Origin of the sequence: Variovorax sp. OK605 (genome assembly GCF_900115445.1) — a bacterium.
GTDB lineage: Bacteria > Pseudomonadota > Gammaproteobacteria > Burkholderiales > Burkholderiaceae_C > Variovorax.
On sequence record NZ_FOWL01000019.1, the window covers coordinates 53574 to 109066 of the forward strand.

Annotated in this window: 52 protein-coding genes and 2 tRNA genes (1 of these 54 only partly in view); 23 read left to right on the forward strand and 31 right to left on the reverse strand. The window is 68.9% G+C overall.

The genetic code is table 11. From position 1 onward, the window contains the following. The 3 genes in view from BM013_RS33705 to fdhD are tightly spaced (at most 19 nt apart) and all read left to right on the forward strand, a layout consistent with a single transcriptional unit that may run on beyond the window. Positions 1–1476, forward strand: the 3' portion of a protein-coding gene (locus BM013_RS33705; protein ID WP_093133314.1) for an FdhF/YdeP family oxidoreductase. Its footprint begins 873 nt before the window's first position; only the last 1476 of its 2349 coding nucleotides appear in the window; its start codon lies off the left edge, out of view; it ends in the stop codon at positions 1474–1476. Then, entirely contained in the window at positions 1473–1775 is a 303-nt protein-coding gene (locus BM013_RS33710; RefSeq protein ID WP_093133316.1) for a hypothetical protein, read from the forward strand. Before BM013_RS33705 ends, BM013_RS33710 begins: the two co-directional genes overlap by 4 nt. 19 nt (positions 1776–1794) lie before the next feature. Then, positions 1795–2709 carry a formate dehydrogenase accessory sulfurtransferase FdhD gene (fdhD, locus tag BM013_RS33715; protein ID WP_093133501.1) on the forward strand — a complete coding sequence of 305 codons (915 nt, stop codon included), beginning with the start codon at positions 1795–1797 and terminating at the stop codon, positions 2707–2709. Here the strand turns inward: fdhD and mnmH are convergent. The 5 genes from mnmH to BM013_RS33740 all read right to left on the reverse strand — a co-directional run bounded on the left by mnmH (position 2643) and on the right by BM013_RS33740 (position 7198). Beyond that, entirely contained in the window at positions 2643–3713 is a 1071-nt protein-coding gene (gene mnmH / locus BM013_RS33720) for a tRNA 2-selenouridine(34) synthase MnmH (protein WP_093133318.1), read from the reverse strand. The two genes, fdhD and mnmH, sit on opposite strands and share 67 nt — an antisense overlap. Before the next feature lie 24 nt (positions 3714–3737). Continuing rightward, complete coding sequence (gene phnE, locus BM013_RS33725) at positions 3738–4547, reverse strand: phosphonate ABC transporter, permease protein PhnE (protein WP_093133320.1); 810 nt, start codon at positions 4545–4547, stop codon at positions 3738–3740. Further along, a complete protein-coding gene (locus BM013_RS33730) occupies positions 4544–5335 on the reverse strand; it encodes a PhnE/PtxC family ABC transporter permease (protein WP_177225648.1) in 792 nt (263 codons plus the stop codon). The genes phnE and BM013_RS33730 overlap by 4 nt, the downstream gene beginning before the upstream one ends. A gap of 35 nt (positions 5336–5370) precedes the next feature. Beyond that, complete coding sequence (locus BM013_RS33735; protein ID WP_093133324.1) at positions 5371–6186, reverse strand: phosphonate ABC transporter ATP-binding protein; 816 nt, start codon at positions 6184–6186, stop codon at positions 5371–5373. 154 nt (positions 6187–6340) lie between these two features. Further along, a complete protein-coding gene (locus BM013_RS33740; protein ID WP_093133326.1) occupies positions 6341–7198 on the reverse strand; it encodes a putative selenate ABC transporter substrate-binding protein in 858 nt (285 codons plus the stop codon). A 75-nt stretch (positions 7199–7273) separates the two neighbouring features. Between BM013_RS33740 and selD the strand changes: the two genes are divergently transcribed. After that, complete coding sequence (gene selD, locus BM013_RS33745) at positions 7274–8341, forward strand: selenide, water dikinase SelD (RefSeq protein WP_093133329.1); 1068 nt, start codon at positions 7274–7276, stop codon at positions 8339–8341. Between the two features lie 54 nt (positions 8342–8395). Here selD and BM013_RS33750 read toward each other — a convergent pair. The 8 genes from BM013_RS33750 to BM013_RS33795 all read right to left on the reverse strand — a co-directional run bounded on the left by BM013_RS33750 (position 8396) and on the right by BM013_RS33795 (position 18524). Then, positions 8396–8488: transfer RNA gene (locus tag BM013_RS33750), tRNA-Sec, on the reverse strand. 17 nt (positions 8489–8505) lie between these two features. Next, the gene (gene selB, locus BM013_RS33755; protein ID WP_093133331.1) at positions 8506–10410 is read right to left on the reverse strand and encodes a selenocysteine-specific translation elongation factor; all 1905 of its coding nucleotides are present in this window, start codon (positions 10408–10410) and stop codon (positions 8506–8508) included. A 151-nt stretch (positions 10411–10561) separates the two neighbouring features. Then, the gene (gene selA, locus BM013_RS33760; protein WP_093133333.1) at positions 10562–12010 is read right to left on the reverse strand and encodes an L-seryl-tRNA(Sec) selenium transferase; all 1449 of its coding nucleotides are present in this window, start codon (positions 12008–12010) and stop codon (positions 10562–10564) included. Then, the gene (gene fdhE, locus BM013_RS33765) at positions 12010–13035 is read right to left on the reverse strand and encodes a formate dehydrogenase accessory protein FdhE (RefSeq protein ID WP_093133335.1); all 1026 of its coding nucleotides are present in this window, start codon (positions 13033–13035) and stop codon (positions 12010–12012) included. Before fdhE ends, selA begins: the two co-directional genes overlap by 1 nt. Before the next feature lie 183 nt (positions 13036–13218). Beyond that, positions 13219–13842 (reverse strand): formate dehydrogenase subunit gamma, encoded by a 624-nt coding sequence (locus tag BM013_RS33770; protein ID WP_093133337.1) that lies wholly within the window; start codon positions 13840–13842, stop codon positions 13219–13221. Positions 13843–13852: 10 nt separating this feature from the next. Further along, the gene (gene fdxH, locus BM013_RS33775) at positions 13853–14851 is read right to left on the reverse strand and encodes a formate dehydrogenase subunit beta (RefSeq protein WP_093133339.1); all 999 of its coding nucleotides are present in this window, start codon (positions 14849–14851) and stop codon (positions 13853–13855) included. Between the two features lie 186 nt (positions 14852–15037). Next, positions 15038–18115, reverse strand: coding sequence for a formate dehydrogenase-N subunit alpha (fdnG, locus tag BM013_RS33785; protein ID WP_143098439.1), 3078 nt, complete (start codon positions 18113–18115; stop codon positions 15038–15040). A gap of 94 nt (positions 18116–18209) precedes the next feature. Further along, positions 18210–18524: a hypothetical protein gene (locus BM013_RS33795; protein ID WP_093133347.1), complete on the reverse strand. Its 315-nt coding sequence runs from the start codon at positions 18522–18524 to the stop codon at positions 18210–18212. A 223-nt stretch (positions 18525–18747) separates the two neighbouring features. Between BM013_RS33795 and BM013_RS33800 the strand changes: the two genes are divergently transcribed. Both BM013_RS33800 and BM013_RS33805 read left to right on the forward strand, forming a co-directional pair. Beyond that, on the forward strand, positions 18748–21264 hold the full coding sequence (locus BM013_RS33800) for an ABC transporter permease (protein WP_093133349.1): 2517 nt from the start codon (positions 18748–18750) through the stop codon (positions 21262–21264). 154 nt (positions 21265–21418) lie between these two features. Continuing rightward, positions 21419–23326, forward strand: coding sequence for an AAA family ATPase (locus BM013_RS33805; protein ID WP_256221819.1), 1908 nt, complete (start codon positions 21419–21421; stop codon positions 23324–23326). Positions 23327–23521: 195 nt separating this feature from the next. Here the strand turns inward: BM013_RS33805 and BM013_RS33810 are convergent, their stop codons facing one another. Continuing rightward, a complete protein-coding gene (locus BM013_RS33810) occupies positions 23522–24460 on the reverse strand; it encodes a LysR family transcriptional regulator (protein ID WP_093133352.1) in 939 nt (312 codons plus the stop codon). Positions 24461–24568: 108 nt separating this feature from the next. Between BM013_RS33810 and BM013_RS33815 the strand changes: the two genes are divergently transcribed. Beyond that, on the forward strand, positions 24569–26092 hold the full coding sequence (locus BM013_RS33815; RefSeq protein WP_093133354.1) for an MFS transporter: 1524 nt from the start codon (positions 24569–24571) through the stop codon (positions 26090–26092). 6 nt (positions 26093–26098) lie between these two features. On the opposite strand, the gene BM013_RS33820 is transcribed toward BM013_RS33815, so the two are convergent. Beyond that, a complete protein-coding gene (locus tag BM013_RS33820; protein WP_093133356.1) occupies positions 26099–26992 on the reverse strand; it encodes a LysR family transcriptional regulator in 894 nt (297 codons plus the stop codon). Positions 26993–27117: 125 nt separating this feature from the next. Between BM013_RS33820 and BM013_RS33825 the strand changes: the two genes are divergently transcribed. Genes BM013_RS33825 through BM013_RS33835 form a run of 3 tightly spaced genes read left to right on the forward strand, consistent with a single transcriptional unit; the run spans position 27118 to position 29075 of the window. After that, positions 27118–27861 (forward strand): SDR family oxidoreductase, encoded by a 744-nt coding sequence (locus tag BM013_RS33825; RefSeq protein ID WP_093133357.1) that lies wholly within the window; start codon positions 27118–27120, stop codon positions 27859–27861. A 37-nt stretch (positions 27862–27898) separates the two neighbouring features. After that, positions 27899–28795, forward strand: a complete 897-nt coding sequence (locus BM013_RS33830; RefSeq protein ID WP_093133359.1) for an SDR family NAD(P)-dependent oxidoreductase — start codon at positions 27899–27901, stop codon at positions 28793–28795. Positions 28796–28850: 55 nt separating this feature from the next. Next, on the forward strand, positions 28851–29075 hold the full coding sequence (locus tag BM013_RS33835) for a SlyX family protein (RefSeq protein WP_093133361.1): 225 nt from the start codon (positions 28851–28853) through the stop codon (positions 29073–29075). Positions 29076–29126: 51 nt separating this feature from the next. On the opposite strand, the gene BM013_RS33840 is transcribed toward BM013_RS33835, so the two are convergent. From BM013_RS33840 to cyoA, 8 genes are all read right to left on the reverse strand, one after another. Then, positions 29127–29813, reverse strand: coding sequence for a PAQR family membrane homeostasis protein TrhA (locus tag BM013_RS33840; protein WP_093133363.1), 687 nt, complete (start codon positions 29811–29813; stop codon positions 29127–29129). A 76-nt stretch (positions 29814–29889) separates the two neighbouring features. Further along, positions 29890–30435: a response regulator transcription factor gene (locus BM013_RS33845; protein ID WP_093133365.1), complete on the reverse strand. Its 546-nt coding sequence runs from the start codon at positions 30433–30435 to the stop codon at positions 29890–29892. Beyond that, positions 30416–31876, reverse strand: a complete 1461-nt coding sequence (locus tag BM013_RS33850; protein WP_256221820.1) for an ATP-binding protein — start codon at positions 31874–31876, stop codon at positions 30416–30418. Before BM013_RS33850 ends, BM013_RS33845 begins: the two co-directional genes overlap by 20 nt. Further along, complete coding sequence (locus tag BM013_RS33855; RefSeq protein WP_093133367.1) at positions 31860–32675, reverse strand: SURF1 family protein; 816 nt, start codon at positions 32673–32675, stop codon at positions 31860–31862. The genes BM013_RS33850 and BM013_RS33855 overlap by 17 nt, the downstream gene beginning before the upstream one ends. Next, positions 32675–33076 (reverse strand): cytochrome o ubiquinol oxidase subunit IV, encoded by a 402-nt coding sequence (gene cyoD, locus BM013_RS33860; RefSeq protein WP_093133369.1) that lies wholly within the window; start codon positions 33074–33076, stop codon positions 32675–32677. Before cyoD ends, BM013_RS33855 begins: the two co-directional genes overlap by 1 nt. Next, on the reverse strand, positions 33073–33732 hold the full coding sequence (gene cyoC / locus BM013_RS33865; protein ID WP_093133504.1) for a cytochrome o ubiquinol oxidase subunit III: 660 nt from the start codon (positions 33730–33732) through the stop codon (positions 33073–33075). The genes cyoD and cyoC overlap by 4 nt, the downstream gene beginning before the upstream one ends. Further along, positions 33725–35728: a cytochrome o ubiquinol oxidase subunit I gene (cyoB, locus tag BM013_RS33870; protein ID WP_093133371.1), complete on the reverse strand. Its 2004-nt coding sequence runs from the start codon at positions 35726–35728 to the stop codon at positions 33725–33727. Before cyoB ends, cyoC begins: the two co-directional genes overlap by 8 nt. Before the next feature lie 2 nt (positions 35729–35730). Continuing rightward, positions 35731–36756 (reverse strand): ubiquinol oxidase subunit II, encoded by a 1026-nt coding sequence (gene cyoA, locus BM013_RS33875; protein ID WP_093133373.1) that lies wholly within the window; start codon positions 36754–36756, stop codon positions 35731–35733. A 180-nt stretch (positions 36757–36936) separates the two neighbouring features. On the opposite strand from cyoA, the gene BM013_RS33880 reads away from it, so the two are divergent. The 3 genes from BM013_RS33880 to BM013_RS33890 all read left to right on the forward strand — a co-directional run bounded on the left by BM013_RS33880 (position 36937) and on the right by BM013_RS33890 (position 39384). Next, positions 36937–38274 (forward strand): MFS transporter, encoded by a 1338-nt coding sequence (locus BM013_RS33880; protein WP_093133375.1) that lies wholly within the window; start codon positions 36937–36939, stop codon positions 38272–38274. Between the two features lie 70 nt (positions 38275–38344). Next, positions 38345–39022, forward strand: a complete 678-nt coding sequence (locus tag BM013_RS33885) for an HAD family hydrolase (protein ID WP_093133377.1) — start codon at positions 38345–38347, stop codon at positions 39020–39022. Between the two features lie 8 nt (positions 39023–39030). Further along, on the forward strand, positions 39031–39384 hold the full coding sequence (locus BM013_RS33890) for a hypothetical protein (RefSeq protein WP_093133379.1): 354 nt from the start codon (positions 39031–39033) through the stop codon (positions 39382–39384). Here the strand turns inward: BM013_RS33890 and BM013_RS33895 are convergent. The 5 genes from BM013_RS33895 to BM013_RS33915 form a co-directional block, all read right to left on the reverse strand. Beyond that, a complete protein-coding gene (locus BM013_RS33895; protein ID WP_093133381.1) occupies positions 39327–40328 on the reverse strand; it encodes an isopenicillin N synthase family dioxygenase in 1002 nt (333 codons plus the stop codon). The genes BM013_RS33890 and BM013_RS33895 overlap by 58 nt on opposite strands. Next, positions 40325–41068, reverse strand: coding sequence for an amino acid ABC transporter ATP-binding protein (locus BM013_RS33900; protein ID WP_093133383.1), 744 nt, complete (start codon positions 41066–41068; stop codon positions 40325–40327). The genes BM013_RS33895 and BM013_RS33900 overlap by 4 nt, the downstream gene beginning before the upstream one ends. Continuing rightward, positions 41065–41805, reverse strand: coding sequence for an amino acid ABC transporter permease (locus BM013_RS33905; protein ID WP_093133385.1), 741 nt, complete (start codon positions 41803–41805; stop codon positions 41065–41067). Before BM013_RS33905 ends, BM013_RS33900 begins: the two co-directional genes overlap by 4 nt. A 12-nt stretch (positions 41806–41817) precedes the next feature. Further along, the gene (locus tag BM013_RS33910) at positions 41818–42513 is read right to left on the reverse strand and encodes an amino acid ABC transporter permease (protein WP_093133387.1); all 696 of its coding nucleotides are present in this window, start codon (positions 42511–42513) and stop codon (positions 41818–41820) included. 167 nt (positions 42514–42680) lie between these two features. Next, positions 42681–43508 carry an ABC transporter substrate-binding protein gene (locus BM013_RS33915; protein WP_093133506.1) on the reverse strand — a complete coding sequence of 276 codons (828 nt, stop codon included), beginning with the start codon at positions 43506–43508 and terminating at the stop codon, positions 42681–42683. A 147-nt stretch (positions 43509–43655) separates the two neighbouring features. On the opposite strand from BM013_RS33915, the gene BM013_RS33920 reads away from it, so the two are divergent. The 5 genes from BM013_RS33920 to BM013_RS33940 all read left to right on the forward strand — a co-directional run bounded on the left by BM013_RS33920 (position 43656) and on the right by BM013_RS33940 (position 49274). Continuing rightward, positions 43656–44027 carry a hypothetical protein gene (locus BM013_RS33920; protein WP_093133389.1) on the forward strand — a complete coding sequence of 124 codons (372 nt, stop codon included), beginning with the start codon at positions 43656–43658 and terminating at the stop codon, positions 44025–44027. Between the two features lie 101 nt (positions 44028–44128). Next, complete coding sequence (gene fabV / locus BM013_RS33925) at positions 44129–45325, forward strand: enoyl-ACP reductase FabV (RefSeq protein WP_093133391.1); 1197 nt, start codon at positions 44129–44131, stop codon at positions 45323–45325. 25 nt (positions 45326–45350) lie between these two features. Then, positions 45351–45770: a group II truncated hemoglobin gene (locus BM013_RS33930; RefSeq protein ID WP_093133393.1), complete on the forward strand. Its 420-nt coding sequence runs from the start codon at positions 45351–45353 to the stop codon at positions 45768–45770. A 46-nt stretch (positions 45771–45816) separates the two neighbouring features. Continuing rightward, on the forward strand, positions 45817–47040 hold the full coding sequence (locus tag BM013_RS33935; RefSeq protein ID WP_093133395.1) for an NAD(P)/FAD-dependent oxidoreductase: 1224 nt from the start codon (positions 45817–45819) through the stop codon (positions 47038–47040). A 173-nt stretch (positions 47041–47213) separates the two neighbouring features. Then, the gene (locus tag BM013_RS33940) at positions 47214–49274 is read left to right on the forward strand and encodes a bifunctional 2',3'-cyclic-nucleotide 2'-phosphodiesterase/3'-nucleotidase (protein ID WP_093133397.1); all 2061 of its coding nucleotides are present in this window, start codon (positions 47214–47216) and stop codon (positions 49272–49274) included. Positions 49275–49422: 148 nt separating this feature from the next. Here BM013_RS33940 and BM013_RS33945 read toward each other — a convergent pair whose 3' ends face one another. Next, positions 49423–50115: a Smr/MutS family protein gene (locus BM013_RS33945; protein WP_093133399.1), complete on the reverse strand. Its 693-nt coding sequence runs from the start codon at positions 50113–50115 to the stop codon at positions 49423–49425. Continuing rightward, on the reverse strand, positions 50115–50792 hold the full coding sequence (gene radC, locus BM013_RS33950; protein WP_093133402.1) for a RadC family protein: 678 nt from the start codon (positions 50790–50792) through the stop codon (positions 50115–50117). Before radC ends, BM013_RS33945 begins: the two co-directional genes overlap by 1 nt. 108 nt (positions 50793–50900) lie before the next feature. On the opposite strand from radC, the gene BM013_RS33955 reads away from it, so the two are divergent. The 3 genes from BM013_RS33955 to BM013_RS33965 are packed head-to-tail and all read left to right on the forward strand — an operon-like array spanning position 50901 to position 53271. Continuing rightward, entirely contained in the window at positions 50901–51344 is a 444-nt protein-coding gene (locus tag BM013_RS33955) for an FKBP-type peptidyl-prolyl cis-trans isomerase (RefSeq protein ID WP_093133405.1), read from the forward strand. After that, the gene (gene ispH, locus BM013_RS33960) at positions 51341–52309 is read left to right on the forward strand and encodes a 4-hydroxy-3-methylbut-2-enyl diphosphate reductase (RefSeq protein ID WP_093133408.1); all 969 of its coding nucleotides are present in this window, start codon (positions 51341–51343) and stop codon (positions 52307–52309) included. Before BM013_RS33955 ends, ispH begins: the two co-directional genes overlap by 4 nt. Further along, the gene (locus BM013_RS33965) at positions 52306–53271 is read left to right on the forward strand and encodes a threonine/serine dehydratase (protein WP_093133410.1); all 966 of its coding nucleotides are present in this window, start codon (positions 52306–52308) and stop codon (positions 53269–53271) included. The genes ispH and BM013_RS33965 overlap by 4 nt, the downstream gene beginning before the upstream one ends. Positions 53272–53286: 15 nt before the next feature. Here the strand turns inward: BM013_RS33965 and BM013_RS33970 are convergent, their stop codons facing one another. After that, the gene (locus BM013_RS33970; RefSeq protein ID WP_093133413.1) at positions 53287–53688 is read right to left on the reverse strand and encodes a VOC family protein; all 402 of its coding nucleotides are present in this window, start codon (positions 53686–53688) and stop codon (positions 53287–53289) included. Positions 53689–53750: 62 nt separating this feature from the next. Between BM013_RS33970 and serS the strand changes: the two genes are divergently transcribed. Together serS and BM013_RS33980 are read left to right on the forward strand one after the other, a co-directional pair. Further along, the gene (gene serS, locus BM013_RS33975; RefSeq protein ID WP_093133414.1) at positions 53751–55082 is read left to right on the forward strand and encodes a serine--tRNA ligase; all 1332 of its coding nucleotides are present in this window, start codon (positions 53751–53753) and stop codon (positions 55080–55082) included. Between the two features lie 56 nt (positions 55083–55138). Next, a tRNA-Ser gene (locus BM013_RS33980) sits at positions 55139–55228 on the forward strand. The last annotated feature ends 265 nt before the right edge of the window (positions 55229–55493 follow it).

Below are 55493 nucleotides of genomic sequence, written 5' to 3' on the forward strand. Positions count from 1 at the left end.
ATGAAGCACGTCATCGAGCGCGAAGACGCGGCCGTGGCGCGCGGCGAGCCTTCGGTGCTCGACCACGAATTCATCGCCGAGCACACCACCGGTTTCGAGGCGCTGGCCGACGACCTGCGCGCCGAGTCGTGGGACATCCTGGTGCAGGAGTCGGGCCTGAGCGAGGCGCAGATCCGCGCCGCCGCCGACGTGTACCTGGGCGCCAAGCGGGTCATCGCCTGCTGGGGCATGGGCATCACGCAGCACCAGCACTCGGTGGCCACCATCCAGATGATCGGCAACTGGCTCATGCTGTGCGGCCACATGGGCCGCGAGGGCGCGGGCGCCTGCCCGGTGCGCGGCCACAGCAACGTGCAGGGCGACCGCACCATGGGCATCTGGGAGAAGCCGCCCGCGGCGCTGCTCGACCGGCTGCAGAAGGTGTTCGACTTCGAGCCGCCGCGCCAGAACGGCGTGGACACGGTCGAGGCCATCCGGCTGATGCTCGACGGCAAGGGCAAGGTGTTCTTCGCGCTCGGCGGCAACTTCGCGGCCGCCACGCCCGACACCTACCAGACCTGGAAGGGCCTGCAGAAGTGCGACCTCACGGTGCACGTGACCACCAAGCTCAACCGCAGCCACGTGATCCACGGGCGCGAGGCCATCATCCTTCCGTGCCTGGGCCGCACCGAGATCGACATGCAGGCCCGCGGCGCGCAGGGCGTGACGGTGGAAGACTCCATGAGCATGGTGCACATCTCGATGGGCATCAACCCGCCCGCCTCGGAGCACCTCTTGTCGGAGCCCGCCATCGTGGCGCGCCTGGCGGCCGCCACCATCGGCGCGCGCAGCAAGACGCCGTGGCTGTGGCTCATCGAGGACTACGCGCGCATCCGCGACAAGATCGAAGCCGTGTTCGACGACTTCAAGGACTTCAACGCCCGCGTGGCGCACCCCGGCGGCTTTCGCCTGCGCAACACCGCGAGCGAGCGCGTGTGGAACACCGCTTCCAAGAAGGCCGTGTTCTTCACGCACGCCGTGCCGCTGGACACCCACGCGCACCGCGCCCGCGCGCGCTTCGCGAAGCAGACCGACACGGTGGTCTTCACGCTGCTCACCACGCGTTCGCACGACCAGTACAACACCACCATCTACGGCATGGACGACCGCTACCGCGGCGTGTTCGGCCAGCGCCGCGTGGTCTTCATCCACAAGGACGACATCCGCCACCTGGGGCTGAAGGACGGCGACTGGGTCGACATCCAGACCGTGTGGAGCGACGGCCAGGAGCGCCGCGCCGACCGTTTCAAGCTGGTGGCGTACGACATTCCGCGCGGCAACCTCGCGGCGTACTACCCCGAGACCAACCCGCTGGTGCCGCTGTCGTCGGTGGCCGAGAACGCGGGCACGCCGACCTCCAAGTCCATTCCCGTGGTGCTGTCGTTGCACGTGGCGCCCGCACCCGCGCCGGCCGAGGCTGATACCGTGGCGGCATGACCGCCGCCACTTCTTCTCCTTCTTTCGGCGCCGACTCCTTCTGCGTGGCCATCCTGCGCGCGCTCGCCGAAGCACCGGGCGAGGGCGGCATGTCGCTGCCGCGCCTGGGCAAGCGGCTGGGGCAGGGCGCGAGCGTGGTCATGCGCCATCTCACGCTGATGGGCGATGCCGCCATCGGCGGCGTGCGCGGGCCCGGCTGGGTGCGCGTGGTGCAGCTGGACGACCGCTGGGTGGCGCACCTCACCGACGCGGGCCGCGCCTGCGTCGACGCCCTGCCGGCTGACGAAGACGCCGGCTGAGCGGACAATGGCCGCGGCCATGCAAGACCCCACGACCCTCGACTCCGATTCATTGCCGTCGCTCTCGCGGCATGCCGTGCACGTCTTCGGCGAGCGCGGCCTCGCGCCCGAAGGCGTGGTGCGCGACGACACGCTGGCGTCCGAGGTGCCGGTGGCGCTGGTGTTCAACGGCGTCTCGCACGCGGTGATGATGGCCACGCCGCAAGACCTCGAGGCCTTCGCGCTGGGCTTCGCGCTGAGCGAGGGCATCCTCGACACGGCGGCCGATTGCCGCGGTATCGACGTGCGGACGGTCGATGCTTCCGACGCCGGCCTGCCCGACGGCATGCCCGGCATCGAGGTGCAGCTCGAGATTTCCACGCGCAGCTTCGAACGCCTGAAGGACCGCCGCCGCAGCCTCGCGGGGCGCACCGGCTGCGGCGTGTGCGGTGTCGAAAGCTTCGCGGGGCTCGACCTCTCGCCGCAGCGCGTGCCGCCGCGCGAATGGATCGAACGCATCGACCTCGCGACCGTGCTGCGCGCTTTCGCGGCCATGGCGCCGCGCCAGGTGCTCAACGCCGAAGCCGGTGCGATCCATGCGGCGGCCTGGGCGAGCGTCGAGGGCGAACTCAGCGACCTGATGGAAGACGTCGGCCGCCACAACGCGCTCGACAAGCTGCTCGGCAAGCTCGCGCTGGCGGGCCGTCTCGAAGAGCCCGGCTTCGTGCTGATGTCCAGCCGCGGCAGCCACGAGCTGGTGCGCAAGTGCGCGCGCCTGGGCATCGCGGCAATGGCGACCATTTCCGCGCCGACCTCGATGGGCGTGCGCATGGCCGAGCTCAGCGGCCTGCGTTTCTGGGGCCTGTGCCGCGCGCCGCGCGGCGTGCTCTATGCCGACGGGCTCGCGCCTTCGCCGAGCGCCAGCACCGCGTCGGCCACCGCCTCGATGCCCTGATCCGACAGGTCGGGCGCCGCCACGCGCTGGCGCTTCGCCCAGGCGCGGAAGTGCAGCTCCTGTGACTTCTCGTAGTGCGGGTCGTAGTGCAGCGACATCAGCTCGGCGAACAGGTGCGGCAGGTCGGCCTCGTGCGCCCATTGCTGCCAGCGCGTCACCGTTTCCTTGCCCTGCAGTTCCTTCAGCACGCCCATCTTGTCGGCGAGCGCCTCGCGGTCGTCGCCCAGGTAGGCGTAGTCGCGCAGCAGGTAGGCCAGCCGCGCCTCGGGCGTGGCCGAGACCTCGATGCACGGCGCCGCGCGCATCTGCGCCACCAGCGACAGCGGCAATGACAGCCGCCCGATGCGGATGCTCTCGCCCTCGACATACAGCGGGCGCGAGAGGTCGACGGTTTCGAGCACGGCGGCAATGCGCGTCTCGAAGTGCTTCTGCGACGGTTGCGCCACGCCCGGCAGCGAGCCGAGCAGCGAGCCCTTGTGGTTCGCGAAGTCTTCCAGGTCGAGCACCTGCGCGCCGCGCGCGGCCAGCGCATGCAGCACGCGCGTCTTGGCGCTGCCGGTGGCGCCGCAGACCACGCGCAGGTCGAGCTTCGGCGTCAGTGAATCGATCTGCGAGATCACGTGCCGGCGAAAGCTCTTGTAGCCGCCCGCGAGCTGCTGCGCGTCCCAGCCGACCAGGCGCAGCCAGGTGACCATCGAGCCGCTGCGCATGCCGCCGCGCCAGCAGTAGACCAGCGGCTTCCAGTTCTCGGGCCGGTCGGCCAGCGTGTCGCGCAGATGCCGCGCGATGTTGGCCGCGACCATCGCGCCGCCGATGCGCCGCGCCTCGAAGGCGCCGGTCTGGACGTAGATGGTGCCGACGATGCGGCGCTCCTCGTCGTCGAGCACCGGACAGTTGATGGCGCCGGGAATGTGGTCGAGCGCGAACTCGGCTGGCGAGCGCGCGTCGATCAGCGTGTCGAAGGCGTGGCGGTCGGGCACCCGCACGGGCTGGCGATGACTCATGGCAGGAACCTCATGCCCCGATTGTCATGCGTACGCCGGGCCGAGGCCACGGCGCAAGCGAGCGCTCGCAAAGTCGACCAGCGTGACCAGCCCGAACATCGCGATCAGCACCGTCATCGCCTGCTGCTGCTGGAAGATCGACAGGTGGAAGTACAGCAGCTGGCCCAGCCCGCCGCCGCCCACGAAGCCCAGCACGGCGGCCATGCGGATGTTCATTTCCCAGCGGTAGAGCGTGTAGGCCACCCACTGCGGCAGCACGATCGGCAGGCTGGCGTAGCTGAAGGCCGCGACCGGGCCGGCGCCCGAGAGCGTGAGCGCATGCTCGGGCTCGCGCGGCGCGTTCTCCAGCGCTTCGGCGAAGAGGCGGCCCAGCACGCCGGTGGTGTGCAGCGACAAGGCCAGCGCACCGGCGAACGGGCCGATGCCCGCGGCCAGCACCATCAGCGCCGCCCATACGAGCTCGGGCACGCTGCGCAAAAAGTTGAGCGCGAAGCGCGCGGCATGCCGCGGCAGCCAGCCCGTGCGGCCCGAGGCGGGCAGCGCGAGCACCGCGCCCGCCAGCGCCGCCAGCACCGTGCCCAGGGCCGACACCGCGAGCGTTTGCAAGGCGCCGTGGCCGACCCTGGCGAGGAAGTCGGGCGACACGTCGGGCGGGAAGAACTCGGCAATGAACTTGCCCATGAGCCGCAGCGACTCCGACGAACCGAGCGCGCGGTAGTCGATGCCCAGGTAGACGAAGCTCGCGACCACCGACACGCCGATCAGCAGCAGCGCGATGCGGCAGCGCCAGCACGGCGGCGGACGCGGAGGAAGGGGGGAGGGCGTCGTCGTCATGCGAGCAGCCTGCGCAATGCGTTGCTCAGCAGGTCGGCCAGCAGCACCAGCGCCAGGAACACCAGCAGGATGCTGCTCGCCTCGCCGCCGTTGAGCATCTTCATCGACTGGTCCATCAGCTGGCCCAGCCCGCCCGCGCCCACGAAACCCATCACCACCGAGGCGCGCACCGCGCATTCCCAGCGGTACACGGTGTACGAGGCCAGCTCCTGCGCCGTGTTCGGCAGCAGGCCGTAGCACAGCGCGGCGAAGCGCCCGCTGCCGCTTTCGAGCAGCGCGCGCGCGGGGCGCGTGTCGGTCGATTCGAGGATCTCGGCGTACACCTTGCCCAGCATGCCGCCGTAGGTGATGGCCAGCGCCAGCACGCCCGAGGCGGGGCCCAGCCCGAGCGCGCGCACGAACAGCAGCGCCCACACGATCTCGGGAATGGCGCGCAGCACCATCAGCAGCCAGCGCGCGGCCTGCCGCACCACGCCGGCCTGCACGCGGCCGGGGCCCGGGCCGATGCGCGAGATGGAGAGCGCACGCGTGGTCACGAAGCCCAGCGGCGCGCCGATCAGCAGCGCCAGCGCGGTGCCGGCCGTGGCCATGGCCAGCGTTTCCAGCGTGGCCTTGAAGAGCAGGGCGAGGAAGGCGGGCGAGCCGTCAGGCGGAAAGAAGCCCGCGAGAAAGCCGCCGATCACCGCGAGGTTGCCGCCTTCGAACAGTGCCCACGGCTTGAATTCGGAGAGCGCGAGCATCGGCCACGCGATGACGAGCGCGGCCAGCCATCCGGCGAGCCGGCGCATGGCGTGCGGATCGCGCTGTGCGATGGCGGTGCTCGTCAAGGGCAATCGGGCCGGTGAAAGGCCGCTTCAGTCGCCGCGCCTGGCGGCAGGGGACGCTGCGTGGCGATGCCGCCCTCGCTCGCATAGAGCGCGTCGAGCATGGCGGGCGTGACCTGCGCGGCGGGCAGGTCGAACATCACCTGCGCGTTGCGCATGCCGACGATGCGCGGGAACCAGCGCAGCGCCAGGTCCACCGCGTGCAGCGAGGCGACCAGCGTGGCGCCGGTGGTTTCGCCTTGCGCAACGAGTTGGCCGATGGCGGCGTCGGCCAGCGTGGGGTCGAGGGCGGACACGGGTTCGTCGGCCAGCAGCAGGTCGGGGCGCTGGTAGAGCGCGCGCGCAATGCCCACGCGCTGCAGCTGCCCACCCGAAAGGCGGTCGCAGCGGTCGAACAGGCGGTCTTCCATGGACAGGCGCGACAGCGCCTCGTGCGCGCCTGCGATGTCCGACGGGTAGAAAAGGGAGCGGAGTGCACGCAGCGTCGACCATTCGCCGAGCCGGCCCGCGAGCACGGCGGTGACCACGCGCAGGCGCGGGGCGATGGGCGGCGACTGGTGCACGGTGGCGATGCGGGCGCGCAGCTTCTTGAGCGCGGCGGCCGGCAATTGCCACGGGTAGGTGCCCAGGGCTTCGACTTCACCTTCGGTGGGCCGCAGCGCGGCACTGAGCACGCGCAGCAGCGTGGTCTTGCCGGCGCCCGAAGGCCCGATGACGGCGATGCGTTCGCCCTTGTGGGCGGCGAGCGTCACGCTGTTCAGGGCGCGGTGGCCGTTGGGGTGGACGACGCCGATGGCGTTGAGGGAGAAGCTCACGCAGTGGGGCTTTCGGAGGGCGTTCCTTCACCCCGAACCTCTCCCGCAAGCGGGAGAGGGGGCAAGACGGAGCCAGCCTGTCGATATTGGCTCCCTCTCCCTCTCCCGCTCGCGGGAGAGGGCTGGGGTGAGGGTGCCCCCGCCTGCCAAAGAATCACTTGATCAAACCCGCCGACTTGCCCGCCGTCTCGATCCCGTCGTAGTTCGACGACTTCGTCGGAATGAACTTGCTCGCGCGCTGCAGCGCCATGATTTCCTTGTGCGCCGGGTTGGCCGGGTCGAGCTTCAGGAACGCGTCGGTCAGCTTCTTCTGCAGCGCCGGGTCCATGCCCGGGCGCACCGTCCAGTTGTAGTCGTAGTAGGTCGGCGTGGTCGCCAGCACGCGCACCTTGGCGGCGTTCGGGTTCTTGGACTCGACCAGCTTGTCCCACACCGACGCGTTGAGCACGCCCGCTTCGGCGCGCGATGCGGCCACGAAGGCCACGGTGGCGTCGTGCGCGCCGGAGAACGCGACCGTCTTGAAGTCCTTCTCGGGGTTGATGCCGGCCTGCAGCAGGAAGTAGCGCGGCATCAGGCTGCCCGAGGTGGACGAGGGCGCGCCGAACGCAAAGGTCTTGCCCTTCAGGTCGGCCAGCGTCTTGGCGGGGCTGTCGATGGGCACGATGAACTTGCTGGTGAACACCTCGTCTTCGGCGCGCTGCACGATCGGCACCGCGCCGCCGTTGGTGCGGATGCGCGCCTGCACGTAGGTGAAGCCGCCGAGCCAGGCCATGTCGATCTTGTTGGTGGCCAGGCCTTCGACCACGGCGGCGTAGTCGGTCACGGGCGTGAACTGCACGTCCATGCCGGTTTCCTTCTTCAGGTAGTCGCCCAGCGGCGTGAACTTGCGCTGCAGCTCGGTGGGCGCCTCGTCGGGAATGGCCGAGACGCGCAGCACGCCTTGGGCGAGGGCGCCGACGCTCGCGGCGGAAAAGGCCAGCGCGAGCGCCATGTGGGTGAGAGTCTTCTTCATGGATGTGCCTCGGGGACGTGCGGGTTAGGAAAGGACGGGATTGTAGAAAGCGGGGCCGCTTCGATAATCGGCCCCATGAACCCAACGCTCCTGAACCCGCTCGCGCCGTTGCGCCTCACGAGTTTTTCGCATGGCGGCGGCTGCGGCTGCAAGATCGCGCCCGGCGTGCTCTCGCAGATCCTGAAGAACCACGCCGGCGGCATGATCCCGCCCGAGCTCATGGTGGGCATCGAGACCGCCGACGACGCGGCCGTTTACAAGCTCAACGACGAGCAGGCGCTGATCGCCACCACCGACTTCTTCATGCCCATCGTGGACGACCCGTACGAGTTCGGCCGCATCGCCGCGACCAACGCGATCAGCGACGTGTACGCCATGGGCGGCCGGCCGATCATGGCGCTGGCGCTGGTGGCCATGCCGATCAACCAGCTGCCGGTGGAGGTGATTGCCGAGATCGTGCGCGGCGGGCAGGACGTGTGCCGCGCCGCCGGCATCCCGATCGCGGGCGGCCACACCATCGATTCGGTCGAGCCCATCTACGGCCTCGTGGCCATGGGCCTGGTGCACCCGAAGCGCGTGCGCCGCAATGCCGATGCCAAGGCCGGCGACGTGCTGGTGCTGGGCAAGCCGCTGGGCGTGGGCGTGCTGTCGGCCGCGCTCAAGAAGGAGCAGCTGTCCGAGACGGGCTATCGCCAGCTGATCGAGAACACGACCAAGCTCAACACGCCCGGCATGGCGCTCGCGGCGCTCGACGGCGTGCATGCGCTGACCGACGTGACGGGCTTCGGCCTGGCCGGCCACACGCTCGAGCTGGCGCGCGGCGCCAGGCTGACGGCGGTGGTCGAGTGGTCGAAGGTGCCGCTGCTCGACAACGTGGTGGCCATGGCGGCCGGCGGTTTCGTGACGGGTGCGTCGGGCCGCAACTGGGCCGGCTATGGCGCCGACGTCGAACTGGCGTCCGGCCTGCCGGCCACCGCGAAGGACCTGCTGAGCGATCCGCAGACCTCGGGCGGCCTGCTCGTGAGCTGCGCGCCGGAAGCGGTCGATGCGGTGCTGAAGATCTTCCGCGACGAGGGTTTTGCGAAGGCCGCGGTCATCGGCCGTGTCGAGGCCGGTGCGTCTTCGCTGCGCGTGGTGCCCTGAGTCCCCGCATTGCTCCCTCCCCCGGAAGGGGAAGGAGCAAGACAAGAAATGCGGCGGAAGGGGGAGGGAGTCGAACCCTCCCGGCGACGACTGGCGCCACCCACCGGGTTTGAAGCCCGGCCGCCCCACCAGGGACGATCCCCTCCCATGACTGTCTTCGTCGTTCACGGCCTCGCCCCGAACAACGACGTGTCGGGCCGCAGCAGGTGCGCGTCCTTCACGCGCCGCGTCAGCCCCACGCGGTCGAAAAACTCCAGCAGCTGGATCGCGCGCTTGCGCCCCAGCCCCGTCGCATCGCGAAAGCTCGCGGCCTGCAAGCCTTCCGGTCCGTCGAGGCAGTCGCGCGCGATGGCCGCGAGCCGCTCGACGGTGGCGAGCGGATAGTACAAGTCCTTCACCACCTGGAAGGCCTCGCCGCGCCGTGCAAGGCTCGCGAGCGTCTGGCGCACCATCGGCTCGCTCGCCGCGCAGTCCTTCGCCAGGTCGCGCACCCACGGCGGATCGAAGCCGCCGTCGGCCAGCCGGGGCAGCAGCTTCTGCGCGAGCTTGTGTTCGGCCTCGTCCAGGCGCGCCGCGTGGTCGGGCAGGTGCAGCCAGGTGCCGCTGCGCACCAGCGCGCCGCGCGCGGCCAGCGCATCGAGCGCGTGGCGCCACAGCGCATCGTCGGTGCGCGGGCCGGCGAGGCGCTTGAGCCGGCGCGCGTCGGGGCCGACCTCGTCGGGCGCGGCGCGATGAAACTCCGCGAGGCGCGCGGTGATCTGCGCTTCGAGCGCCTCCAGGTGCGATTGCGCGATGGCGGTGTGCGCGACGCGCACGGCATCGCCGGGCAGCGGCAGTGCGGCGTCGTTCGCCAGCGAGAGGGCGCGCGCCAGCCGCCCGGTGTCGAGGCCCAGCGGTGCGTTGTGCAGCAGCGCGGCCACGCGCGAGGGGCGATCGTCGATGCACCACGCGGCCAGCGTGCGCAGGCGTTCCGGCGTGCGCCGGTAGCGCACCGGCGCGAACGGGTCGAGCACGCGCACGCCGGCCACCGTGCGCGTGGCGGAGGCATCGCGCAGCACGCCGCGGTCGCCATGCCATGCGCCGACGCCGTCTTTCAGCACGAGCTGGGCGAGGGCGGTTTCCCCCGGTGCGAGCGCATCGCGGTCGAGCAGCGCGAGCGATGCCATCACGTCGCTGGCGCCCAGGTGCGCATGCACCGTCGTGCCCGAGCGCATCGGCTTCTGTTCATCGGGCCACAGCGTGAGCCGCACGTCGATGCGGTCCGTCGTGAGGGCGATGGCGGGCGCGCAGGCCCAGTCGCCGCGGTGCATCTGGTCCTTGGTGACACCGGCCAGCGCCAGGGCACAGCGCTGGCCTGCATGGGCCGATTCGGCCTTCTGGTTCTGCGCATGGATGCCGCGCACGCGCACCGTGTGGCCGCTGGGCACGACGCCCAGCTCGGCGCCGATGCGCACGCTGCCGCTGAAGACCGTGCCGGTAACGACGGTGCCGACGCCCGACAGCGTGAAGGCGCGGTCCACGGCCAGGCGGAAGGCGAGGCCGTCTTCATGCGCATGCTCGCGGCGTGCCGCATCGAGCAGCCGCTCGCGCAGCGCGTCGATGCCGTCGCCGGTCGTTGCCGATACCGCGAGCATCGGCGAATGCGCCAGCGGCGTCGGTGCCAGCAGCGCGGCGATGTCCGCCTGCACCTCGGCCAGACGCGCCGCGCGCGTGGCCGCGTCGATGCGGTCGATCTTGGTGATGGCCACCGTCGCCTCCTGCACGCCCAGCAGCGCGACCACGGCCAGGTGCTCGCGCGTCTGCGGCATCACGCCGTCGTCGGCGGCCACCACCAGCAGCGCGTGGTCGATGCCGGTGGCGCCGGCCAGCATGGTGTGCAGCAGGCGCTCGTGGCCCGGCACGTCGACGAAGCCCAGCGACACGCCGGGCGCGTGCAGGTAGGCGTAGCCGAGTTCGATGGAAATGCCGCGGCGCTTTTCTTCGGGCAGGCGGTCGGTGTCGACACCGGTGAGGGCGCGCACCAGCGTGGTCTTGCCGTGGTCGATGTGGCCCGCGGTGCCGATGATCATGGCTTGCGGGCTTGCGCCTTCCCACGGTGGGGGAAGGTTGGGATGGGGGCGGGGCTTCGATCGGGCGCTGCGTATTTTGGGAGGCCGTCGTGCCCCCACGCCGACGCTCCCCCAGCGGAGTAGGGGGAAATACGAGGGAGGCAGGTGGGCGTCATTGCAGGCGCTCGCGCAGCAACGGCAGTTGCGCCACGAATTCGGTGCTGTCTTCGAGGCAGCGCAGGTCGAGCAGCAGGCGGTCTTCCGCGATGCGGCCGATCACCGGCAGCGGCAGGCCGCGCAATGCGGTGGCCAGCGCATCGAGCGCGGTGCCCAGGCCCTTCTTCGACGTGCCCGCCGGTGCGAGCGCAAGGCCGGCCGAGGGCAGGCGTTCGACGGGCAGCGAGCCCGAGCCGATCTGCCCGAGCAGCGAGACGACTTCGACCGTGAAGCGCGGCGCCACCGCCGCCTGCACCGGAGCTTGCAGCACCAGGGCCATCTCGTGGATCGCGTCGGCCGGCCGCGTCAGCAGGCGCAGCGTGGGCAGATCCCTGGCGAGCCGCTCCGGCCGCAGGTACAGCGACAGCGTGGCCTCCAGCGCGGCCAGCGGCAGCTTGCTCATGCGCAGCGCGCGCTTCATCGGGAACTTGCGGATGCGCCCGACCGCGGCCTTGCTGCCCACGATCAGCCCCGCCTGCGGACCGCCCAGCAGCTTGTCACCCGAGAAGGTGACCACGTCGCAACCGGCGGCCAGCATCTCCTGCGGCAGGGGCTCGCGCGGCAGGCCGTAGTGCGCCAGGTCGACCAGCGAGCCGCTGCCCAGGTCGGTGGCCAGCGGCACGCCGCGCGCGTGCGCGATGCCGGCGAGCGTGGCTTCGTCGACCGCGGCGGTGAAGCCCTGCACGGCGTAGTTGCTGGTGTGGACCTTCATCACCAGCGCGGTGTGCTCGTTGATGGCGCGCTCGTAGTCCTGCGGGTGCGTGCGGTTGGTGGTGCCGACCTCGACCATGCGCGCGCCGGCGCTGGCCATCACGTCGGGCATGCGGAAGGCGCCGCCGATCTCGACCAGTTCGCCGCGCGAGACGATCACTTCGCGGTCGCGCGCCAGTGCCGCGATGGTCAGCAGCACGGCGGCCGCGTTGTTGTTGACCACCGTGGCGGCCTCCGCGCCCGTGATGCCGCACAGCAGCTCTTCCACCAGCGAATCGCGGTCGCCGCGGCTGCCGGTGGCCAGGTCGTACTCGAGGTTGTTGGGCGAGGTCATCACCGCGAGCAGCCGCTGCAGCGCCGCATCGGCCAGCAGCGCGCGGCCCAGGTTGGTGTGGATCACGGTGCCGGTGAGGTTCAGCACGGCGCGCATGCGCGGCGCGAGGCGGGCCTGAACGCGCGCGGCCAGGGCGTGGCCGAGTGCGTCGTGCTGCACGTCGGCAGCAGGCAGCTTGCCCGCCACCGCCTGCGCGCGCAGCCCTTCGAGCAATGCCCGTGCTTCTTTCACCACCAGCGTGTGGCCGTGCTCGGCCAGCAGGGCGCCCGGCACGGCGAGGCGCAGCAGTTGATCGACAGAAGGCAGATCCTGGGGCCTTGCCGTCGAGCCGTGGACCACGGACTCTCCGGGCGCTGCCATCAGCCGCCTCCGCCGTCGTCGGAAATCTCGGGGTCGCCGAACAGCAGCATCAGGTTGTGGCCGCTGCGCTGGTGACCGGCTTCGGAGACCAGCAGGTCGAGGGTGACGCTGGCAAGGTCGTCGGCCACGGGCTCGACCTCGGAGTCTTTCTCCATCGCGACCTGCTTGAGGTAGTGGCCGCAGCTGTCGCAGCACTCGGCCTTGACCGCGCCCTCGCGTGCGCCGGTGCCTGGCAGCGCCACGCCCGGTTGCGGCGACAGCGATTCGAAGTGGATGCCCTTGGTGCTCTCGCAGTGCGTGCACTTGATGCGCACGTAGTGCCACTCGGTGCTGCACAGCGAGCAGTGCAGGTAGCGAAAGCCCGCTTCGTCGGCCCCGATGCGCGTGATGCTCACGGTGGGCGCGCTGGCGCAGCAGGGGCATTCGGTGCCGGGGTCGGTGCGACCGAAGATGTTCTCGCCGTCGCGCTCGGCCACGCGCAGCACGAGCTGCGTCCAGTAGGCCTGCAGGCCGGCGGCGATCAAGGGCGCCGCTGCCATGTCGAGCCCGAACATGATGCGGCGCGAAAGGCGGTCTGCCTGCTGTTCGATCCACGCGTCGTCTTGCGCCACCACGCGGTCGAGCGTGTCGCGCGCGGGGCCTGCCGCGAGCCTCGCGCGGAAGAGGGCGAGCAGGCGGCGCAGTTCCTGCAGCCACACGGCGTCGCGCGTCCAGCCGAACGCGGGCATCGGCGGCTTCAGCACCTTGGACGCGGCTTCGAGCGCCTCGGACTCGGGGAGCGCCACGGCCGCGTAGTCCTGCAGCACCTGGTGCTGTGCCTGCGCAAGGTCGGCGATGAAGACGAGGTACTCGCGCATCGGATGCGAGGCCGCGAGCTGGCGCAGCCGCAACTGGCGGTCGGAGAACACGAGCGAGCGAACCGGCAAGCGCAGGAACGGCATCTGCCGTCCGGCCTGCATCGCGATCTGCTCGGGATCGAGGACGCGCGTGGTGCGCAGCGGTGAGGCGCCGGAAGGGCTGTTCATTGCGTCCACTCTACAGCGATCTGGTGTTTTGTCATGCTCGTTCCCCCTCTGAGGGAAGGCCGGGAATGGGGCAGTGCCCAACGAGCGCCGTTGCAGCGCGCAGGCCGTCGTGCCCCCACCCCGGCCCTCCGCCGGAAGGGGAGGGAGAAAGACCGGGAGGCGAGGGAGAAAGAGCCGCAGGCGCTACTCACCGCGCGTCATCTTCCGGTGCCACAGGGGATGGTTGAGCTTGGCCCAGCCTTCGGTCACGGTGCCCCGCGTCATGGCGCGCATCGTGCCCTTGACCCAGATCGCCGCGTAGATGTGCGTGATGACCGACAGGATCAGCACCACCGCGGAGACCGAATGCACGACCACCGCGATGCGCCGCACAAGAATCGGGAAGAAGCCGACGAACCACGGGCTCCAGAACATGAAGCCGGTGACGAACAGCAGCAGCAGGCTGACCCCGAAGGCCCAGAACACCAGCTTCTGCCCGGCGTTGTACTTGCCCACCGGCGGCATGCTCGACTTGTCGCCCTTGAGCATCTTCGGCGCGTTGGCGATCCATTCGCGGTCGACGCGGTCGAAGACGTTCTCGCGCCACATCGTGAAGAACAGGAACACGAAGCCGAACACCATCAGCAGCCCCATGAACGGGTGCAGGATGCGCGTCCACGGCCCGCCGCCGAACAGCGTGCTCAGGAAGAACAGCGCGGGGTGGAAGAAGGCCAGGCCCGAGAGCGCGGCCGCGAAGAACATGATCGCCACGAACCAGTGGTTCATGCGCGTGGCGTCGCGGTAGCGGCGAAGGTAGTAGCGTGTCATCGCGTTCTCCTCATGCACGGGGCGCCGGGGGCAACGGGCGCGACGGGGGCGACGGGGACGACGGAGACGACGAAGAAGGCGGCGGCGGTTGCTCGATCACCACCACGTCGTCGGGCCGGCCGTCGAGGTCGGCGCCGGGGTGGTCGTCCTTCGGCTCGATCGGGCCGGTCTTCATGTAGTGGAAGAAGCTGCCGACCACCGCGCCGATCATCGCGACCATGGCCAGCGGCTTGGCCACGCCCTTCCACAGCGACACCAGCGGGCTGATGTGCGGGTCCTTCGGCAGGCCGGCGTACAGGCCCGGCCGGTCGGCGTGCTGCAGCACGTACATGACGTGCGTGCCGCCCACGCCGGCGGGGTCGTACACGCCGGCGTTGGCAAAGCCGCGCTCCTTCAGGTCGACGATGCGCTCCGAGGCGTACTCGTGCATGTCTTCCTTGGTGCCGAAGTGCAGCGCGCCGGTGGGGCAGGCCTTGACGCAGGCCGGCTCCAGGCCCACGCCCACGCGGTCGGAGCACAGCGAGCACTTGTAGGCCTTGTTGTCGGCCTTGCTGATGCGCGGCACGTCGAAGGGGCAGCCGGTGACGCAGTTGCCGCAGCCCACGCAATGCTCGCTGATGAAGTCGACGATGCCGTTGGCGTACTTGACGATGGCGCCCGGCGAGGGGCACGACTTCAGGCAGCCCGGGTCGTCGCAGTGCATGCAGCCGTCCTTGCGGATCAGCCATTCGAGCTTGCCGGCCTCGGGCTCCACTTCGGAGAACTTCATCACCGTCCATGACGCGGGCGTGAGGTCGACCGGGTTGTCGTAGGTGCCGTGCGTGGTGCCGACCTCGTCGCGCAGGTCGTTCCATTGCATGCACGCGACCTGGCAGGCCTTGCAACCGATGCAGGTCGACACGTCGATCAGCTTCGCCACCTGCTGCACCTGCGGGCGCTGGCGGATGTCGGGCGACGGCGTGGTGGTGGCCGAGCGGGCGGCGATGTCGAGGGTTTGGAGGGACGACATCAGTGGCTCCGCGTTGTGTCTTGTTCCCTCTCCCCTTGCGGGGAGAGGGTCAGGGTGAGGGCGGCGGCCTTGCAGGCGTCATCGGCTGTTCCATCGCCGTCGGCCCTCACCCCAGCCCTCTCCCGCGAGCGGGAGAGGGGGCAAGTCAGGGCAGCGCTGTGTGCATGCATGGGGTTGAACTTCATGTCATGCCTTCTCGATGTTCACCGTGAACGACTTGTACTCCGGTGTCTGCGTGTTCGCATCGCCCACGAACGGCGTGAGCGTGTTCACCAGGTAGCCCGGCTTGGCCACGCCCACGAAGCCCCAGTGGTTGGGCAGCCCCACCGTGTGCACGGTGCGCCCGTCCACCTGCAGCCCGACGATGCGCTTGGTGACCAGCGCCACGGCCTTGATGTAGCCGCGCTTGCTCGACACCTTCACGATCTCGCCGTTGGCAATGCCTTTCTCCTTGGCGAGCTCCTCGCCGATCTCGACGAACTGCTGCGGCTGGATGATGGCCGAGGTGCGCACGTTCTTCGTCCAATAGTGGAAGTGCTCGGTCAGGCGGTAGCTGGTGGCCACGTACGGAAAGTCCGCCGGCACGCCGAGCCGCTCGAGGTCGCCCTTGAAGATGCGCGCCGCGGGGTTGGCGCGCGCCACCGCGTTGTTCGGGTGCATGAGGTTGTTCACCAGCGGCGACTCGAAGGGCTCGTAGTGCTCGGGCAGCGGCCCCTCGGCCATGCCCGTGGGCGCGAACAGCCGCGCCACGCCCTCGGCCGTCATGATGAACGGGCGCACGGCCTCGGCTTCGATCGGGTTGGCGTCGGGCCGGATGTCGGGCACGTCCGCGCCGGTCCATTGCTTGCCGTTCCACGCGACCAGCCCGCGCCTGGCGATCCAGGGCTTGCCGGTGGCCGGGTCGGTGGAGGCGCCGTTGTACAGGATGCGCCGGTTCGCGGGCCAGGCCCACGCCCAGTTCTGCACCATGCCGATGCCGTAGGGGTCGGCGTTGTCGCGCCGGGCCATCTGGTTGCCGGCCTGCGTCCATGCGCCGGAATAGATCCAGCAGCCGCTGGCGGTGCTGCCGTCGTCGCGCAGCAGGCCGAAGCCCGACAGCTGCTCGCCGGCCTTGGCGCTCGGCGGCTTGCTCGGGTCCTTCGCATCGAGCAGGTCGGTGAGCGCGCGGCCGTTGTATTCCATCGCCAGCTCCTGGGCCGAAGGCGAGTCGGGAATCTTGTAGGGCCAGGTGAGCTTGACGATCGGGTCGGGGAACGCGCCGCCGTCCTTCGCGTACGCCGCGCGCAGCCGGTTGAACAGGCTCGCCACGATCTCGATGTCGCCCTTGGCCTCGCCCGGCGGCTCGGCGCCCTTCCAGTGCCACTGCAGCCAGCGGCTGGAGTTGGTGAGCGAACCGTCTTCCTCCGCGAAGCAGGTCGAGGGCAGGCGGAACACCGTGGTCTGGATGTCGGCGGTCTTGACGTCGTTGAACTCGCCGAAGTTGCGCCAGAACTCGCTGGTCTCGGTCACCAGCGGGTCGATGGTGACGAGAAACTTGAGCTTGGACAGCCCATCGACGATCTTCTTCTTGTCGGGGAACGAGCCCACCGGGTTGAAGCCCTGGCAGATGTAGCCGTTGAGCTTGCCGAGGTTCATCAGCTCGAAGGCCTGCAGCACGTCGTAGAGCTTGTCGATCTTGGGCAGGTAGTGAAAGGCCCAGTCGTTTTGCGCCGTGGCCGCGTCGCCCCACCACGACTTCTGCATGCTGACGAAGAACTTCGGGTAGTTCTGCCAGTAGCTCATCTGGTTGGGCCGTAGCGGCTTCAGCGCGCGGGTCTTGTAGTAGTCGTCCAGCGTCTGCTCGCCGTCACGCGCCAGCGACATGTAGCCCGGCAGCGAGTTCGACAGCAGCCCCAGGTCGGTCAGGCCCTGGATGTTGCTGTGCCCGCGCAGCGCGTTCATGCCGCCGCCCGCCACGCCGATATTGCCCAGCAGCAGCTGCACGATGGCGCCGGTGCGGATCATCTGCGAGCCCTGGCTGTGCTGCGTCCAGCCCAGCGCGTACATGATGGTCATGGTGCGCGTGGGCACGCTGGTGCTCGCGATGTACTCGCACACCTTCAGGAACTTGTCCTGCGGCGTGCCCGTGATGCGGCTCACCATCTCGGGCGTGTAGCGCGCGTAGTGGCGCTTCATGACCTGCAGCACGCACTGCGGGTCCTGCATGGTCATGTCGACCTTGGCCATGCCCTGTTCGTCGAGCGCGTAGTTCCACGACTTGGGGTCGTAGTTGCGCTTCTCGGCGTTGTAGCCGCTGAACAGGCCGTCCTCGAACCTGTAGTCGGGCCCGACGATGAACGGCGCATTGGTGTAGTTGCGCACGTACTCCGTCTGGATCTTCTCGTTGCCCAGCAGGTAGTTGACGACCCCCGCGAGGAACGCGATGTCCGAGCCCGCGCGCACCGGCGCGTAGTAGTCGGCCATGGCGGCCGAGCGCGTGAAGCGCGGGTCGACCACCACCAGGCGCGCCTTGTTCTGCTTCTTGGCCTCGATGACCCACTTGAAGCCGCACGGATGCGCTTCGGCCGCGTTGCCGCCCATGATCAGCACGACATCCGCGTTCTGGATGTCCTGCCAGTGGTTGGTCATTGCGCCTCTGCCGAACGTCGGGGCCAGACTGGCCACCGTCGGTCCGTGTCAAACGCGTGCCTGGTTGTCGAACACCAGCATTCCGGTCGAGCGGAATGCCTTGTGGGTGATGTAGCCCGTTTCGTTGGAGGAGGCCGAGGCGCACAGCATGCCGGAGCTGGTCCAGCGGTTCACCGTCTTGCCTTCGGCGTTGGTGGTCTGGAAGTTGGCGTCGCGGTCGGCCTTGAGCAGCTTGGCGATGCGGTCGAGCGCGTCGTCCCAGCCGATGCGCTTCCACTCGGTGCCGCCGGCCTCGCGCACCTCGGGGTACTTCAGACGGTTGGGGCTGTGCACGAAGTCCAGCAGGCCCGCGCCCTTGGGGCACAGCGTGCCGCGGTTCACGGGGTGGTCGGCGTCGCCCTCGATGTGGAGGATGTCGGACACCACGTTCTTCGCCTTGTCGCCCAGGCTGTACATGATGAGCCCGCAGCCTACCGAGCAGTAGGGGCAGGTGTTGCGCGTCTCGGTGGTGCGCGCGAGCTTGAAGTTGCGGGCCTCGGCCAGCGCGGCGGTCGGCGAGAAGCCGAGCGCCACGATGCTGGAACCGACCAGCCCCGCGCTGCTGACGCGGAAGAATTGCCGGCGGTTCATGTCCATGACACAACCTCCTGCAGCGCTGAAGTGGGGTGTTTCATCGGGTGCTTCTTCTTTGCGTGGGGAAACTGGTTCTGGCGAGTCGCTGTGCCGCGCGCTACTTGGACGCCGTGCCGTCGCCGCCGCTGGGCGCGGGTGCCGCGCCGCCGGAGCTGCTGCCGCCGTTCGGCCCGCTCATGCCGCCGACGGCCGTGCCGCCTTCGGAAGGGCCCTTGTGCTCAGCGGAAGATTCGACCTTGTCGCCGGAGTCGGCGGGCTTGATGCCGGCGGGGCTGGCGCCCGAAGGGGCGGCGGCAGGCGCGCTCGGTGCACTCTGCGCTGTGTTGGCGGCCGGCTTGGGGTCGCAGGCGCTCAACAGCACACCGAGGCCCAGGCAGAGGCCCAGGATTGGCAGGCGCTGACATCTCGGCATCGACACTCCTTCGGGGGAAAGGACGGTCAGATAGTGGAATGTTTTTGCTTCCCCCGATGCGACCGGCAGGAAATGCCTGATCGGCGCACCGGGGTGTTTTTTCGGATCATGCGACAGCGACCGGATGCGATCAAGTAGGCCAACACCTGCAATCGGTGGCCAATGACCCCGCAATAACCCTTGAATCCCGCCGTGCGCGGGCCTCTGGGCTATCGTCGCGGCCATGAATGCCTCCCTCCGCCTTGGCTGGCGCACGCTCTGGCGCGACCTGCGTGCCGGCGAGCTGCGCCTCTTGATCGTTGCCGTGGTGCTGGCCGTGGCCGCGCTCACCGCCGTCGGCTTCTTCGCCGACCGCCTGCAGGGCGGCCTGAAGCGCGATGCGCGCCAGCTGCTGGGCGGCGACGCGGTGGTGGTCAGCGACAACCCGACACCAGAAGCCTTCGTGGCACAGGCGAAATCGCTGGGCCTGCAAGGCACCGGCACCTACGGCTTCCCGACCATGGCGCGCGCCGACGACGCGCAAGGCGGCGCCAGCAAGCTGGTGGCACTGAAGGCCGTGACCGCGGGCTACCCGCTGCGCGGCAGCCTGCAGACCTCGGCCACGCTCGAGGGCGCCGGCGCGGTCACGCGCGACATTCCGCCCGCGGGCGAGGTGTGGGTCGACGCCTCGCTGCTCGACTCGCTCGGCCTGAAGGTGGGCGACCCGCTGCTGCTGGGCGACACCAGCCTGCGCGTGGGCCGCGTGATCACGCTGGAGCCCGACCGCGGCGCCGGCTTCATGAGCTTCTCGCCGCGCGTGATGCTCAACCAGGCCGATGTGGCGCGCACCGGGCTCGTGCAGCCGGCCAGCCGCGTAGGCTACCGCTATGCGGTGGCTGGCAACGACGCGGCGGTGAAGCGCTTCACCGACTGGGCCGATGCCACGCTCAAGAAGGGCGACCAGCGCGGCGTGCGGCTCGACTCCTTCGAGGGCGGCCGCCCCGAGATGCGCCAGACGCTCGACCGCGCGGAGAAATTCCTGAGCCTGGTGGCGCTGCTCGCGGCGCTGCTGTCGGCGGTGGCCGTGGCGCTGGCCGCGCGCGGCTTCGCGGCCAGCCACCTGGACGACTGCGCGATGCTGCGCGTGCTCGGCCAGAGCCAGCGCACCATCGCCGCGGCCTACGCCTTCGAGTTCGCGGTGATCGGCATCGTGGCCAGCGGGCTGGGCGTGGCCATCGGCTTCGGGGTGCACTACGCGTTCGTGCTGCTGCTGGCGGGGCTGGTCGAAACCGCGCTGCCGGCCGCCACGCTGTGGCCCGTGGCCTTCGGCCTGGGCATGGGGCTGACGCTGCTGTTCGCCTTCGGCCTGCCGCCGGTGCTGCAACTGGCCAAGGTGCCGCCGCTGCGCGTGATCCGGCGCGACGTGGGCGGGCTCAAGCCGGCGTCACTGGCGGTGCTGGGCATCGGCGTGGCGGGCTTCGCGGCGCTGCTGATGGCGGCGAGCAGCGACATCAAGCTGGGCCTGATCGCGGTCGGCGGCTTCGCGGGCGCGGTGGCCGTGTTCGCGTTGCTGAGCTGGCTGGCGGTGAAGGTGCTGCGCCGCAGCGTGAACGAGACCACCGCGCCGCGCTGGCTGGTGCTGGCCACGCGGCAGATCTCGGCGCGGCCGGCCTATGCGGTGGTGCAGGTCAGCGCGCTGTCGGTGGGCCTGCTGGCGCTGGTGCTGCTGGTGCTGCTGCGCACCGACCTCGTGGCGAGCTGGCGAAAGGCCACGCCGCCCGATGCGCCGAACCGCTTCGTCATCAACGTCATGCCCGACCAGAGCGAGGCCTTCCAGAAGTCGCTGCGCGACGCGGGCGTGGGCAAGTTCGACTGGTACCCGATGATCCGCGGCCGGCTGATCGCCATCAACGACAAGCCGGTGACGCCCGACGACTACGCCGAAGACCGCGCCAAGCGCCTGGTCGACCGCGAGTTCAACCTGAGCAACAGCGTGCAGGCGCCCGAACACAACAGCATCACGGCCGGCAAGTGGACGCCCGACGCCAAGGGCGAGGTGAGCGTGGAAGAGGGCCTGGCCGAGACGCTGGGCCTGAAGCTGGGCGACTCGCTGCGCTTCGACATCGGCGGCATGCAGAACGACGCGCGCATCACCTCGCTGCGCAAGGTCGACTGGGGCTCGCTGCACGCCAACTTCTTCGTGATGTACACGGTGGCCTCGCTGGCCGACGTGCCCACCACCTACATGGGCGCCTTCCGCGCGCCCGAGACGCGCGGCTTCGACAACGCGCTGGTGCGCAGCTACCCGAACGTGACCAACGTGGACATGAGCGCCACCATCAACCAGGTGCAGCGCGTGCTCGACCAGGTGATTCGCGCGGTGGAGTTCTTGTTCGGCTTCACGCTGGCCGCCGGCCTCGTGGTGCTGTTCGCCGCGGTGACGGCCACGCGCGAGGAGCGCGCGCGCGAGTTCGCGGTGATGCGCGCGGTGGGCGCGCGTGCCAGCCTGCTGCGCCAGGTGCAGCGCGCCGAGCTGGCGGGCGTCGGCCTGCTCGCGGGCTTCCTCGCGAGCATCGTGGCCTCGGCCATCGGCTGGGCGCTGGCGCGCTACGTGTTCGAGTTCACCTGGACCGCGTCGCCCGTGGTGCCGCTGGCCGGTGCGCTGGCCGGCGCGGTGCTGGCGCTGGGCGCCGGCTGGTGGGGGCTGCGCGACGTGCTGCGCCGGCCGGTGGTGGACACGCTGCGGCGCGCGGCGGAATAAGGCGCGAAATAAGGCGAGAAACAGGGCACGGAACAGGGCACGGAACAGGGCACGGAACAAGGCGCAGGTTTTTTTCTTCTGTCATCGGCAAGACGGGGTCGGGGATGCAATACATTCCCCGACCCCGTATTCAATTCAGAAGAGAAATTCCTGCATGCGCTTGGCGTCATTCCAGATCACCAACTTTCGCTCGATCAACGACAGCGGCCTCATCGATTCCTCGCAGATCACGGCGATCCTCGGTCGAAATGACAGCGGCAAATCGAACCTGCTGCGCGCACTCCACAGCCTGAACCCGGCGGAAGGCCTGGTCGAACTCAGCCCCATCAAGGACTTTCCGCGCCACCGCCGCCTGGAAGCGTGCACCGCCGACACGCCGGTCGTGTTCACGCGCTGGCGCCTGGACGACAGCGAACAGGCCGCGCTGGCCGAGATCCTGCCGCGCGCGGCCGGCGTGCGCCACGTCACCGCGAGCCGGGGCTATGCCGCCTCGCGCTCGGCCGGGCTCGAAGGCCTCGCGCCGCTGTCGCTCGACGTGAGCGACATCAAGGGCAAGGTCCGCAAGATCGTGCCGGCCGTGAAGGCCGCCGCCGAGAAGGTGGCCGAGGAAGCGCGCGCCGCGCTCGAGCAGGAGGCCGACACCTTCGACGCCGCGATGATCATGAGTCCCGACCACGTCAAGTGGTCGGCCGGCGCGGTGCAGGCCATGCAGGCGCTGCGCAAGGCGCTGGCCGCGGCCGACGCCGAGCTCAGCGACAAGCAGGACCAGATGCTGGCCGAGCTGGAGGAACAGGCGCGGTCCATTGCCAACGACGAACCGGCGCTCGCGCGCGCACAGGCCTGGGTGCTCGAGAAGCTGCCGCGCTTCATCTACGTGGACGAATACCCCGCGCTGCCGGGCCGCCAGAACATCGCCGAGTACCTGGGCCGCCAGGGCTGGGGGCAGCTCACGCCCGCGCAGCAGAGCTTCGGCAAGCTGTGCAAGGTGGCGGGGCTCGACCCGCGGCAACTGCAGGGCCTGCTGGAGAAGAACGACCTGGCCACGCGCAACCAGCTGGTCAACCGCGCCGGCTCGGTGGTGACGGCCGAAATTCGCCGCCTGTGGAAGGACCGCCCGCTGAAGGTGCGCTTCAACCTCGACGGACAGCACCTGGACACGCTGGTGTCGGACGCCGGCGAGGCCTACGAGGTCGAAGTGAACCTGGACGAGCGCAGCCGCGGCTTCCAGTGGTTCTTCTCGTTCTACGTCACCTTCTTTGCCGACACGCAGGGCGGCGGTGCGGAAGATGCCGTGCTGCTGCTGGACGAGCCGGGCCTGCACCTGCACGCGCACTCGCAGGCCGACCTGCTGGCGCATTTCGAGGCCGACTTCGGCAACCAGATCCTCTACACCACGCACTCGCCGTTCATGGTGCCCACGCACCGGCTGGACGCGGTGCGCACCGCCAGCCTGGACGAGAGCCACGGCACCACGGTGAGCAACACGGCGCAGGGCGACGAGCGCACGCTGTTCCCGCTGAAGGCCGCGCTGGCGCTGAGCCGGGTTGCGCAGAGCGAGCCGGTGAAGGCCGAGGCCGCGAAGCCCGTGGCGGCGGTGAAGGCGGAGGCGACGAAGCCGGCTGCCGCCGCGAAGACGGTGGCCGCGGACGGGGTGAAGCCTGCCAAGGTGGCCAAGGCCGCGGAAGTGGCGGTGACGGTGGCGCCTGCCGTTGCCGCGCCTGCTGCCGCGCCGGCAACCGCGAAGGTCGAGGCTGCCAAGCCGGTGGTCGTCGAGAGCGCGAAGCCTGTTGAAGCGGCGCCCGTTGCCGCGGCGGCAGCACCTGTTGCAGCGCCGGTTGCGGCCCCCGCCGCAGCACCTGTGCCGGTGGAGCAGCCGGAGCCCGTGAAAGCGGAAGCTGAGGAGAGCGCCAAGCCCGCGGAAGTGGCGCCTGTCGTCGCAGCCGCGATCGCCATCGAGCCGGAACCCTCGAAGCCCGTGATCGCGGAAAGCGCCAAGTCCGAAGAGGCGCCTGTCAGCACTGTCGCCGAACAGGCGGGCGACGAACTCACGCAGGCCGCGTAGGAGCCAAGGGCCGCGCTCGCGACTGGCCCGACTCATGCGGCGCTGACCCAACGGCGCATGGGCAGGCTTTTCAGGTCGGCGAACCCACCGGCTGCAGACTGAAAGCAGCGCCGCGCGATCTCATCGTCGCCGAGCGCGAGGACCTTGAGAAGAGCGCGCGCCCCGTGCGCTGGGCATCGCCGTTCCCCGCGAGGGTCAGGCGCGCGCCGGCTTCGGAAAAGCGCTTGATGGCGTCGCCGCGAATGCCGCGATGTCTTCTTCCCTGAACATGTGCTCCCCCGCGAAGTCCACGAACGCCCGCACCTTCGGCGACAGCTGCCGGCTCGACGGCCACAGCGCGGAGAACTGTCCCTGCCGCGCCAGGTGCGTGGCCAGCACGCGCTGCAGCTCGCCGCGGCCCAGCGAATCGCGCGCCAGGAAGTCGGGCATGTAGGCCACGCCGAGTCCGGCGATGGCGGCGCCCAGCATCGCTTCCATGTTGTTGCACAGCAGGCCGGGCGGCAGTTGCTCGGGCAGGCCGGGCAGGTTCCATTCCTCGACCTTGCCGCCGGTGGCGAACTTGTAGCGCAGGCAGGCGTGGCGCGCCAGGTCGCCCGGCACCTGGGGCACGCCGTGGCGCGCCAGGTAGGCCGGCGAGGCCACCAGCACAAACTGGAACGGGCCGAGGCGCCGCGCGATCAGTTGCGAGTCGACGAGGTCGCCGCTGCGGATGGCCACGTCGACACCCTCGGCGATCACGTCGACCAGCCGGTCGTTGAAGTCGAGGTCGAGCTCGATCTCGGGGTAGCGCGCCTTGAAGGCCGGCAACACCGGCAGCAGGAATCGGTAGCCGATGGTCGGCAGGCTCACGCGCAGGCGGCCGCGCGGCGCGGCCACGGCGTCCTGCATCATGGCCCGCGCGTCGTCCAGCTCGTCGAGGATGCGGCGGCAGCGCTCGTGGAACATCGCGCCTTCCTGGGTGAGCCGCGTGTGGCGCGTGGTGCGGTTGAACAGGCGCACGCCGAGCTGCTGCTCGAGCCGCGCGACGTTCTTGCCCACCGCCGACGCCGAGATGCCCAGCAACCGGCCGGCCTTGGCGAAGCTCAACAGGTCCGCCGCGCGCACGAAGGATTCGAGTCCGCTGAAACTGTCCATGGATTGGCAACCTTGGGTTGGGGGTCTGAGGATCAATGGTGCCATTCTTCTTTCATTGAATCCTTTTTATCTTCGTGCTCCCGCTTCTTCCTTTGTGCGAAACCCCCGATGTCCTCGACTTCTTCCAAGAACTGGCTGCTCGCCGCCGTCTGCCTGGCCGCGCTGGGCATGCCGTTGAGCTTCACCGGCCCGGCGGTGGTGCTGCCCGCCATCCACGGCGCGCTGGGCGGCAGCCCGGTGCAGCTCAACTGGGTGACCAACGCCTTCATGCTGAGCTTCGGCGCCACGCTGATGGCCGCCGGCGCGCTGGCCGATGCCTACGGGCGCAAGCGCGTGTTCCTGCAGGGCCTTGCGGTGGTGGCGCTGAGCAGCGCGCTGCTGACGCTGGCGCCCGGCATCGTGGCCTTCGACCTGGCGCGCGCGCTGCAGGGGCTGGGCTCGGCCGCGGCCTTCGCGGCGGGCACGGCGGCGCTGGCGCAGGTGTTCGACGGCGCGGCGCGCACGCGGGCGTTCAGCCTGATCGGCACCTCGTTCGGCGTGGGGCTGTCGTGCGGCGCCATTCTTTCGGGCTGGCTGGCCGAGACCTTCGGTTGGCAGGCCGTGATGCTGAGCCCCGGCGCGGTGAGCCTCGCGGCGCTGTGCATCGCCGCGCCCGGCATGCGCGAGTCGCGCAACCTGCAGGCGATGGGGCTCGACCTGCCGGGCACCGTCAGCTTCACCGCCGCGCTGAGCCTGCTGACGCTGGGTGTGCTGCAGGCGCCCGACAGCGGCTGGGGCAGCGCGTGGGTCTTAGGCGCGCTCGCGGGTGCGGTGCTGATGGGCGCGGCCTTCATTGCCATCGAGCGGCGCGTGGCGCACCCGATGCTCGACCTGTCGCTGTTGCGCATTCCGCGCTTCGTCGGCGTGCAACTGCTGGCCGCCGCGCCGGCCTATGGCTTCGTCGTGCTGCTGGTGCTGCTGCCGATCCGCTTCATCGGGCTGGAAGGGCGCAGCGCGCTGGAGGCGGGCAGCTTCATGTTCGCGCTGTCGGGGCCGATCCTCATCGTGCCCACGCTGGCGGCCTCGCTGGCGCACCGGTTCTCTGCCGGGGCGATTTCCGCGGCGGGGCTGCTGGCGTGCGCGGCGGGCCTGTTCTGGCTCGGCCGCTGCGCGCCGGGCGCGCCGCTGCACGAGCTGGCGGGCGCGCTGCTGCTGATCGGCGCGGGCATCGGCCTGCCCTGGGGCCTGATGGACGGGCTCGCCGTGAGCGTGGTGCCGCGCGAGCGCGCGGGCATGGCCTCGGGCATCTTCAACACCGTGCGCGTGGCGGGCGAGGGGATCGCGCTGGCGCTGGTGGGCGCGGGCCTGACGGCGCTGGTTGCGGCGCGGCTGGGGCCTGCGGCATCGGCATCGCAGGCCGCGCAGCGCGTGACCACCGGCGACCTGTCGCAGGCGCTGGCCCTGCTGCCCGGCATGGACCGCGCGGCGCTGCTGCAGGCCTACGGCGCGGCGTTCGGCACGCTGCTGTGCGTGCTGGCCGGCGTGACCGTGCTGACGGCGCTGGTGGTGTTCGTGTTCCTGCGCGGCGAGGCGCCGGCGCATGAACCGGAACCTGAAGAAGCCGCCGTGGCGCTGGAGTCGCCCGCCCGCTGAAAGGGCTCAGGTCCCGGCCGCCTCGAAGATGTCGCGCAGCCACTGCGTGAACACACGCACGCGCGACGACAGCTGGCGGTTCTGCGAATACAGCACCGACACCGGCATCGGCGGCGGCGCGAACCCGGGCAGCAGCACCTGCAGCCGGCCATCGGCCAGTTCGCCGGCCACGCGGTAGCGCGGCACCTGCACCAGCCCTAGGCCCGCGACGGCCGCGCCGGTGTACAGGTCGGCGCCGGTGACCGACACGATGCCGCCCAGCTGCACCGTCGTCACGCGGCCCTCCACCGTGAACTCGAGCGGCACCGCCTTGCCCGTGGCGCTCGAGATGTAGTTGACGGCGCGGTGCGCGGCCAGCGCCTCCACGCTCCGGGGCTCGCCGTGCGCCGCCAGGTAGGCCGGGCTCGCGACCGTCACCTGCGCCAGCAGCGCCACGCGCCGCGCGACCATCGACGAGTCCTGCAGGTTGCCCGCGCGCAGCACGCAGTCGACGCCTTCGCGCACCAGGTCCACCAGCCGGTCGTCCTCGCCGATGTGCAGTTCCAGCTCGGGGTAGCGCGCCAGGAAGGCGGGCAGCGCGGGCACCACGAAGTTCCGCGCCAGCGTGCCCTGCAGGTTCACGCGCAGCAGGCCCTTGGGCGCCTCGTCGCGGAACAGGCCTTCGGCTTCCTCGACGTCGGCCAGCAGCCGCACGCAGCGGCGGTAGTAGGCCTCGCCGTCCTGCGTGAGGCGCACCGTGCGCGTGGTGCGCTCGAGCAGGCGGGTGCCGATGCGTTGCTCGACGCGCTTGATCAGGTTGGTGACGGTGGCGCGCGGAATCTGCAGGTCTTCCGACGCCTGCGTAAAGCTCTGGCGCTCGGCGATGCGCACGAAGGCCTGCATTTCCTGGAAGCGGTCCATGGGCGATGCCTGCATTTATTGTTGAAGTAAATGGAATGGTAATGGCGATATGCGGCTGATTATCTTTGCAGCGGAACGATCGATCATTCGCCCCACCCACTCACCACTGCAAAGGAAACACAGCCATGAACAAGCCCACGAACTCCCAGGTCGCCATCGTCACCGGCGCGTCGCGCGGCATCGGCGCCGCCGTCGCGCAGCGCCTCGCCAATGACGGTTTCGCCGTTGCCGTCAACTATGCCGCCAGCCCGGCGCAGGCCGAGGCGCTGGTCGCCGAGCTGCAGGCCGCCGGCGCCAGGGCGATCGCGGTGAAGGCCGATGTGTCGAAGGCCGACGAGGTGCGCGCCCTGTTCGACACGGTCGAGGCGCAGCTCGGCAAGGCCGACGTGCTCGTCAACAACGCCGGCGTGCTCAAGGTGGCGCCGCTGGCCGCGCACACCGACGCGCTGTACGACCAGAGCTTCGACATCAACGTGCGCGGCACCTTCAACACGCTGCGCGAAGCCGCCACGCGCCTGAACGACGGCGGGCGCATCGTCAACTTCTCGAGCACCACGCTGGCGCTGAACATGCCGGGCTATGCGATCTACAACGCCACCAAGGCGGCGGTCGAGGCTTTCACGCACGTGTTCGCCAAGGAGCTGCGCGGCCGCGACATCACGGTGAACGCCGTGGCGCCGGGCCCGATCGCCACCTCGCTGTTCCTGGACGGCAAGACCGAGGAGCAGATCCAGGCCTTCGCCAGGATGCCGCCGCTGCAGCGCCTGGGCCAGCCCGGGGACATCGCCTCGGTGGTGTCGTTCCTTGCGGGCCCCGACGCGGGCTGGGTCAACGGCCAGGTCCTGCGCGCCAACGGCGGCATCGCCTGAGGCCGCGCCGGCGCAACCCGACACACGGAGAACACACATGCCAAAGCAGATCATCCTCGTCACCGGCGCGGGCACCGGCATCGGCAAGCTCAGCGCGCAATCGCTGGCGGAGGCGGGCCACGTCGTCTACGCGTCGATGCGCGACATCGCGGGCCGCAACGCGGGCCGTGCCGCCGAACTGCGCGCGCTCGCCGCGGCGAGGAACATCCAGCTGCACCCGCTCGAACTCGACGTGCTCTCGCAGGCATCGGCCGACGCCGCCGCCGCGGCCGTCGTGCGCGAGCAGGGCCACCTCGACGTGGTGATGCAGAACGCCGGCCACCTGGTGGTCGGCCCCACCGAGGCGTTCACCCCCGACGAAATCGCCAAGGTGTTCGACACCAACGTGCTCGGCGCGCAGCGCGTGAACCGCGCGGTGCTGCCCTACCTGCGCAAGCAGGAGTCGGGGCTGATGCTGTGGATCGGCAGCACCACCACCAAGGGCGGCTTTCCGCCGTTCATGGGGCCGTACGGCGCGGCCAAGGCCGCGATGGATTCGCTGGCGGTGACGCTGGCCTACGAGATCGCGCGCTTCGGCATCGAGACGTCCATCGTCGTGCCGGGCGCCTTCACCCGGGGCACCGACCATTTTCCGAGCGCGGGCAAGCCGGCCGACGCGGCCACCGCCGCCGCCTACGCCCGCTACGACGGCGTGATGGACCAGATCGGCGATCGCCTGTCGGCACTCACGCCCGACAACGCCGACCCGCAGGCCGTGGCCGACGAGATCGTGCGCATCGTGGGCCTGCCCACGGGCACGCGGCCGATGCGCTCGCTGATCGATTTCGTGGGCGACGGCGCCGCGGAGGTGTTCGAGGTGTCGGAGCGCGTGCGCATCGCGTTCGCGAAACGCATCGGCATGGGCGACCTGCTCGAGGCGAAGGTGCGGCGCTGATCGGAACCAGGCAAGGCGTCACAAAAGCGGGTCGGTCTTCCTGTCCAATAGCGCCATGGAAAACCAACCCGACGCCCTGGCCGAACGCGTGACCGAACTCGAGATCAAGTCGAGCTATGCCGAAGACCTGCTGGACCAGCTCAACATGACGATCTACCGCCAGCAGCAGCAGATCGACCGTCTGATCGTGCAGGTCACGCAGCTGAGAGAGCAGAGCCAGAACGCGATGCAGGACGGCTCGGGGAGCAACCCGCGCGACGAGTTGCCGCCGCACTATTGAAGAGGTCGCCCGGCTGTGCGAATTCAGCCGTGCGAATTCAGCCGTGCGAACTCAGCCGTGCGAGTGCCAGAGCACCGCGAAGAAGTGGCAGGTGCTGCCCGCCAGCACGAACAGGTGCCACACCGAATGGGCGTAGCGCACCTTGTTGTCGAACAGGAACACCACCGCGCCGGCCGTGTAGAACAGCCCGCCGGCCACCAGCCAGCCCAGGCCCGCCGCCGACATGCGCTCGTACAGCGGCACGGCGGCCATCAGCGCCATCCAGCCCATCGCCACGTAAAGGCCGGTGGACCACAGCGGATGCTGCAGCCTGTTGAACAGCTTGGCGCTCACGCCCAGCGCGGCCGCCGCGCAGATGGCGCCGAACAGCGTCCACCCCAGCGGCCCGCGCAGCACGCCGAACAAGAAGGGCATGTAGCTGCCCGCGATGAACAGGTAGATGGCCGCGTGGTCCAGCCGGTTGAACCAGGCCTTGGCGCGGCCCATGGGCAGTGCGTGGTACAGCGTGGAGATCAGGTACAGCACGATGGCCGTGCCCGCGAACAGGCACGCACCGACCACGCCCGCGGCCTGGCCCTTGTGCACCGCGCTGTAGACCAGGATGGGCAGCGCGGCAATGGCCAGCGCCAGGCCCAGGCCGTGGCTCAAGGCGTTGAAGAGTTCTTCCATCGCCGTCTGGTCGCGCGCGGCCAGGACAGAGGTGCGGGGCGAAGCTTGCGTCTGCGAACGAGCGGTCATCGGTACCTCATGCAAGTGCGGTGAATGCGGTGAATGCCATGGCGGGCTTGCAAGAAGCGCACCGTGCCCGCCCAGCTTACTTGACCTGCTGTTTGCCCAGCTTGCGGGCCAGCGTGCGCCGGTGCATGCCGAGCCTGCGCGCGGTCTCCGAGATGTTGAAGCCGGTCTCGGCCAGCGTCTCGTGGATGCGCTCCCATTCGAGCGTCTTGATCGACGTGGAGCGGTTGGTCAGCTCCACCTCGGTGGTGCCGGTGGCGCGGCCGAAGGCGGCCTCGATGTCGTCGGTGTTCGACGGCTTGGCCAGGTAGTGGCAGGCGCCCAGCTTGATGGCTTCCACCGCGGTGGCGATGCTGGCGAAGCCCGTGAGCACCACGATCAGCATCTTGGGGTTGTGCCGGTGCAGCATCTGCACACAGGCCAGGCCCGAGGCCTCGCCGTTGAGCTTCAGGTCGACCACGGCGAAGCCCGGCGACAGGGAGGCCAGCAGCGCCTCGACCTCGGCGAGGTTGCCCGCCTGCGCCACGGCATAGCCGCGGCGCTCGAACGAGCGCCCGAGCGTGCGCGCGAAGGCGTCGTCGTCCTCGACGATCAGCAACTGGCGCTCAGCTCCGGTTTCGCTCATGGGCTTCCGTTTCGATGGTCTCGCTGCCGGGGAGCTTGCGCTCCCCTTCGAATTCTTCGTTCATGCCGTCCTTCAGGCCGTCCTTCAAGTCCTCTTCGAGGTCCTCGTCGGCTTCGTCCTCTTCCAGCACGATGGCCGCCAGCGGCAGCGTGATCTTCACGACCGCGCCGCCCTCGGGCCGGTTGCCCGCCGCCACGCGGCCGCCCACCGTGCGCGCCACGTTCACGACCAGGAACAGCCCCAGGCCGCCGCCGGGGCGGCCCTTGCTCGACTGGTAGGGTTTGCCGAACTCCTTCAGGATGCCCGGCAGGAAGCCGGGGCCCGCGTCGGTGACGGTGATCGTCAGCGCGTCGGCGTCGTGCGCCGCCTCCAGGCGCAGCCAGTGCGGCGACGCCTCCAGCGCATTGTCGAGCACGTTGCAGATCATCTGCTTGAGCGCCGAGTCGGAGACCATGGGCAGGTCCCGGCCAAAACGGTTGTCGTACTCGAAGTCTTCCACCGGGCGGGTGGTGCGCCATTCCACGATCAGGTCGTCCAGGAAGGTGCTGACGGTGGTCTCCTCGGACGACTCGCCGCGCGCCTCGCCGGCCGACAGCAGGATGCCGCTCACGATGCTCTTGCAGCGCTGGATCTGCAGCTCCATCTCGGCCACCTCGGTCAGCAGCTCGGGGTCGGAGTTGAAGTGCGGCAGCCGGCGCCAGTCGCCCAGGATCACCGCCAGCGTGGCCAGCGGCGTGCCCAGTTCGTGCGCGGCGCCGGAGGCCAGCAGGCCCATGCGAACGATGTGTTCTTCCTCGGAGGCGCGCTGGCGCAGGTCGGCCAGGCGGGCGTCGCGCGCGCGCAGGTTGCGGCTGATGCGGGTGATGAAGATCACCAGCAGCGCGGCGTTCAGCGCGAAGCACACCAGCATGCCCTGCACGTAGGGGCTCGACAGGCCGCGCTGGTGGTCCAGCGGCAGCGCGAGCGGGCGCGAGAACAGCGCCAGCCCGGCAAAGCAGATGCTGGTGATGACCACGATGGTCCAGGTCGACCAGGGCTTGAGCAGCACCGCGCCCAGCGTCACCTGCAGCAGGAACAGGAACACGAAGGGGTTGGTCGCGCCGCCGCTCAGGTAGAGCTGGGCCGTGAGCGTGGCCACGTCGACCAGCAGCGCGAGGAACAGTTCGCCGTTGGTCACGCGCCGGTGGTTGCGCGAGCGCAGCAGGCTCACCATGTTGAACAGCGCCAGGCAGGTCAGCACCTGCAGCATGTGGTCCAGCGGCAGCCGGATGTCGAAGCCGTAGTGCACCACCAGGATGGTGGCCACCTGCCCGACCACCGCGAACCAGCGCAGCTGGATCAGCTGCTGCATGTTCTGGTGACCGGTGGCGTTGTCCAGGCTGGCGACCCCGGCGCGGGGGGCGTGCAGCTCCCCCGCGACCGCCTCAGTGGCGGCGGGCATCTTCGGTGCGGCGGGTGTCGGCATGCGCCGCATTTTCGCCGCGCCGCACGAACCAGGCGGCAATGAGCACCATGAGCGCCAGGCCGTACCACGTGAGGGCGTAGACCAGGTGGCTGTTGGGGAAGGCGATGACCGTCAGGCCGCCGGCGGGCCAGGCGGGGGTGTCGGATGCGCTCGATGCGGCGGCTGCATTCGCGGCCGGAGAAGCGGCCGGGCTCGCTTCCGCGTCCACGAAGTAGGGCGCGACGTCCGTGAGCCCGCGCGCCTGCGCAATGGCCTGCACGTCGCGCGAGAACCAGCGGTCGGCGGCAGGGTCGTTCTTGCGCAGGAAGCCGCCCTTGGGTTCGCTCAGGCGCAGCAGGCCGGCGACGGCAACTTCGCCCTGGGGCTCGGCGGCGGTGCGCGCGGAGCGCTCGCGCGCCTCGGGCGGCACGAAGCCGCGGTTGACCATCACCACGCTGCCGTCGGCGGTGCGCAGCGGGGTCAGTACCCAGAAGCCGGCACCGAGACGGGTGCTGGCCTGGACCAGGGCTTCCTTTTCGTGGAGGAATGTGCCGGCAAGGCGGACATGCCGGTATTCGTCGTTGGCCGCGTTGACGGTGGGCCATTCGGTTCGCCCGGGCGGCGTGGAGGCCGGGGCGTGCACGCGTTGTTCGACGCGGGCGATGAGATCGAGCTTCCAGGCGCGGCGCTCGACCTGCCAGGTGCCCAGCGCGGCGAAGCCGGCAAAGGCAAGGACGGCGCAGACCGCCAGCGCCACCCGCGCGGCGGCTGAACGCTGGCGGACTGCTGCCGCCATCAGGGCATGTTCTTCATGTCGTGCATGGACGGCATCATGTTGGTGTTCATGTGATACATGACCCACAGCGAGCCGGCCAGCGTGATGACCACGACGACGATGGTGAAGATCAGCGCCAGCAGGTTCCAGCCGCCTTCGGACTTGGCGTCCATGTGCAGGAAGTACACCATGTGCACCACGATCTGCACCACGGCGAAGGCCAGGATCACCAGGGCGGTGGTGTTCGGCTTGTCGAACACCTTGGCCATCACCAGCCAGAACGGAATGGCGGTGAGGATCACGGCCAGCACGAAGCCGGTCATGTAGCCCTTGAAGGTGCTGTGGCTCACGGGGCCGTCGTCGTGGCCGTGGTCGTCATGGCCGTGTGCGCCGTGGCCGGCGGTGTCGATATGCGCGCTCATTGCAGCGATCCCATCAGGTACACGAAGGTGAAGACGCCGATCCAGACCACGTCCAGAAAGTGCCAGAACATCGACAGGCACATCAGGCGGCGGCGGTTGGCGGCGGTGAAGCCGTGCTTGGGCAGCTGGACCATCAGCACGATGAGCCAGACGATGCCGAAGGTCACGTGCAGGCCGTGGGTGCCCACCAGCGCGAAGAACGACGACAGGAACGCGCTGCGTTGCGGGCCGGCGCCTTCGTGGATCAGGTGCGCGAACTCATACAGCTCCAGGCCGATGAAGCCCGCGCCCAGCAGGCCGGTGATGGCCAGCCAGACCAGCACGCCGCGCATGCGCCTGCGCTGCATCTCGAGCATGGCGAAGCCATACGTGATGGACGACAGCAGCAGCAGCGAGGTGTTCATCGCCACCAGCGGCAGGTCGAACAGGTCGGCGCCCGAGGGGCCGGCCGCGTAGCTGCGGCCCAGCACGCCGTACACCGCGAACAGGCACGCGAAGATCAGGCAGTCGCTCATCAGGTAGAGCCAGAACCCCAGCAGGGTCCCGTTCTCCGGATGGTGGTCTTCGTTGCGGACGTTGAACAGCTCGAAGGTGGGCACGCTCGAGGCGTTGCCCACGGTGTTCGTGTGGGAGGGGAGGGCGGTACTGTTAGACATGGGCAGCCAGGAGGCGCGTGCGCGCGTCTTCGGTGCGAACGACTTCATCCGTGGGGATGTGGTAGTCGCGCTTGTAGTTGAAGGTGTGGACGATGATGGCGACGAGCATGGCAACGAAGCTCACGCCGGCCAGCAGCCACATCTGCCAGATCATGGCGAAGCCGAGCACCGCGCTCAGCGCCGCGATGATGAAGCCGGCGGCCGTGTTCTTGGGCATGTGGATCGGGCTGAAGCCGTCCAGCGCGCGCTGGTAGCCGCGGGCCTTCATGTCCGACCAGGCGTCGTTGTCATGGATGCGCGGGGTGAACGCGAAGTTGTAGGCCGGCGGCGGCGACGAGGTCGACCATTCCAGCGTGCGGCCGTCCCACGGGTCGCCCGTGGTGTCGCGCAGCGAGTCGCGGCGGATGTAGCTCACCACCAGCTGGATGATGAAGCAGCCGATGCCCAGCGCGATCAGCACGGCGCCGAAGGCGGCAACCTGGAACCAGATCTGCAGCGACATGTCCTGGAAGTGGCTCATGCGGCGCGTGACGCCCATCAGGCCGAGCACGTACAGCGGCATGAAGGCGGTCCAGAAACCGACGATCCAGAACCAGAACGAGCACTTGCCCCAGAACGGGTCGAGCTTGTAGCCGAAGGCCTTCGGGAACCAGTAGGTGATGCCGGCCAGCATGCCGAACAGCACGCCGCCGATGATCACGTTGTGGAAGTGGGCGATCAGGAACAGGCTGTTGTGCAGCACGAAGTCGGCCGGGGGCACCGCCAGCAGCACGCCGGTCATGCCGCCGAACACGAAGGTGATCATGAAGCCGATGGTCCACATCATGGGCAGCTCGAAACGGATCCGGCCGCGGTACATGGTGAAGAGCCAGTTGAAGATCTTCGCCCCCGTGGGGATGGAGATGATCATGGTCGTGATGCCGAAGAACGAATTCACGCTGGCGCCGGAGCCCATGGTGAAAAAGTGGTGCAGCCACACGAGGTACGACAGGATCGTGATCACGACCGTGGCGTACACCATCGAGGCGTAGCCGAACAGGCGCTTGCCGGAGAAGGTCGAGACCACTTCCGAGAAGATGCCGAAGGCCGGCAGGATCAGGATGTACACCTCGGGGTGGCCCCAGATCCAGATCAGGTTCACGTACATCATGGCGTTGCCGCCCATGTCGTTCGTGAAGAAGTTGGTGCCGACGTAGCGGTCGAGCGACAGCAGGGCGAGCACGGCGGTCAGGACCGGGAAGGCTGCAACGATCAGCACGTTGGTGCACAGGGCGGTCCACGTGAAGACGGGCATCTTCATCATGGTCATGCCGGGCGCGCGCATCTTCACGATGGTGGCCAGCAGGTTCACGCCGGAGAGCAGGGTGCCTACCCCCGCTATCTGCAACGACCATATGTAGTAGTCGACCCCCACGTCGGGGCTGAAGATGATGCCCGACAGCGGCGGGTACGCGAGCCAGCCGGTCTTGGCGAACTCGCCCACGAACAGCGAGGCCATCACGAGGCCGGCGCCGAAGGTGGTCATCCAGAAGCTGAAGTTGTTCAGGAACGGGAAGGCCACGTCGCGCGCGCCGATCTGCAGCGGCACCACGAAGTTCATGAGGCCCGTGACCAGCGGCATGGCCACGAAGAAGATCATGATCACGCCGTGGGCGGTGAAGACCTGGTCGTAGTGGTGCGGCGGCAGGAAGCCGGCGTTGTCGCCGAAGGCCATCGCCTGCTGGGCGCGCATCATCAGCGCGTCGGCAAAGCCGCGCAGCAGCATCACCAGGCCCAGGATGATGTACATGATGCCGATCTTCTTGTGGTCGATGCTGGTGATCCAGTCACGCCACAGGGGGCCCCAGAGCTTGAAGTAGGTCAGGGCGATGAGGACGGCGATGCCGCCCAGCACCACGCCGCCGAAGGTGGCAAGCAGGATGGGCTCATGGAAGGGAATCGCCTCCCAGGAGAGGCGGCCGAAGACCAGCTTCGTGAGGTCGAGGTGTTCGAGCATCGTTATTCTTCGGTGGTGCACATCGCCGTGACGTACTTGCGCTTGGGCGAATTGATGTTGTCGGGCTGCCAGGATTGCATGGTGGCGACGTTGAATGCGCCGGGCTTGCCCAGTCCGCCTTCGGCATCGATGGCCATCATCTGCTTCATGCACATCTTGCTGCTGTCGACGCAGCGGTTCAGGATGGCGTCGTACAGGTCGGGTGCGACGGTGGCGTAGTGGCGCACCGGTTCACGTTCGCTGGGCACTTCCAGCTTCTGGTAGAGCGCGCGGTTCAGCTCGCCTTCCTTGCCGGTCTTGACCTTGGCGACCCATTGGTCGAAGTCGCCCTGGTTCAGGCCGTGGAACTTGAAGCGCATGCCCGAGAAGCCGGCGCCGCTGTAGTTGGCGGAGAAGCCTTCGAACTCGCCCGGCTTGTTGATCACCGCGTTCAGCTTGGTCTCCATGCCCGGCATCGCGTAGATCTGGCCGGCCAGCGCGGGAATGAAGAACGAGTTCATCACCGAGGAGGCCGTGATCTTGAACAGGATCGGGCGGTCCACCGGGGCGGCCAGCTCGTTCACCGTGGCAACGCCCTGCTCGGGGTAGATGAAGAGCCACTTCCAGTCGAGCGCCACCACTTCGACCACCAGCGGCTTGGTGTCCGCGGGGATCGCGCGCTGGGCGTCGATGCGGCGCAGCGGCTGGTAGGGGTCCAGCGTGTGGGTGCTGATCCAGGTGATGGCGCCCAGGGCGATGATGATGAGCAGCGGGGCCGCCCAGATCGCCAGCTCGAGCTGGGTCGAGTGGTCCCAGTCGGGGCTGTAGACGGCTTCCTTGTTCGACTGGCGGTAGCGCCACGCGAACAGGACGGTCAGGGCGACCACCGGGATGATGATGATCAGCATCAGCACGGTGGAGACGACGATGAGGCGTCCCTGCTGATGGGCGATGTCGCCGGATGGGTTCATCAACACCGTGTTGCAACCGGCCAGGAGGACGACTGGAAGCAGCAGGAGTGATCGGCGAAGGTTCTTTAGGATGTGCATGCCGTGGGGAAAAGAGGTGCGAGGTCGGCGCAAAATGACCCCACAATCTACGCTGTGAGACGGGTTTTGCCTATTGGACGTTTTGTCCTATGGCGGTAAACGTGTTTCAGTGCGACGCTATGCGCTCTCCATGATCCTTATGTGTCGCGCCCCGGCGTGACACTCGAATTACAGCAAGCAATGACGACGTCCAGCATCAGTCCGCAAGGCGCCCATCCGCTGCCCAGCTCGCCCGAACGCGACGCCCGGCAAGGTGACGACCACTCGCACATCGCCCCGGGCGAAATCGCGGTCGGCGTGATCATCGGCCGCGCCTCCGAGTATTTCGACTTCTTCGTCTACGGCATCGCCTCGGTGCTGGTGTTCCCGGCGGTCTTCTTCCCCTTCGAGCAACACCTCGAAGGCGTGCTCTATTCGTTCCTGATCTTCTCGTTCGCCTTCATTGCGCGTCCGTTCGGAACTGTCATCTCGATGGCGATCCAGCGACGATTCGGGCGGGAAGCCAAGCTGACCCTGGCCCTGTTCGTGCTTGGCACCTCCACCGCCGGCATCGCCTTCCTTCCTGGCTACGCGAGCCTGGGCTTCACGGCCATCGTGCTGCTGTCGGTGTTCCGCTTCGGCCAGGGCCTGGCGCTGGGCGGTTCGTGGGACGGCCTGCCGTCGCTGCTGGCGCTGAACGCACCGGCCAACCGCCGCGGCTGGTACGCCATGCTGGGCCAGCTGGGCGCGCCCATCGGCTTCTTCATTGCCAGCGCACTGTTCGCCTTCCTGTACTCGAGCCTGCCGCGCGAGGACTTCCTCGATTGGGGCTGGCGCTACAGCTTCTACGTGGCCTTCGCCATCAACGTGGTGGCGCTGTTCGCCCGCCTGCGCCTGGTGGCCACCGACGACTACTCGCGCCTGCTCGAAGAGCGTGAACTGGAACCCACCAGCGTGGGCGAACTGGTCAGCTCGCAGGGCGCCAACATCCTGATCGGCGCGTTCGCCGCGCTGGCCAGCTATGCGCTGTTCCACCTGATCACCGTGTTTCCGCTGTCGTGGATCACGCTGTACTCCGACCAGTCGGTGACCGAATTCCTGGTGGTGCAGATGATCGGTGCGGTGCTCGGCGCCGCCGGCATCGTGGCCTCGGGCTTGCTGGCCGACCGCATCGGCCGCCGCTTCACGCTGGGCGGCCTGGCCGCCGTGATCGCCGCTTTCAGCGGCTTCGCCCCCACGCTGCTCGACGGCGGGCGGGCCGGCCAGGACATCTTCATTCTGGTCGGCTTCGTGATCCTGGGCCTGTCGTACGGCCAGGCGGCCGGTGCCGTGACCTCGAACTTCGCGCCCAAGTACCGCTACGTCGGCGCGGCGCTGACGGCCGACTTGGCCTGGCTGATCGGCGCGGCGTTCGCGCCGCTGGTCGCCCTCGGCCTGTCGGCCCACTTCGGCCTGGCCTATGTGAGCGTCTACCTGCTGTCGGGCGCCGTGGCCACGCTGGCCGCGCTGGGCCTGAACCGCGCGCTGGTGCGCGACTGACAACCGGCAACAACTGCTGCCGTTTTTTTCAAAAGGGGCCTGTCGGCCCCTTTTTCATTAGGATGCTCGGATGTTTGCCGCCGCCATCTTCGACATGGACGGGCTGCTGATCGACTCGGAACGGCCCATCATGGCCGCCTGGATCGAAGCCGCCCGCACGCTCGACATCGAGCTTTCGCACAGCCAGTACATGCAGGTGGTCGGGCTGGCCACCGTGGAGTCGCAGCTCATCCTGGCCTCGCTGCTGGGCGGGGCCGAGGCCTACGACCATGCCGTGGGCCACGTGCGCATGCAGCTGCAGCTCGAGCGCGCCGACGGCATGCCGCTTTTTCCCATCAAGCCCGGCGCGGCGGAGTTCCTGGCGGCGTTGCGCGCGCGCGGCACGCGTTGCGCCGTGGCCTCGTCGTCGACCAGCAGGCAGATCCAGGCCTGCCTCGGCAGCCTCGACCTGCTGCACCATTTCTCGGCCTTTGCCGGCGGCGACGAGGTGGCGCGCGCCAAGCCCGACCCGGCGCTCTACCTGCTCGCGGCCGAGCGGCTGGGCGTGGACCCGGCGGACTGCATCGCCTTCGAAGACAGCGAGAACGGCGCCAAGGCCGCGCTGGCCGCGGGCATGCGGGTGGTGGTGGTGCCCGACCTGAAGCACCCGCCCGCGTCGATCGTCGAACGTGCGTTTCATGTGCTCGGGTCGCTGCACGAGGCGGTGCCGCACCTGCCGCGCTGGTTTCCCACGGCTGCAGCGGTGTAGAAGCTCGTGTGATCAAGATCGGCACGCTCTGCCATGTGGTCGACAGCTGCCAGGCGTCGCCCTTCACGGCGCGTGCGGTGGGGCGGATCGTCGAGGTGGTCTCCGCGCCCTACGAAGCGCCGAGCGAGCGCTACCTGAGCGGCACGTACTACGACGTGCTGTTCGAGGGCTGGACCTTCTATTGCCGCAGCGACAAGCTCGTGCCCATCTCCGACCCCGATGCGCACATCGAGCGCTGGGAAGACGCCTTTCTCGACGAGCCTTCCCCTTCGCCGACGCCTTTGCCTTTGCCTAACCCCGCCGCTCAGAGCACTTCGTCGCGCAGCTGCGGAAACACCTTCGACACCTTCGCCAGCAGGTAGTCGCCGTAACGGCCGCTGAAGGCGTGCACGTTGGCGCGGTCCCAGCGCTCGGCGCTGTCGTCGCGCGCCTCGGCGCCCGCCAGCCCCTCGATGCGTTGTACGCGCGCCTCGAAGTTCGGATCGAAGAACAGCGGAAACGACAGCCGGTCGTGCCCCGAGGTGTTGCGCTTCACGCGGTGCGGCGTCGACCTGTAGAGGCCGCCTGTCATGCGGTCGAGCATGTCGCCGATGTTGCAGACGAACGACCCCGCCACCGGCGGTGCGTCGATCCAGCCGTCCGGCGTGTGCACCGCGAGGCCGCCGATGTGGTCCTGGTGCAGGAGGGTCAGCAGCCCGTAGTCGGTGTGCTCGCCCACGCCCCATTGCACGTCGAGCCCTTCGGGCACGGCCTGCGTCGGGTAGTTGAACAGGCGGAACAGGATCAGCGGATCGGCCGTGTAGCGCTGCGCGAAGTAGTCCGCGCTCAGGCCCAGGCTCAGCGCAATGCCTTCCATCAGCCGGTGGCCCAGCTGCGTGACCGCGCCCATGTACGCCAGGATGGTCTCGCGGAAGTCCGGCACGCTTGGGAACAGGTTCGGCCCGTGCACCGGCGTCTTCGCCTGCACCCGCGGGTGCGTGGCGGCCAGCTCGGTGCCGAGGTAGAGGCCTTCCTTCCAGTCGGGCCGGCCCGAGGTCAGCTCGCCGCCCAGCGGAAAGTAGCCGCGCCATGCGCGCCCGCCCAGGGCCATGCGCCACTGCATCTTGGTGTCCTCGGGCAGTTCGAAGAAACGGTGGCTCAGGGCTTCGAGCCGCTGTACCAGCGCCGGGTCCACGCCGTGGCCCGTCACATAGAAGAAGCCGTGCGCGCGGCAGGCCGCGCCGATCTGCGCCGCCACGGCGTCGCGTCCGGCCATGCCCGCCACCAGCGGGGCCACGTCGATCAGGGGAAGGGATGAATCGGTCATGCGTCTCGTGCGAAAGGCGATCGGATGTCGGACAGGAACTGCTGCGCGCGCGGATGCTGCGGGCGGTTGAAGAAGTCGTCGGGCGTGGCGCGCTCCAGCACCTTGCCCTCGTCCATGAAGAGCACGCGGTCGGCCACTTCGCGCGCGAAGCCCATCTCGTGCGTCACGCAGACCATGGTCATGCCGTCGCGCGTGAGGTCGCGCATCACCAGCAGCACCTCGCCGACCATCTCGGGGTCGAGCGCGCTGGTGGGCTCGTCGAACAGCATCAGCGGCGGCTGCATGGCCAGCGCGCGCGCAATCGCCACGCGCTGCTGCTGGCCGCCGGAGAGTTCGCTCGGCCACGCATCGGCCTTGCTGGCCAGGCCCACGCGCTGCAGCAGCGCCATGGCACGCTCGTCGGCTTCCTTGCGCGACAGGCCGCGCAGCTGCATCGGCGCCATCGTGCAGTTCTGCAGCACCGTGAGGTGCGGGAACAGGTTGAACTGCTGGAACACGAAGCCGATGCGCGAGCGGAAGGCGTTCACGTCGAGGCCGCGCGCATGGATGTCCTGGCCGTCCACGACGATGCGGCCCGACTGGATCGGCTCCAGCCGGTTGAAGGTGCGGATCAGCGTCGACTTGCCCGAGCCCGAGGGCCCGCACACCACGACGACCTCGCCCTTGTGGATGGTCTCGCTGATGTCGACCAGCGCGTGGTAGTTGCCGTACCACTTGTTGACTTTTTCGAGTTCGATCATGCGGACACCTTGGCGGTGGCTGAGGAGGCTGCGGTGGGTGCGGTGGGTGCGGTGGACAGGCCCCGGCGCGCGAGCCGGCGTTCGAGCCAGTAGGCGAAGCGCGACAGGCCGAAGCAGAGAATGAAATACGTGCCGCCCAGGACCAGGTAGATCTGCGCGGGCTTGGTGAACACCTGCGTGTTGATCTGCGTGGCGATGAACGACACCTCGGCCAGCCCGATGATGTAGCCCAGCGAGGTTTCCTTGATGGTCGAGACGAACTGGTTCACCAGCGAAGGCAGCATGCTGCGCAGCGCCTGCGGCAGCACCACCAGGCGCATGGCGCGGCCGTAGCCCAGGCCCAGTGCGCGCGCGGTTTCCATCTGCCCGCGCGGCAGGCCCTGGATGCCGGCGCGCACGATCTCGGCGAGGTAGGCGGCGTCGAAGATCACCAGCGCGATCAGCATGGTGGTGAACTGGTCGGTCTTCACGCCCGTGACGCTGGGCAGGAAGAAGTAGGCCCAGAAGATCACCATCAGGAGCGGCAGCCCGCGCACCACGAACACGAAGCCCGTGACCGGCCAGCGCAGCCAGCGCCACGGGCTCACGCGCGCCAGCCCGAGCAAGATGCCCAGCGGCAGCGCCAACACCAGCCCGCAGGAAGCCAGCAGCAGCGTGAGCACCAGCCCGCCCAGCGGGCCGTTGGGGTACTGCCCGATGAGGAAGTAGACCCAGTAGTCGTTGATGATCTGCAGCATCGCCCGGCGTCCTCAGATCGTCCGCACCGGAAAGCGGTGGTGGTACCAGGTTGCCATTCCCGTGATGGCGAGCGACACCGTGAGGTACGCCGCGCTGGCGAACGCGAACGACTCGAAGCTGCGGAAGGTCGCGCTCTCGACCTGGCCGGCCTGGTACATCAGCTCGGCCACGCCGATCACCGTGGCGATCGAGGTGTTCTTCCACAGGCTCAGCGTCTGCGAGATGAGCGGCGGCACCGTCACGCGCAGCGCCTGCGGCAGCACCACGCGGCGCATGGTGGCCAGGTAGCTGAAGCCCATGGCGCGGCCGGCCTCGAACTGCACCGCGGGAATCGCGCGGATGCCGCTGCGGATGTCTTCGGCCATGAAGGCCGCCGTGTACAGCGCCAGCGCGATGATCGCGCTGTAGGCCTCGATGTGCCCCGCGTAGAGCCACTGCTTGATGCCTTCGGGCAGCAGCTCCGGCGCACCGAAGTACCAGAACAGCATGTGCGCGAGCAGCGGGATGTTGCGGATGGATTCCACGTACGCAAAACCCAGCCAGCGCAGCGGTGCGATGGGCGACAGCCGCAGCATGGCCACCACCAGCGCGATGGGCAGCGCGAGCACCAGCGCGGCCACGAGCAGCTGCAGCGACAGCAGCAGGCCCGCGACCAGCATGTCGTGGTACTTGCCGGTGAGCAGCAAGGAATAGTCGAACAGGGGCATGGGGGGCGACAGTATCACTGCCGCGGGTGAACTTGCTCCCTCCCCCGCTGGGGGAGGGTGGGGGTGGGGGCACGGCGACGGTCGAAGCGCCGCGGCGTGTTCAGAGGCCGCTTGCCCCCATCCCGGCCTTCCCCCAGAGGGGGAAGGAGAAAGTCAGAACCGGAGGCTCAGTCGATCTTGTCGCTGTCCAGCTTGAAGTCGCGCGTCTCGAAGCCCGAGGCCGTCGTCGGGCCGTACCACTTCACGAAGATCTTCTGCGCCTCGCCCGACTTCTCGAGTTCGCGCAGCGTGTCGTCCACCACCGCCTTCAGGCCGCTCTCGCCCTTCTTGATGCCGATGGCCAGCGCCTCGGTGCTCAGGTTCTGCTTGAGCACCACGTACTGCGCCTTCTGCGGGCCCAGCTTGGCGTAGCTGCGCAGCAGCGCGGCCTCGTCGTCCACGTAGCCCACGCCCTTGCCCTGCTGCAGCGCCTGGAAGGCCTGCTGGCTCGTGTCGAAGGTCACGACCTCGACGTTGGGCACGGCCTTGCGGATGTTGGGCTCCTGCGTACCGCCGCGAATCGTCAGCACCTTCTTGCCCGCGAGCTGCGGCACCTCGGAGATGCCGCTGTCCTTCTTCACGATGGCCTTCTGGCCAGTCACGAAGGTGGTGAGCGAGAAGTCGATCTGCGCCTCGCGCTCCTTGTTGTGCGTGAGGCCCGCGGCCACCAGGTCCACGTGGCCCTGCTGCAGCTCGGGAATGCGCGCGGCCACCGCGATCTGCTTGAGCACCGGCTTCACGCCGATCTTTTTGGCGATGGCGTTCACCAGGTCCACTTCGTAGCCGACGATCTGGCGCGTCTTCGGATCGACGAAGGTCGCGGGTTCGTCGGTGCCGAGCACGCCGACGACCAGCTCGCCCTTCTTCTTGATGTCGGCCAGCTGGTCCGCGTGGGCGGCCGTGCCGAGCAGCAGGGTGGAAGCGGCGAGGGCCGCGGCGATGAGGTTCAGGCGCATGTTCTTCTCCTTCATGGAAAGCAGGGCGAGACCATATCAATAAAACTTCAGATCATTAAATGGTCAATTCATATATCGACATGTGTGCGTGGCTATGAGGCCGCGCCGCGGTCAAGATACAGGCGACGACAGCTTCATGGAACACCGATGACCCCACCTCCGCCGCCCGAATCCTGGCGCACCGATCCCGATGGCCGCTGGATCGACGCGGCCAACACCTTCGGCCATCACCTGATGCAGGCCGCGCGCGACCGCGCCTTCGCGCGCATTCCCGCGTCCGCGACGCCCGAGTGCCGCGAGACCGCGCGCCAAGCGGCGCTGGACGCGATCTACGGCGTGCTGATGCTGCTGGACGGCGTGGCCGACAGCGACGACATCCGCTACGTGCTGCGTGCCGAAGTCCAGCGTGCCGATGCAGCCGACACGGCCGACACCATCGAGCTGGCACCCGGCGGCGATGGCCTTTGCATGGGTTTCCATGGATGGGTGGCCGGTGACTTCGGGGAGCCCCCCCGATGATGGGCATCGGGCCCTGAGTTAAATTCGCGGCGCAAAAACGCGCTCCGGCCGTTCCCCCGCGGCTTCGGCTTCCGTTGCGCGCCTCATCCAGCGAGACCCCCATGATCATCAAACCCCGCGTGCGCGGCTTCATCTGCGTCACGACCCATCCCACCGGCTGCGAAGCCAACGTCAACCAGCAGATCGCCTATGTGAAGGCGCAGGCGCCCATCGCCGGCGGCCCGAAGAAGGTGCTGGTGATCGGCGCATCGACCGGCTACGGCCTGGCCGCGCGCATCACCGCCACGTTCGGCTGCGGCGCCGACACGCTGGGCGTGTTCTTCGAGCGCGCCGGCAGCGAGACCCGGCCCGCCTCGCCCGGCTGGTACAACACCGCCGCCTTCCACCGCGCCGCGGCCGCCGACGGCCGCTATGCGAAGAGCATCAATGGCGACGGCTTTTCCGACGCGGTGAAGCAGCAGGTGATCGACACCATCCGCGCCGACCTCGGCCAGGTCGACCTGGTGGTCTACAGCCTGGCCGCGCCGCGCCGCACGCACCCGAAGACGGGGCAGGTCTTCAACTCGGTGCTCAAGCCCATCGGCAAGCCGGTGAACCTGCGCGGCCTCGACACCGACAACGAGACCGTGAAGGAGACGGTGCTCGAAGCCGCCACGCAGGAAGAGATCGACAACACCGTGGCCGTGATGGGCGGTGAAGACTGGCAGATGTGGATCGACGCGCTGCAGCAGGCCGGCGTGCTGGCCGACGGCGCGAAGACCACGGCCTTCACCTACTTGGGCGAGCAGATCACGCACGACATCTACTGGAACGGCTCCATCGGCGCGGCCAAGAAGGACCTCGACCACAAGGTGCTGGGCATTCGCGCACAGCTGGCGGCCACGGGCGGCGACGCGCGCGTGTCGGTGCTGAAGGCGGTGGTCACGCAGGCGAGCTCGGCGATTCCGATGATGCCGCTGTACCTGTCGCTGCTGTTCAAGGTGATGAAGGCGCAGGGCACGCACGAAGGCTGCATCGAGCAGGTGCACGGGCTCTATGCCGACAGCCTCTACGGCGCCGCGCCGCACATCGACGGCGAAGGCCGCCTGCGCGCGGACTACAAGGAACTGGCCGCGCCGGTGCAGTCGCGCGTGCAGGAGCTCTGGCCGCAGGTGAGCAACGACAACCTCTACGAGCTCACCGATTTCGCTGGCTACAAGACCGAGTTCCTGCGCCTGTTCGGCTTCGCGGTGGAGGGCGTGGACTACGAGGCCGACGTGAACCCCGACGTGGGCATTCCCGGCCTCGTGCAGGTCTGAGCCAACCCGCATCGATACTCCTGCCATGCAGATTCAAGAAAAGCCGCCCGCCGGCACGCCGTTCGACTGGATCGGCGGCGAACCCAAGGTAGAGGCGCTGGTCGCGCGCTTCTACGACCTGATGGAACTCGAGCCGGCCTATGCGCAACTGCGCGCCGTGCACGGCAGCAGCCTCGACAACGCGCGCCAGCGCCTGTTCTGGTTCCTGTGCGGCTGGCTCGGCGGCCCGCAGCACTACACCGACCGCTTCGGCCATCCGATGCTGCGCGCACGCCACCTGCCGCAGAGCATCGGCGGCCACAGCATCGGCATCAAGGAGCGCGACCAGTGGCTGGCCTGCATGGACCAGGCCATGGGCGAGACCGGCGTGCCGGACGACCTGCGCGCGCGCCTGCGCGACTCCTTCTTCAAGACCGCCGACTGGATGCGCAACCGCGGCGAGTGATCGACCGACCGACTCCACAACGATTTCGAAAGACGCTTCTCTCATCATGAATTCCATCGTCATCATCGGCGGCGGCCACGCCGCGGCCCAGCTCTGCGCCGGCCTCGCTGAAGCCGGGCAGGGCGCGCGCGTGCACCTGGTCTGCGAGGAGGCCTGCGAGCCCTACCACCGCCCGCCGCTGTCCAAGGCCTTCCTGAAGAGCGCCGAGGAAACCACGCAGCCGCACAAGGCCGCCGACTGGTACCGCGAAGCGGCCATCACGCTGCACCTGGGCGACGCCGCCGTGGCCATCGACCGCGAGGCGCACACCGTCACGCTGCGCTCCGGCGCGGTGCTGCCGTGGGAGCGCCTGGTGCTGGCCACCGGCACGCGCGCACGTCAGATGCCCGAGCTGAAGGCCGGCCTGGAGAACGTCGCGAGCCTGCGCGCGGCCGACGAGGCGCACCGCCTGCGCACGCGGCTGGCCGCGGCCGAACAGGTCACGGTGCTCGGCGGCGGCTTCATCGGGCTCGAAGTGGCGGCCACCGCCAAGGCGCTCGGCAAGTCGGTGCAGGTGATCGAAAGCGCGCCGCGCCTGCTGGGCCGCGCCGTGTCGCCCGAGCTGTCGGCACATGTGCTCGCCACGCACCGCGCGGCCGGCATCGACGTCGTGCTGGGCGCGCAGACCGGCGCGTTCGAGGTGGAAGGCGACCGGCTGGTGTCGGTGCAGGTCGACGGCGTGAAGCAACCGGTCGACCTGCTGCTGCTGGGCATCGGCGCGGTGCCCGAGACCGCGCTCGCGCAAGCGGCCGGCATCGAGTGCGCCGACGGCATCGTGGTCGACGCTCGGATGCAGACCAGCGCGGCCGATGTGCTCGCGGTGGGCGACTGCACGCGCTTCCCCGACCGCCGCGCGGGCCGCGCGCTGCGGCTCGAGTCGGTGCAGAACGCCAACGACCAGGCCCGCACGGCCGTGGCCACGCTGACGGGCACCGCGCGCGACCACGACGCGGTGGCGTGGTTCTGGTCCGACCAGGGCAGCATGCGCCTGCAGATGGCCGGCCTGATGCCGGCCGAGGGCACGCCGGGCCTCGCCAGCGTGCGCCGCGCGGGGCCCAAGCCCGAGGCGTTCTCGCTGTTCCACTACGTCGACGGGCAGCTCGTGTGCGTGGAGTCGGTGAACGCGCCGGTCGATCACATGATGAGCCGCAAGCTGCTCGAGGCAGGCCGCAACCCCGATGCGGCGGCGGTGGCGGATGCGTCAATACCACTAAAGAATCACCTGTCGTAAAGCTGCCGCAGGTCAGGCTGGGTTCACCAGTCTGTCACTCTGCTTTCAGAGACTGGTCTTCCTCGAAATTGCAGGGAGATCTCTCGATGAAGAACGCAGCGGCTGCGGTGCCTTCGACTTTTTCAACGTCCTCGACGTTCTCTAATTTCTCGCCTCTGCGGCGTGTTGCCCCCATGACCACCTGCGCTGCCGTGCTGGTTGCCGTGCTCACCGCTTGCGGTGGCGGCAGCGGCGGTGGCAGCGTGGTGTTGCCGCCGGTGTCGCCGGCACCGCCCACCACGCCGGCGCCGGTGGCGGCCGGCACGCGCACCACGGTCGCGCTGCTGGAAACCACCGACCTGCACTTCAACGTGCGCAGCTACGACTACTTCAAGCTCGCCGAGGACAAGTCGTACGGCTACGAGCGCACCGCCACGCTGATCAACGCGGCGCGCAAGGAATTCGCGAACACGATGCTGTTCGACAACGGCGACACCATCCAGGGCACCGCGCTGGCCGACTACGAAGCGCTGGTGAGCCGCATTCCGTGCACCCAGCCGCTGTCGGTCTACAAGGCCATGAACGCCACCGGCTACGACGCCGGCACGCTGGGCAACCACGAGTTCAACTACGGGCTCGACTTTCTCAACCAGGTGATCGGCGGCGGCCTCGACGTCGACGGCGTCGACGGCACGAAGAAGTGCGCCGGCCCCAACTTCCCGATGGTGCTGGCCAACGTGCAGAGCGTGAAGAGCGGCAAGCCGCTGCTGGCGCCGTACACCATCGTCACCAAGCAGTTCAGCGCCACCCGGCCCGACGGCAAGACCGTGACGGTGCCGGTGAAGGTCGGCGTGATCGGCTTCACCACGCCCGGCATCCTGAGCTGGGACAAGCGCTTTCTCGAAGGCAAGGTGCGCACCGAAGGCGCGGTCGAATCGGCCACCAGGTACATCCCCGAGCTGCGCGCGCAGGGCGCCGACATCGTGGTCGCGCTGCAGCACGGCGGGCTCGACGCCTCGCCGTACTCGCCGACCATGGAAAGCCCCGGCCTCTACCTGTCGAAGGTGCCGGGCATCGACGCGCTGATGATGGGCCACCAGCACGGCGTGTTCCCCGACCGCGGCACGAGCCCGGGCTACAAGCAGGCCGGCGTGGACAACGCGGCCGGCACCGTGAACGGCGTGCCTGCCGTCATGGCCAGTTCGTGGGGCAAGGCGCTGGGGCTCATCAAGCTCGAGCTGGTGTACGACGGCAAGGCCTGGAGCGTGGACAAGAGCAAGACCTTCGTCGATGCGCGCTCCACGCAGACCGGCAAGGACGGCGCGGGCAAGGCGATCTACGTCGATGCCGACCCGAGCGTCGCGCCGCTGATCGAAACCCAGCACCAGGCCGCCATCACCTACGTGAAGACGCCGATCGGCAGCACCGACTTCCGCATGAACACCTACTTCGCGGACGTGGGCGACCCGGGCGCGATCCAGATCGTGAACCAGGCGCAGGCCGGCTACGTGACGGCCTACATCCAGGCCAACCTGCCGCAGTACGCGAGCCTGCCGGTGCTGTCGGTGAGCGCGCCGTTCAAGTCCGGCTACGAGGGCGGGCGCGACTACACCGACGTGGCCGTGGGCAACCTGGCGATCTTCAACGCGGCCGACCTGTACCTGTACCCGAACACGGTGTATGCGGTGAAGGTGACGGGCGCCGAGGTGAAGGCCTGGCTCGAGGCCGCGGCGAAGCGCTTCAACAGGATCGACCCGGCCGCCACGGCCGACCAGCAGCTGATCAGCACCTTCCCCGGCTACAACTTCGACATGTTCACCACGCCCGACGTGCAGTACGAGATCGACGTGACGCAGGCCGTGGGCAGCCGCATCAGGAACCTGAGCTACATGGGCGCGCCGATCGACCTGGCGAAGGAGTTCGTCATTGCGACCAACAACTACCGCGCGACCAGCGGCGCGAGCTTCATTGCGGCGCTGGACGGCCGCGCGACGATCTACGCGTCGCCCGATGCCAACCGCGACGTGCTGATCGACTACATCAAGACCCACAAGGCCATCACCCGCACGGCCAACGGCGCGGCGCGCAGCTGGCGCTTCACGCAGGTGACGACGGCGGGCAACGTGGTGTTCACGTCGGGGCAGGGGCAACTGGGCGCGGCCACCGATGCGGGGCTGGCGAACATCTCGCTGCTGACGGCGGACGACGGCAGCGGCAAGGGGCGTTCGGTCTACAAGCTGGACCTGGGCAACTGACCCGTCTTTCTCCCTCCCCCGCTGGGGGAGGGTTGGGGTGGGGGCACGACGGCGGCCGATATGTCGCGGCCTGTGCGGTGCGGTGCCGTGCCAAGGGCGCGAGCCCCCATCCCGGCCTTCCCCCAGCGGGGGAAGGAGAAAAAAAGCCTCAGCGCCGCACGGGCGCCAGCAGCACCACCAGCGCCCCGGCCCCGCCTTCGGCCGGCTTGGCCTGCACGAAGGCGATCACCTCGTTCTTCTGGATCAGCCAGCGCTGCGTCTTGGTCTTGAGCACGGGCTGCTTGCCCGGCGAGCCCAGGCCCTTGCCGTGTACCACGCGCACGCAGCGCAGGCCCTGCTTGTGCGCGGTGCGGATGAAGCCGCCCAGCGCCTCGCGTGCCTCGTCGCTGCGCAGGCCGTGCAGGTCGACCTGCGCCTGGATCGACCATTCGCCCTTGCGCAGCCGCGCCGTCACGTCGGTGCCGATGCCGGGGCGGCGAAAGCTCATGGCGTCGTCCACGTCGAGCAGCGTGGTCACGTCGAACTCGTCGGACAGCGACTCGCGCAGCACGCGCTGCTCGTCAAGCTGGTGCTGCACCGGGATCGGCGCGGGCGGATCGGGCGCGAGCGGCACGCTGGCCTTGCGGCGCAGCGGCTCGGTGGCGCCGATGGCGCGGGCGAAGAGGTCTTTCTCGGCGGCGCGCTGGCGCTCGGCCGCGGCCCTGGCCTGCGCCTCGGCGGCTTCGCGCTCGCGGGTCTCGGCGAGCGCGCGCTGCACCTGCTTGAGGTCGGCGAGGTTCTTCAGCGCAGGAGCGCGGGCGGAGGCACGGGCAGGCGGCCGTGCAGGGGGACGCGATGCCATCAGAGCAGCCCTCCCTCGGCCATCGAGAAACTGCGCCCCGGGCCCACGATCACGTGGTCGATCACGCGCACGTCCACCAGCGCCAGCGCGGCGCGCAGCGTCTGCGTGAGCGCCTCGTCGGCGCGCGAGGGCTCGGTGTTGCCGCTGGGGTGGTTGTGCGACAGCACCACGGCCGCGGCCTGGTGCTGGATGGCGCGCGTGACCACTTCGCGCGGGTAGACGCTGGTCTGCGTGAGCGTGCCGCGGAACATCTCTTCCAGGGCGATCAGGCGGTGCTGCACGTCGAGGAACACCACCGCGAACACCTCGTAGGGGCGCGAGCCGATGTGCATCTGCAGGTATTGCTTGACGGCGTCGGGCGAGTCGAACACCGTGCGCGCCTTGAGCTTCTCGCCCATGGCGCGGCGCGCGAGCTCGAGCACGGCGATGAGTTCGGAGCGTTTGGCGCTGCCGCCCATGCCCTTGACGGCCTTGAGGTCGTCGGGGCCGGTGTGCAGCAGGCCCGACAGGCCGCCGAAGCGTTCGAGCAGCTGCTGCGCCAGTTGCAGGACGTTCTTGCCCGCCACGCCGGTGCGCAGCAGCAGGGCCAGCAGCTCGGCGTCCGCCAGCGCGGAGGCGCCGCGGGCAATGAGTTTTTCGCGCGGGCGGGCGTCTAGAGGGAGATCCTTGAATGCCATGAAACCCTGGGTGAAACCTTGGCGGAGCCGGGTGGAAGCCCCGATCCCTAAAATGAGGTCCAGTTTATCGGGACACCCACCTTGTCTTTGCCCACCTCTGATGCCCCCATGTCCCAAGTCGTGACTTCCGGCTCCTTCCTGACCCTGCACTACCGGCTGGCCGGTCCGGCGGGCGACATCATCAACACTTTCGCCGACAAGCCCGCGACGTTGTCGCTCGGCACCGGCGAGCTTTCTCCGGCCATGGAGCAGCGCCTGATGGGCCTCGAGGAGGGCACCCACGCCACCTTCGAGCTGCCCGCCGGCGAGGCCTTCGGCGAGCGCAACCCCGACATGCAGCAGTGGGTGGCCAGGAAGCTGCTCGCCAGGATGGGCGACCCCGACGAGAAATACGCCGCGGGCGACGTGGTGCAGTTCCCCACGCCCGACGGCACCGGCAGCTACGCCGGCGCGGTCGTCGAGTCGAGCGAGACCGCGGTGCGCTTCGACTTCAACCACCCGCTGGCGGGCCAGCCGGTCACCTTCGAAGTGAAGCTGATCGGAGTGCTATGAATTCCGACATCTCGGAAGTCCTGCTGGCCGAGCCGCGCGGTTTCTGCGCGGGCGTCGACCGTGCCATCGAGATCGTGGAGCGCGCCATTGCCAAGTTCGGCGCGCCGATCTACGTGCGCCACGAGATCGTGCACAACACCTACGTGGTGAACGAGCTCAAGGCCAAGGGCGCGGTCTTCATCGAGGAACTGTCCGACGTGCCGCCCGGCGCCACGCTGGTGTTCAGCGCGCACGGCGTGAGCAAGGCCGTGGAGCAGGAGGCGCGCGACCGCGGCTTCGAGATCTTCGACGCCACCTGTCCGCTGGTGACCAAGGTGCACGTCGAGGTGGCCAAGCTCGCCAAGGAGGGCTACGAGTTCATCATGATCGGCCACAAGGGGCACCCCGAGGTCGAAGGCACGATGGGCCAGCTCTCCAGCGGCATCCACCTGGTGGAAGACGTGAAAGACGTGGCCCGCGTGGCACCGTTGCAGACCGAGAAGCTCGCCGTGGTCACGCAGACCACGCTGAGCGTGGACGACGCGGCCGAGATCGCGGCCGCCGTGCGCGCGCGCTTTCCGGCCGTGCGCGAGCCCAAGCAGCAGGACATCTGCTACGCCACCCAGAACCGCCAGGACGCGGTGAAGATCATGAGCCCGCAGGTCGACCTGGTGATCGTGGTCGGCAGCCCCACCAGCTCCAACAGCAACCGCCTGCGCGAACTGGCGCAGCGCCTGGGCACCGAGAGCTACATGGTCGATTCGGCCGCCGAGCTGAAGCCCGAGTGGTTCGAGGGCAAGACGCGCATCGGCCTCACCGCAGGTGCCTCGGCACCCGAGGTGCTGGTGCGCGAGGTGATCGACCGCGTGCGCGCGCTGGGCGCGGTGTCGGTCCGCAAGATGGACGGCATCGAGGAAACCATCAAGTTTCCGCTTCCCAAGGGCTTGAAGCTCGACGACATTCCGCCTCCAGGACACATCTCTTGAACGACAAGCAAACCAACAAGTGGCGCTCTGAAATCGATAGCGCCTCCGCGAGATTGGGCGCGCGTGCTGCCCACTTCCTGCGCGAAACCCCGCTGTGGAAGCTGCCAGCCGCCGCCTTCGGCGTGCAGGCGCCCGGCGCCGAGGTCTGGCTCAAGCTGGAGCATATGCAGGTCAGCGGCAGCTTCAAGGCGCGCGGCATGATGAACCGGCTGCTGGCCAACGACATTCCCGAAAGCGGCGTGGTCGTGGCCTCGGGCGGCAATGCCGGCATTGCCACGGCCGCCGCCGCGCAGGCGCTGGGCGTGCCCTGCCAGGTGTTCCTGCCGGGCGTGTCGCCCGAAGCCAAGCGTGCGCGGCTGCGTGCGCTGGGCGCGGAAGTGGTCGTGGTCGGCCAGCTGTACCCCGACGCGCTGGCCGCCTGCCTGACGCGCCAGAAGGAATCGGGCGCCTTGCTAACGCATGCCTACGACCAGCCCGAAGTGGTGGCCGGTGCCGGCACGCTGGGCCGCGAGATCGAAGAGCAGGGCGGTCTGCCCGACTCGGTGCTGGTGAGCGTCGGCGGCGGCGGCCTGATCGGCGGGCTGGCCGGCTGGTTCGAGAAGCGCGCCCGCGTGGTGGCGCTCGAACCCGAGAAGGCGCCTACGCTGTACCGCGCCCGCGAAGCCGGGGAGCCGGTCGACGTGGACGTGAGCGGCATTGCGGCCGACTCGCTCGGCGCGCGGCGCATCGGCGCGATTTCCTGGGAAATCACGCAGCAGCAGGTCGAACATGCGCTGCTGCTGAGCGATGAAGCCATCCGCGCCGCCCAGCAGTGGCTGTGGAAGGAACTCAAGCTGGCCGTGGAGCCGGCCGCCGCGCTGCCGCTGGCGGCGCTGCAGACCGGTGCCTATGTGCCGCGCGAGGGCGAGAAGGTGTGCCTGATCATCTGCGGGGCGAACGTCGATCCCGCCACCGTCGCCTGATCGGCCTTTCGAACCCTATTTCTCGCAGTTCACCATCCACGCCACGCCGAACTTGTCGGTGAGCATGCCGAAGCCCGTGGCCCAGAACTGCGGGCCGTAGGGCATCGTGACCTTGCCGCCTTCGGCCAGCGCGTCGAAGAGCTTCCTGCCCTCGTCCACGCTGTCGGCCTGCACCGACAGCGAGAAACCCTTGTAGCCCTCGAAAGGCCACTCGGGCGGAGCGTCCGAGGCCATCAGCTTGTGGCCGCGCGCCTCGAGCGTGGCGTGCATGATCTTGTCCTTGTGGGCCGCCGGCATCTGCGCGCCCATCGGGCTTTCGCCGAAGGTCATGCTGAAGGCGACCTTTCCATCCAGCGCCCTGGCATAGAAGGCGAGCGCCTCGGCGGCATTGCCGTTGAATGTCAGATAGGCTTCCATCGTTTTTTCCCTTCGAGGTGGGTGGGCGGGACCGCCATGCTACGCCCACCTAAAATCGCTCCATGCTCGACATCACCCTGCTCCGCAAAGACCTGGCCTCCGCCGTGGCCGGCCTCGAAAAACGCAAGAAGAACCAGCCCTACCTCGACGTGTCGGCGTTCACCGCGCTCGAGGCCGAGCGCAAGACGCTGCAAACCCGCACCGAGGAAATCCAGGCGCGCCGCAACACGCTGAACAAGCAGATCGGCCCGCTCAAGGCCAAGGGCGAGTCGGTCGACGCGCTGATGACCGAGGTCAATGCGCTGAAGGCCGAGCAGGAGTCGCAGTCCAGGCGCCTCGAAGAAATCCAGCCTGAGCTTCATGCGCTGCTGCTCGCCGTGCCCAACCTGCCGCACGCCAGCGTGCCGGTCGGCGAAGACGAAACCGGCAACGTCGAAATGCGCCGCTGGGCTCCGCAAGGCGGCGCCGGCGCCAATGCCGTGCCGCTGGCCTTCGCAGCGAAAGATCACGTCGACCTGGGCGCGCCGCTGGGCCTCGACTTCGAGATGGGCGCCAAGCTCACCGGCTCGCGCTTCACCGCCATGAAGGGCCCGATCGCCCGCCTGCACCGCGCGCTTGCGCAGTTCATGATCGACACGCAGACCGAGAAGCACGGCTACACCGAGTGCTACGTGCCGTACATCGTCAATGCCGCCACGCTCAGCGGCACCGGCCAGCTGCCCAAGTTCGAAGGCGACCTGTTCGCCGCGAAGAAGGGTGGCCAGGACGGCGAGCCCGCGCCCGACCATTCGGCGCTGTACCTCATTCCGACCAGCGAAGTGCCGCTGACCAACTTCGTGCGCGACGAGGTGGTGGCCGAGTCGCAACTGCCGATCAAGCTCACGGCCCACACGCCGTGCTTCCGCTCGGAAGCCGGCAGCGCCGGCCGCGACACGCGCGGCATGATCCGCCAGCACCAGTTCGACAAGGTCGAGATGGTGCAGATCGTGCACCCCGAGCAGAGCCACGACGCGCTCGAGCAGATGACCGGCCACGCCGAGGCCGTGCTGCAGGCGCTGGAGCTGCCGTACCGCGTGGTGCTGCTGTGCTCGGGCGACATGGGCTTCACCGCCGCCAAGACCTACGACCTCGAGGTCTGGCTGCCGGCGCAGGACACGTACCGCGAGATCAGCTCGGTGTCGAACTGCGAAGCCTTCCAGGCGCGCCGCCTGCAGGCCCGCTTCAAGAACGCCAACGGCAAGAACGAACTGGTGCACACGCTCAACGGTTCCGGCCTGGCGGTGGGCCGCGCGCTGGTGGCCGTGCTGGAGAACCACCAGAACGAAGACGGCTCGATCAACGTGCCGGCGGCGTTGCGTCCGTACATCGGTGGCGTCGAAACTTTGCGCGCCTGATACTTTTTGTCGAAGCGCCCGAAATTACCCGTATAATCGAGGGCTCGACAGACACCGGAGAGGTGGCAGAGTGGTCGAATGTACCTGACTCGAAATCAGGCGTACTAGCGATAGTACCGAGGGTTCGAATCCCTCCCTCTCCTCCAAGAATGGCCCCGCAAGGGGCTATTTTTTTGCCTGTTCGTGTCGATATCCGGGTGAGGTCAGGCGTCGGTCCTTTGGGTGGCCGGCGTCGGGTCCATCGGCCACCACCGAAGTCGCATCTGCCCAGGCAACACCAGCCAACAAGCCAGGCGTTCCTGTTGTCGTCGCACGGCATCAGAAGCCCTTGGGTGCACGATGAGACCCGCCTCGCAACGGTCCCTCCGAACTTTGCTTCGCCACCCGCGCCCTTGAGGCCTTTCTTCCTGA

Coding starts and splice junctions, on each gene's coding strand:
- BM013_RS33710 (WP_093133316.1), top strand. CDS start 1,473: ATGACCGCCGCCACTTCTTCTCCTTCTTTCGGCGCCGACTCCTTCTGC.
- fdhD (WP_093133501.1), top strand. CDS start 1,795: ATGCAAGACCCCACGACCCTCGACTCCGATTCATTGCCGTCGCTCTCG.
- mnmH (WP_093133318.1), bottom strand. CDS start 3,713: ATGAGTCATCGCCAGCCCGTGCGGGTGCCCGACCGCCACGCCTTCGAC.
- phnE (WP_093133320.1), bottom strand. CDS start 4,547: ATGACGACGACGCCCTCCCCCCTTCCTCCGCGTCCGCCGCCGTGCTGG.
- BM013_RS33730 (WP_177225648.1), bottom strand. CDS start 5,335: ATGCGCCGGCTCGCCGGATGGCTGGCCGCGCTCGTCATCGCGTGGCCG.
- BM013_RS33740 (WP_093133326.1), bottom strand. CDS start 7,198: ATGAAGAAGACTCTCACCCACATGGCGCTCGCGCTGGCCTTTTCCGCC.
- selD (WP_093133329.1), top strand. CDS start 7,274: ATGAACCCAACGCTCCTGAACCCGCTCGCGCCGTTGCGCCTCACGAGT.
- selB (WP_093133331.1), bottom strand. CDS start 10,410: ATGATCATCGGCACCGCGGGCCACATCGACCACGGCAAGACCACGCTG.
- selA (WP_093133333.1), bottom strand. CDS start 12,010: ATGGCAGCGCCCGGAGAGTCCGTGGTCCACGGCTCGACGGCAAGGCCC.
- fdhE (WP_093133335.1), bottom strand. CDS start 13,035: ATGAACAGCCCTTCCGGCGCCTCACCGCTGCGCACCACGCGCGTCCTC.
- BM013_RS33770 (WP_093133337.1), bottom strand. CDS start 13,842: ATGACACGCTACTACCTTCGCCGCTACCGCGACGCCACGCGCATGAAC.
- fdxH (WP_093133339.1), bottom strand. CDS start 14,851: ATGTCGTCCCTCCAAACCCTCGACATCGCCGCCCGCTCGGCCACCACC.
- BM013_RS33795 (WP_093133347.1), bottom strand. CDS start 18,524: ATGCCGAGATGTCAGCGCCTGCCAATCCTGGGCCTCTGCCTGGGCCTC.
- BM013_RS33800 (WP_093133349.1), top strand. CDS start 18,748: ATGAATGCCTCCCTCCGCCTTGGCTGGCGCACGCTCTGGCGCGACCTG.
- BM013_RS33805 (WP_256221819.1), top strand. CDS start 21,419: ATGCGCTTGGCGTCATTCCAGATCACCAACTTTCGCTCGATCAACGAC.
- BM013_RS33810 (WP_093133352.1), bottom strand. CDS start 24,460: ATGGACAGTTTCAGCGGACTCGAATCCTTCGTGCGCGCGGCGGACCTG.
- BM013_RS33815 (WP_093133354.1), top strand. CDS start 24,569: ATGTCCTCGACTTCTTCCAAGAACTGGCTGCTCGCCGCCGTCTGCCTG.
- BM013_RS33820 (WP_093133356.1), bottom strand. CDS start 26,992: ATGGACCGCTTCCAGGAAATGCAGGCCTTCGTGCGCATCGCCGAGCGC.
- BM013_RS33825 (WP_093133357.1), top strand. CDS start 27,118: ATGAACAAGCCCACGAACTCCCAGGTCGCCATCGTCACCGGCGCGTCG.
- BM013_RS33830 (WP_093133359.1), top strand. CDS start 27,899: ATGCCAAAGCAGATCATCCTCGTCACCGGCGCGGGCACCGGCATCGGC.
- BM013_RS33835 (WP_093133361.1), top strand. CDS start 28,851: ATGGAAAACCAACCCGACGCCCTGGCCGAACGCGTGACCGAACTCGAG.
- BM013_RS33840 (WP_093133363.1), bottom strand. CDS start 29,813: ATGACCGCTCGTTCGCAGACGCAAGCTTCGCCCCGCACCTCTGTCCTG.
- BM013_RS33845 (WP_093133365.1), bottom strand. CDS start 30,435: ATGAGCGAAACCGGAGCTGAGCGCCAGTTGCTGATCGTCGAGGACGAC.
- BM013_RS33850 (WP_256221820.1), bottom strand. CDS start 31,876: ATGCCCGCCGCCACTGAGGCGGTCGCGGGGGAGCTGCACGCCCCCCGC.
- BM013_RS33855 (WP_093133367.1), bottom strand. CDS start 32,675: ATGGCGGCAGCAGTCCGCCAGCGTTCAGCCGCCGCGCGGGTGGCGCTG.
- cyoD (WP_093133369.1), bottom strand. CDS start 33,076: ATGAGCGCGCATATCGACACCGCCGGCCACGGCGCACACGGCCATGAC.
- cyoC (WP_093133504.1), bottom strand. CDS start 33,732: ATGTCTAACAGTACCGCCCTCCCCTCCCACACGAACACCGTGGGCAAC.
- cyoB (WP_093133371.1), bottom strand. CDS start 35,728: ATGCTCGAACACCTCGACCTCACGAAGCTGGTCTTCGGCCGCCTCTCC.
- cyoA (WP_093133373.1), bottom strand. CDS start 36,756: ATGCACATCCTAAAGAACCTTCGCCGATCACTCCTGCTGCTTCCAGTC.
- BM013_RS33880 (WP_093133375.1), top strand. CDS start 36,937: ATGACGACGTCCAGCATCAGTCCGCAAGGCGCCCATCCGCTGCCCAGC.
- BM013_RS33885 (WP_093133377.1), top strand. CDS start 38,345: ATGTTTGCCGCCGCCATCTTCGACATGGACGGGCTGCTGATCGACTCG.
- BM013_RS33895 (WP_093133381.1), bottom strand. CDS start 40,328: ATGACCGATTCATCCCTTCCCCTGATCGACGTGGCCCCGCTGGTGGCG.
- BM013_RS33900 (WP_093133383.1), bottom strand. CDS start 41,068: ATGATCGAACTCGAAAAAGTCAACAAGTGGTACGGCAACTACCACGCG.
- BM013_RS33905 (WP_093133385.1), bottom strand. CDS start 41,805: ATGCTGCAGATCATCAACGACTACTGGGTCTACTTCCTCATCGGGCAG.
- BM013_RS33910 (WP_093133387.1), bottom strand. CDS start 42,513: ATGCCCCTGTTCGACTATTCCTTGCTGCTCACCGGCAAGTACCACGAC.
- BM013_RS33915 (WP_093133506.1), bottom strand. CDS start 43,508: ATGCGCCTGAACCTCATCGCCGCGGCCCTCGCCGCTTCCACCCTGCTG.
- BM013_RS33920 (WP_093133389.1), top strand. CDS start 43,656: ATGACCCCACCTCCGCCGCCCGAATCCTGGCGCACCGATCCCGATGGC.
- fabV (WP_093133391.1), top strand. CDS start 44,129: ATGATCATCAAACCCCGCGTGCGCGGCTTCATCTGCGTCACGACCCAT.
- BM013_RS33930 (WP_093133393.1), top strand. CDS start 45,351: ATGCAGATTCAAGAAAAGCCGCCCGCCGGCACGCCGTTCGACTGGATC.
- BM013_RS33935 (WP_093133395.1), top strand. CDS start 45,817: ATGAATTCCATCGTCATCATCGGCGGCGGCCACGCCGCGGCCCAGCTC.
- BM013_RS33940 (WP_093133397.1), top strand. CDS start 47,214: ATGACCACCTGCGCTGCCGTGCTGGTTGCCGTGCTCACCGCTTGCGGT.
- BM013_RS33945 (WP_093133399.1), bottom strand. CDS start 50,115: ATGGCATCGCGTCCCCCTGCACGGCCGCCTGCCCGTGCCTCCGCCCGC.
- radC (WP_093133402.1), bottom strand. CDS start 50,792: ATGGCATTCAAGGATCTCCCTCTAGACGCCCGCCCGCGCGAAAAACTC.
- BM013_RS33955 (WP_093133405.1), top strand. CDS start 50,901: ATGTCCCAAGTCGTGACTTCCGGCTCCTTCCTGACCCTGCACTACCGG.
- ispH (WP_093133408.1), top strand. CDS start 51,341: ATGAATTCCGACATCTCGGAAGTCCTGCTGGCCGAGCCGCGCGGTTTC.
- BM013_RS33970 (WP_093133413.1), bottom strand. CDS start 53,688: ATGGAAGCCTATCTGACATTCAACGGCAATGCCGCCGAGGCGCTCGCC.
- serS (WP_093133414.1), top strand. CDS start 53,751: ATGCTCGACATCACCCTGCTCCGCAAAGACCTGGCCTCCGCCGTGGCC.